Origin of the sequence: Staphylococcus sp. GDY8P119P (assembly GCF_017892075.1) — a bacterium.
In the GTDB taxonomy this organism is placed as follows: Bacteria; Bacillota; Bacilli; order Staphylococcales; family Staphylococcaceae; genus Staphylococcus; species Staphylococcus ureilyticus.
In genome coordinates this window covers 57,672-115,342 of the sequence record NZ_JAESKJ010000001.1, presented here as the reverse complement: position 1 = coordinate 115,342, position 57,671 = coordinate 57,672, and the positions used below count along the sequence as shown (strand labels likewise).

Genomic DNA, 57,671 nt, shown 5'->3' with positions numbered 1-57,671 from the left:
CCACCCCATATCCGTTCTTGAAATACAGGTTTTAAAAATAATGGCATTGCATGATACCTCCATTTAAATATCTTTTAATATATTATAAATCTGCTTACTATTTGTTGCATTTATTAAATTTTGTCTAGTTTCATCATCCATCAATGTTCTTGATAATCTTTGTAATAATTTGAGATGTGTGTCACTGCTATCACTTGGTACAGTAATTAAGAATATCAATTGAGGTAACGTTCCATCTAAACTTTCCCATTTCACGCCGTGCTTATTATTCATGACTGCTACGATAGGTGCTTTAACCGCATCCGATTTTGCATGAGGAATGGCTACGTTCATTCCAATCGCTGTCGTTGATTCCATCTCTCTCTTTAAGACATCGGATTTTAATTGTGATTGATCTGTAATATACCCTTGTTCATTTAAATTTTCTATTAACTGGTCTATTGCTTCATCTCTAGATAAAGTTTGTTTTGAAATATGAATGACTTGTTCACTAAATACACTTTGTTCTTCTAATGCTTGATTATCCATCGTTGAAACACTATTTTTTTCTGTTTCTATCTCATTTTCTGATTGATCCATACCCATTTCAATATTATTCGTATCAACTGCAAGTGATGGCGTTTGTCTTCTTAAAATTAAAACCACACTCATTGTAACGATACTACCAATGATTACTGCAATAAAAAACCACAATATTTGATCAATTCCGCCTAGCACTGCAACTATTGGGCCTCCGTGTGCAACTCTGTCACCTACACCACCAATTGCAGCAATAACGGCAGCTACCATCGCACCAATCATATTAGATGGTATAATTCTAAACGGATCTTGTGCAGCAAATGGTATAGCACCTTCCGTAATACCGAACAATCCCATGGTAAATGATGCTTTGCCCATTTCGATTTCACCTTTATTAAACTTACGTTTATTGATAAATGTAGCCAATCCTAAACCAATAGGAGGTGTACATACTGCAACTGCAACCATTCCCATAACAGCATAGTTACCCTCCGCGATTAATGCTGAACCAAATAAAAATGCTACTTTGTTTACTGGGCCACCCATATCAAAAGCAATCATAGCGCCAACTATTAATGCTAAAATAATAATATTTGTCCCTTGCATACTCTTTAACCAAGTTGTTAAACCTTCAAAAATACTCGCAATTGGTGCGCCAATCAAGAAGATAAAAATTAATCCTACAATCAATGAAGAGATGATTGGAATAATAATGATTGGCATAATAGGTGCCATCGCTTTAGGTACTTTAATATTTTTTATCCATTTTGCAATATAACCTGCGATAAATCCTGCAACAATACCACCTAAAAACCCAGCGCCTGCATCACTACCATAAAAGCTACCGTCAGCTGCGATTGCGCCTCCAATCATACCAGGTACCAAACCAGGTTTATCTGCAATACTCACTGCAATATACCCAGCCAATATTGGAACCATAAAACTAAATGCTAGAGAACCAATATTTTCAATTGATTTCCAAAAAGAATCATCTGGTATAACTAAACCTTTTGATGAAGCCTCACCACCTAAAGTTAGAGCAATAGCCATCAATAATCCACCAACTACAATGAAAGGTACCATAAATGATACACCATTCATTAAATGTTGATAGATCATTTGCATCCCACTTTTTTGCTCTTGATCATCATCTTTTTGATTCGTATCCCCATTACGATCATGATGAATATGTCCGTCTTTATCAATGATACGTTGAATTAATTCTTTTGGTTTATGAATGCCTTCACGAACACTTTCATTTATAATTAATTTCCCATCAAAACGTGACAAATCTACTTGTCTATCGGCTGCAATGATAATGCCATCCGCTTCTTTAATTTCTTTTGATGTTAAAACATTTTCTGCCCCTACACCACCTTGAGTTTCTACTTTTATATTGACGCCCATTTCTTGAGCAGCTTGTTCTAACTTTTCTTGTGCCATATATGTATGCGCTATACCATTTGGGCACGATGTAATCGCTAATATTTTCATCATTTCATCCTCCTCACATTCAATTGTAAACGCTTTCTAATATTGATAAAAAAACATAATTGCCGTTATCAACGGCAATTATGTTTTGATGAGTTTAATCATATACTGTTTTAGATGTTGTGCATCCATAGTCATAAGTTGATCGACATCATACTCGTTTAATCCAGCTATCACATGTATGATTTTCTTCATTGCTGAGGTATCAGAATTTGCGATGGCTAAGAAGAACACTAATTTAACTTTATTTTGTTTCCATATTAAGCCATGAGGGCATTTAAATATAATAACATGTGAACGCAACACTTTCGCAGGATCACCATGTGGCATACTAATACCAGTCCCTATATATGTTGAAGCAAATTTTTCACGTTCCAATGCACTCTTCATATAACTTTCCGTAATAGCATGGTGTTTCATCAGCATTGACTGTGCGTTTTCAAAAACATGGGTTGCAGTTTCCTCATCTGTCATCGTTTGAACATCAAATTGAATTGCAGATATTTCATCCTGTTTCAACACAGGGTTTCTTTTATTATTGATAAATGATTTAATATGATTTATATCATTATCCGAAAGCAAAGGGGATACCTCTATCACGTGTAATGTATCTGGTAAATCAGCAGTGTCAATGGGATGCGTGGTAATCAACATATCAACATTTGAAAAATTGTAATGAGACAGTCTCTCTAATTTTAAAGTATCAACAATATTTATATGACTATCTAGATTCGCAATTTTCACTTCCAACAAACTTGATATTCCTAAACCATAATAACAGGTTACCACAATGTTAACTTCGTCTTTTTTATTACGATCAATAGATGATTGAAAATGTAATGCTAAAAAAGCAATTTCATCTTCTACTAAGCTTAAATTTGAATCTTTAGCCAAGTATTTTACAGTTTCATACAATGCATTAAAAACAAAAGGATAGTATTTTTTGATCTCATCCGTTAATGGATTATTGATATATACATTTTTAGCGATACGCAAATACGCTCTGCTAAAATGTACTTGAATGTTTTCACGTAAAATATTGTCTTGAGTAAAATTGATACCAACTATTTTTTCCATTTGATGAATCATGCGCGCTACATAGCTTTCAACAAAAAAGGTTTCTATACCCAAATCATATTTATTAAAGTAATAACTAATGAAAAATGAAAATAACTTAGCTGTATCTTTCGATAATCCATAAGCTAATTTATGGTTGATATCTTCTATACACTGCATCGCTATTTCTTCAGCCTCTTCATTTATCACCCATGAATCTTCACTTATCTTTTCCCTTTTTATAATAATGACTAAATGAATGAGTAATTGTTGAATACGCATATCAGAAGTAAAAATATAATGTTGTGCTAATCTGTTTTTAATAATATGACATATGGTTTTGATGTGTGCTTGAGGTATTTCATTAAGTATCAAACCCTCTACCGTCTTTTCATTATTAGACAGTTGATTTAAATGTAATATCGCATTCCTTATATTCATTTCATTACCAGTTATGGTAACACCTTTTTTCTTAATGACCTCAACGTTAATATCAAATGATGCACACCAAGCCTTTATTCTATTTATATAATCATTAGCTTCTGCTTTCGTTACCATAAATGCTGATTCTATTTGATCAATGGTAGTGGGTTTCTGATACATTAATAATTCATATCCAATTTTCATTAACTTTTCATTTTCTTTTGTTAAATACGAATGTATCAATGTCTCTAATTCTGTCTCATCATAATGGTCATGATTGAGTTTATATCCTTTCCCTTTAACACTTGTAATCAAGCGATTTATAATTTCACCATTAATGTATTGTATATCATTTCTCACTGTTCTATTGGAAACACTTAAATAATTAGCTATTTCATCTGCGCTTAGGTAATGATTACTGTTGTTCAACAATAACCTAATGAGTTTAGCATGTCTTATCAACATGATTGCACCGCGCTTTCTAATCGTTTAATTTTTTATTAAATTCAATATTAATATTTAAATACATTGTAGCCATACCTTCATATTAAAGCAAGCAGTCACACTATGATACTTCTGACATAATGATGAAACAAAAATATGAGTACAAAATAAAAAAATGGCAATTTCTATATAAAATCTAGAAATCGCCATTTTTTATGCTATGTGATACTTATGTTTCTCACTCTATATTAAATGAACTTATTTTTGTGCTATATGAATTGTTTGTCTGATATATTGATATGCTTCAACGAGCTGCTGTTCTTCTTGTTCATCCAATGTGATAGGATATCTTTGTACAATACCATGCTGATCAATTAATGTCGGCAAACTATACGCCCCGTCATCTAGCCCGTATTCCTGACTGATTGATGTTAGTGGCATAATTGTGCGTTGATTCAAAGCAATCGCTTGTATCAATGTAGTAGTCACCCTGGAAATCGCTGCATTGGTCCACCCTTTTTGATAAAAAACATCCATTGATACTTCATTGATAATTGATGTAATATGTGCTTTATCAATTAGTGGTGATTGACTTAAAGCTTCATACTCTGATAGTTCCATACCATGAATGCGCACTTTGCTCCATACAGGCACTGCATACTGACCATGTTCACCAATAACAAAAGCTTCAACATTTTTAGGATCAATTTGGTAATGCTGAGCGATAATGGTTTTGAACCTTGAGCTTTCCAATGCTGTACCCGTTCCGATGATTTTATGAGTTGGATAATTGACTTGATTAGCAAAATATACCATCGAATCCACTGGGTTAGAAATTAAAATAATAATAGCTTCTTGCGTTACTTCAGCAATTTGTTTCATAACATTTTTTATAATATCATGATTATCTTGTGCCAATAGTGTACGATCACCATCGTTTTTATCCGTTTGTATACTTGCGGCAATTACTATAAAATCTGCATCAGCTAAATCTTGATATGCGCCAGCTTTAATTCGCACATGACTTGTATTAAACAATCCTTGCGAATGATTATGATCAAGCGCCTCACCGCTTGCAATTTCTTCTTTGCTATCAATTAATACAATTTCTGAAAATAAATTCAAATATTGAACGTCTGTCAATACTTGGCTGCCCACTCTACCAAGTCCGACAATTCCTAACTTAGACATGTTTAACCATACCTCCTCTGTTTGTTAAAACCTATATCATAAATTAATGTTTTTATTTTTCATAAGGTATAACATCTTCATTATATTCTTTTTTTATGAACTTTTTCATATCTTCAGATTGTAAAACTTTTAATAGAGTTTGATACTTTTCATCATCTTTATGGCCTTTTTGAACTGCAATAATGTTAGCAAATGGTGATGATTTACCTTCTATTGCAATAGCATCTTTGTGTGGCGTCAAACCATTATCTATCGCATAATTAGAATTCATGATGACAGCTGCGCCTTCTTTACTTTTATATGTTTTAGGTAAAAATTCTGCCCCTTGCTTATTGTTAAATTTGAGATTCTTTTTATTTTCCACGATATCTTCAAATTTGGCATCTTCAATTTTGACACCTTTTTTAATTTTTATTAATCCTTTATCTACGAAAAATGATAAGAAACGCCCTTCTTCAGCTGGATTATTGGAAACGTAGATTGTAGAGCCTTTAGGAATGTCTTTGATGTCTTTATATTTTTTACTGTATACGCCCATTGGTGTCGTAAATACTTTTCCTACTTCCTCAATATTATAATTATGGTCATCTCTTTCAGCCTTTAAATAAGGTACATGTTGAAAGAAGTTTGCATCAACATCACCTTTGTCTAAAAGTTTATTAGGTACTTTGTAGTCATTAACAACTTTGATTTCTAAATCATACCCCTTTTTCTTCATTTCATCTTTCGCATGTTTTAAAACTTCGCCATGAGGTGCTGGTGATGTAGCAATCGTGATTTTTTTATTTTCTTTATCTTTGGACGAACCACAAGCTACGAGTATTGCAGCAAAACATACTAAAATTGTTAAACTAATCAACTTTTTCATAACATCTCTCCTTAACCTTGTCTGAAAATAAAATTCACTCATTATGTAAAAAAATACTTTCTCTTATTGTAATAAAGAGAAAGTATCCACCTTCTCTTATCTTTGAAAGTAATCAAGATTACTTTCTGTGAATTAGCACCATTTCGTTTAACGATGGTTGCCGGGTTTCATCGGGCACATCCCTCCACCTCTCTAAATAAGAGTCAATCCTATGTATTTGAGTTGTATTAATCCTAGCATTCCACTCATGTATAGTCAATGAATTTTAGAAAATTCTAATTAATTATTGATTAATCTAATGTTAATAAAATTGTTCCATGTGAAACGAATATATTTACACTATGAACCGGCAATGCACTCACATCTTAATTATTTAATTTGTAAGTTTACATAATGGTTTTACTTCTATTTTCAAATAAACATAATGCTGTCCGTATATGAATCCACCAATATTGTGTGGGGTTTTCTAAAATATAAAACATTCGTTTATAATCATTGTTGGCATTTGAAAATATAGATTTCTATTACGTTTTGTATAACAGTTAAGTGGAATATTAATACTGTACTATCTATTAGGAGGTAATACAATGACTTTTGAATTTAAACATGATTTAGGAACGACTGATTTACCAGAAGATATTCATTCAGCAGTAGCTTTAGAATTTTCTTTTGTTGATGCATTCGTTGCTTTAAATATAGATGTTAAAGGCATTGCTGATGATAATGATAGCACAAATTTAATATCACCAATTAAAGAAGCAGTTGGTAAATATAGATCTGTTGGCACTCGTATTGATCCAGATTTTGAATCAATTCGTTCTGCCTCTCCGCAACTTATCATTGGAGATGTTGATCGTCATCAAGATATATATAATGAATTAAGTGAGATTGCACCTACTATTTTATTTAGAAGTTTTGATGCTGGCTATCAAGAAACTTTAGAAATATTCCAACGTATTGGTACAGCAGTTAATAAATCTAAAGAGGCTAAAGAGCGCTTAGACAAACACAATGAATTAATCAATGATTTCAACAAGCAAATTGATATAGATAAAAACAAAGAAACATTGGCGGCTGTAGTTTCTGAACAAGGTATAACTGCACATTCTAACAAAACGTATGTAGGTGAACTTCTAAGTAAATTAGGTTTCAATAATGCACTTAGTGAAAACATTGCGGATAAACTACCTGCATACAGAGAATCAAATTATTTAGAAATGTCATATGAACAGCTTGTTGAGGTTAATCCAGAAAGATTAATTATAATGATTGATGAAAATAATGATGAAGATTTAAACAAATTACAAAACAGTAATCAATGGGACCAACTTGATGCTGTAAAAAATAATAATGTTCATTTCGTAAATAGAGATGAATGGTCAAAACTGCGTGGCTTATTTGCCTCTGAAGATATTGCAAAAACTTTAGCTAATCTTAAAGAATAATGTATCTTTACAATTTTATTATCAGTTTACTCGTTTTTTAAAATTAGTTATAAATGATGAAAGGTGCATTTGGTAAGATTGTTATAGATTTTCATAAGTAAGGCCATTGAAACACTAAACCCGAAACTTACTAGAGTAAGCTTCGGGTTCTTTTAGATGTGCTGTGTTGACATTCGTAAATAATGCACAATGTAAAGCTATCCTCAATAACGGCATATTGTCCATCATTGGTAATATAGGCGGTTTCGCTTTATCATTCAGATGTATAAATTGTAAATAACATTATTATTTTGATTTCAAAGACATTTTTATCTCCACTAATATACACCATAATACTATGCTTTATTGAATATTATGTAATTAATTAAAAATCTAAGAAAGCCTTAACGATAATGCTGTTAAGGCTTTTTTACATAAAAAACATACATTAATAATATCTCGCATCAATGTTTATGCCACTTTCTAATAAATTTCTAAATCTAGTTTATTGGATTCATTCCAACTTTCCATGTTTTATAAGTTAATTTACCACCTTGCCTTTTAAACTTTTCATTACTTACACCGCGTTCATAGGGTGCTGCAGCTTTTATATTAATGTGAGGTGTTACATTTAATAAGTTTGCATACCAGTCAGCCCAAACATTGCCTTTTACAGGATCATCATCTGCTACATTATAAATACCCGAATCAAAGTTTAAAGCCTGAATTGCTGTTTCAATTGCATCATCTATATGAATAAATGATTGAACACCATCTGTGATTGAAATTTCATTATTCATAAATTGATTATAAATCATGCCGTCTTTACCATACCAAGTACCTGGACCATATAATAACCCATAACGCAAAATGACATAATTTTTTATTCGAGCTGTTTCTTTTTCTAATCCATCAACGCCATCTACTGTAATTTTACGATCTCCACTAGATTCGTAATCTAAAGGCGTATCCTCAGTTGCCAACCCATTACCGCCTTCATATGCGAAAGCAATGCTTTGTGATTGGATATGTTCCACGCCGTGCTGAATTGCTGCATCAACAAGATTTTTTGTACCTTCAATTCTAACTTTTGTGTTAGCTGACATATCAACCTGCTTTAAATCAGTAATTTCATTCATGATAATGTCTGGTTTGAAATCACCAATACTGCGTTCTATCGTTTCGTATTCTAAAATATTACCGATATATGCTTGAATACCTGCATTAACTAGTTTCTCCTCACCCTTTTTAGATGTTGTTAATCCAGCTACTTCATAGCCTTCTTCAAGTAAACGCTTTGTCAGTTTCGTGCCAATAAGACCTGTAGCACCAGTTACAAATACTTTCGTCATAATCATCCTCCTTCATGATTCACATTTTATAATCATTTTTATTTTTCTTGTCTAAATTTTATACTACTTTCAAAGATGATAATACACGTGACCTTCAAAAGCTTATGTAACATCTTAAAGGTCATGTTCATTATAAATATCAAAATAATGATATGAGCATGGTTCTACATTTCAAATAATTGCTATATAGTAATCACCACTTTCACTCCATGCTTCATTTATTAAATATACCCACTGCGTATTTAACAATAAACAATGAATTACGTTATATATCACTTGCTTTTGCAACTACTCGGCCAATCCATTACATAATCATCAAAAATTTAATGTTTTTATATTTTGGCTTAGATTATTAAGTCTCATTTCTCAAATATGAAGGATGTTCTTTGATATTTAAAATTTATTGTATATTATGCAATGAGCATGCCTTTAAATTTTCTGTTCATTTCCAATGCGTAACTTTGAACTTTTAGTGGTATATATATAACAATATGAATCATTACATAGATTAAGGAGTGTTTAAGATGCGTATTTTAGTCTTAGGAGCAGGTGGAATTGGAGGCTATTTTGGTGGTCGTTTAGTAGAAAATCATAAAAATGTCACTTTTTTAGTAAGACCGAAAAGGAAATCTTATTTGGAAAGGAACGGCTTAGTCATCCATAGTGAGAACGGTGATTATAGTTTTACCCCTCAATTGATTACTAAAGAAGACAAAGCAGAACCATTTGATGTAATTTTACTATCTTCAAAATCCTATCACCTTGAGCAAGCAATCGATGACTTGAAACCATTTGTTGGGGACCACACAGTGATTATCCCACTGTTGAACGGTGTTGCACATATTCCAAAATTACAAGCTGTTTTTGGTGAAAATAAAGTCATGGGTGGATATTGCATCATTGAAACCTCATTGAATGCCACTGGTGAAGTCGTACAAACTAGTGATTTCGATAAACTTTTCTTTGGAGAATTAAATGGTACGAATAGTGATAGAGCTAAATTAATAGAAGATACTTTCGCTAATACAAAATCTGAATTTATATTAACTTCAGATATCATGCGTGGTATGTGGCAAAAATATCTAATGATTACAGTATTATCAAGTGTAACTACGATGATGCATGCACCAATCGGACCAATACGTGATAGTGAAGGTGGCACTGATTTTATCAAATCATTATATGAAGAAGTTTCATCCATTATGAGAAGTCACCAAGTGCCCATTGACGATACAATAGTTGATCAGTATATGAAAGGACTTACTAAGCTCTCATATCATTTCAAAACATCAATGCAACGTGATATGGAAAAAGGCTTAAATATCGAAGCCGATCACTTACAAGGCTATTTACTGAATTTAGCCGAAGAACATCAACTAAACGCACCATTGCTTTATGCTTCATATCAAAATCACAAAGTTTATAAAGAAATGCTTCAATAAAATCTTCTTAAAACTTAGCTAAAAATTATAAGGAGGCATATCAATGAGCTTAAATACGTACGCACACCCTTTTGATATCGCAACAAGCCTAAAACAACAAGAAATTGGCGTTTATCATGGACATACTTCTGACAATTATGCCAATATGGTTGGCCCTTTTGGTGGTGTGATTGCATCAACATTATTACGAGCAATTATAGAACATCCTGACTGTCTTGGTACCCCAGTTTCATTTACTGTTAATTACGCAGCACCTGTCAAAGACGGCTCATTTATTATTAAGGCAAATCCTACAAGAACCAATCGTTCTACACAACATTGGTATGTTGAACTGTGCCAACATCATGAAATAGTTATCACAGCGACTGCAGTTACCGCAAAGAAAAGAGATACATGGTCTTCAACCGAATTAAACAAGCCAGAAGTGCCAGATGCAGAACGTGTAGACAGTTTATCATTAACTGAAGTCCCACCCTGGGTAAATCATTATGATATTAAAATAGTAAAAGGTGCACCTAGAGCTTACACAAAATCAAATTATGCAGATTCAGTTACATTACAATGGATGAAAGACAAGCCAAATAGACCACTAGATTATTTATCACTTGCTTCAATGTGTGACGCCTTTTTCCCAAGAATATATGTCCGTCGTGAAAAAGTTGTTCCAATAGGTACAGTTTCTCTTACTGTTTACTTTCATTCTGACACGGAAACATTAGAAAAACACAATAATCATCATGTATTAGGACATACACGGGCACAAAATTTTAATAACGGTTTTTATGACCAAACCGGCGAAATTTGGAGTGCTGATGGATCGTTATTAGCTACGACAACACAACTTGTTTACTATAAAGAATAAAACAACACAAAATCCTAGGTTTATGATTTTACATAGCCTAGGATTTTTATGATTACTGTTCTTTCATCGCTTTTTGGTTCGAACGTTTTTGTAATAAAATTGACACTACAGCGACAACAACAATTAAGCCAACAATACCAATGATGCCCAAATATTTTGCTACATTACCAAGCACGACACCCACTACTAAGAAATCTGTATCTGAGAACGTAGTAGCAGCACCACCTAAATCCCCTAAAAATGGCAAGAATAATAATGGTAGGAACGTGATTAATAAGCCATTTAAAGCTGAGCCAGCTACCGCACCTCTAATACCTCCGCGTGCATTACCAAAGACACCTGCCGTAGCGCCCAAGAAGAAGTGTGCAACCACACCTGGAAGTATCACGACACCACCGAATAAGAATAAAATGAACATCCCAATCACACCTACAATAAAGCTGACAAAGAAACCGATTAACACTGCATTTTGTGCATAAGGGAAGACTATCGGACAGTCTAACGCAGGTTTCGTATTGGGAACCAATTTTTCAGATATACCTTTAAATGCAGGCACTATTTCTGCAAGAATTAAGCGAACCCCAGTTAAAATAATAAATACACCTGCTGCAAATGTAACGCCCTGAATAAGTGAAAATACAATAAAGTTTTGCCCATCGCTGATTTCTGAATGTACGAAAGTAGGTGTAGCAAACAATGATGCTACAAAATAAAGCAATGTCATTGTTAAAGAAATACTGATCGTACTTTCTCTTAAAAAACTTAACCCTTTAGGAAAATTGATATCTTCAGTCGATTTTGATTTACTTTTAAATAATTTCCCAATTTCTCCAGCAGCCCAATAACTCAATGTACCAAAATGACCCAAAGCAACTTGATCGTTTCCAGTGATCTTTTTCATTGTAGGCTGTGCTAAAGCTGGTAATATTGCCATAATCAAACCTAAAATAATCGCCCCAATAATCACTGTTAACGTACCTGTCACATGACCAACTGACAATAATATCGCTAAAAATGCGGCCATATAAAATGTATGGTGGCCAGTTAAGAAAATATATTTCAAATTAGTTATACGTGCAATAATGATATTCACTAGCATGCCAAACACCATGATTAACGCTGCAGTCGTACCATATTGTTCCAGTGCAATTGATATGATCGCTTCATTATTAGGCACAACCCCCTGCACACCAAATGCATGTTGGAAAATTTTACCAAATGGTTCTAATGATTGCGTTACTACATTAGCACCCGCACTTAAGACTAAAAATCCTAAAATTGTTTTTATCGTACCTGAAGTAATATCAGTTGCTGACTTTTTCTGAACAATTAATCCAATCAATGCGATTAGGGCAACTAGTATCGCAGGTTGACTCAAAATATCGACGATAAAATCAAGAATTGGCTTCATCGTCCCACCTCCTTATTAATGATTAAAGTACGTTTAAATCTTTTAATTTTTCATCTAGTTTTTGCTGTAATTCTTCTTTATCTAATATATTATCTAACACAATGACATCACCTAAATTTTTTGTGTTTTCTTCTAAATCTCTTCCACAAATAAATAAATCTGCCATATCAGGGCTCGCGCTCATAACATCACTATGTTCAACCTTTATGTCTGAAGGTGCATTTAAATTTTTAAGTGCTTCTTGTGCATTCATTTCAACCATAAAACTACTTCCTAATCCGTGACCACATACTACTAAAATTTTCATTGTCCTCATTCTCCTTTAAATATACTTATAATTTCACTTGATGTTTGTGCATTTAATAAATGTTCTACTGTCTGTTGATTGCCTAAAGTTATAGCTAAATTTCTCAATACTTCTAAGTGTCCTTCATTATCTATAGCACTTAATACAAAAACCAATGAAGCATAGTGCCCCTCTTCTGAAAAGTTAATGTGCTGATTTAGTTTTAACAAACTTAGACCTATCTTTTTTACATTATTATTCGGTCGAGCATGTGCAATCGCTATTTCTGGAGCAATAACTATATAAGGGCCTAATTTTTCTACACTATGAATCATGTCATCAATGTAATCTTGCTGAAAATAGCCTTGTTCTTTCAAAGGATTTGCAGCTATACTAATTGCTTCACGCCAACTTTTAACCTGTTCAAGTACTTGCACTTTATCTGATGATAAAATTTCCAAAGTCATTTTCCCCTCCTTAATGTTGACTCACTTCATTTATGCAGTGCATAATTGCTTCAATATTTCCTGAAAGTAATATATTTCTAGTTTTATCATTCATAATCAGTTCACTAAGTTGTCTCAATGCATTTAAATGAATTTGCGGCTGAGCGGTTGCTAACGTCACAATAATATATACAGGATCATATTGTTCATGTCCAAAGCGAACACCTTTTTGATAGTGTGTCAAACTAAAACCTACTGTCCCTTTAACATGTGTTGGCTTAGCATGAATTAAAGCAATGTGCGGACTGATAACCATATATGGTCCAAATGCATTTAATTGTTCAATGATTTCATCGGCATAAATACAATCAACAATTTGAGTATCAATCAAAGTTTCAATACTTTGCCTAATTGCATCATTTCTACAAAGCGAAGGTTGTTGTGTTAAAATTCTATTTTTTGGTAAGACTTCTTTTAGAGTAGGCCCTAGTCCTTTGATATCATACACATATTGCTCTCTTGATTTATTAATGATTGTGTTAATTTGTTGACGGTCATTTTTATCTAAAAATGGAGAAACATTGAGTATAGGTATTGAAGCATGTTCAAACGGTACCGTTGATATGATATAGTCAACGCCTTCATGCTTTAATAACGTCTCATCAATTTCGTAGATTGAATAAGCATCTACAATTTCAAGTTCAGGGTAAATATGTCGAATTCTACTTCTCAATAATTGTGAAGTGCCGATGCCTGAGCCGCACAGTAAAACTACTTTTAGAGCATTTGTAGTAATTGCTGAAATACGTTCAATGGCTGAAGCAAAATGTAACGTAATGTATGCAAGTTCATCTTTGTCAAAGCAAATACGATAATTCTCTTCCACACCCCAAATATGATTGCGTAATCTTCCTACGATGTGATGGTACTGTTGAAATATTTCATCTGTCAGAGGATTATTATGCGTCATATTGAACTTCAACCGGTGAATTGCTGGTCTTAAATGAACAATTAAGCCATTTAATAATTTAGTATCGTTAATTAAATCTATGCCTAAGTCACCACTCATGCGTTCTATCAATTGTTCGGTTAGAATTTCTAAATCATCTATTGTTTCGTTTTTTTGATTCATCTCTGAAGTTTTAGCCCCTAGCAAATGTAATGTAATAAAGCCTGCTTCGCTTTTAGGGAATTGTATATCGAGTTTTTCTTCCAAAGATGCCTTTATAAGTAATGCCACGCGAAATTGGTCTGTTTCCGCTAATTTGTTATATTCCATATCTGGTATTTCAAAAACAAACTTTTCTTTCGTTCGGTGTATTGCAATTAAAATATGATAAATCAGACCATCAATTGCACTTTGGACTAACTGATAATCCGCTTCAAATAATACTGACACTACAGTTAATCGAATCGTTTCCAATGCTTTATTCGAAAATAGCTTATGCCCTATTTGATGTGTATGGTTTTGAAAATATTCATGGACACGTGTCGCATATGCTTTTCGATAATCTGTTTCTTCACCTTGTATGATAAATCCCTTGTTTTTAATATATTTTAAATTCAAATTATAAGAAGATAACCAAGTCTGTACATTTTTCAGATCTTCAACGATCGTTCTACGTGTCACAGAAACCATATCGGCCAACGTGTTAGAAGATGTTGGTGTATTAGATTCAAATAGCTTTAATATGATATATCGAATTCTTTCTTCTTTAGAATAATGTATTGAAGTCGCTATATATTGAGGAACAATATCATCCAAAGGTTTTTTAGATTCAATCTTTATACCTGCATTTTTATTTCTAAAAATCGTTAAATCCAATTGTTTTGCCATACTTTCTATATATTCTAAATCGTACTGTATCGTCCTTTCTGAAACATTGAATTGGTTAGCTAAGTGATGAATAGTTATAAAGGATTCACGTTCAAGTAAGAATGTTAAGATATGATGCTGTCTCTTGCTTAACACATGAGCAACCTCCTTATATTTATATTGTAACCGCTTACTTCCATTTTTAGATGTGTAATCTCTTTCGTCTCATAATCCGAAAAGTTGCACATCTATCATAAACGATCACTTTTTAAAATTATAATTTATTTAATTATAATTTTATATAAATACTTCAATAAAATATTAAAAAGAGAATCCAACATTAATGTGTTGCATCCTCTTCTCCGTACCTATAATTTTTAATGTATTTAATCAAACTAAAATAAGCCAATGAATATTTGTAACCATGGATTTATGCATGGCGTTTTTATTAGCGATTTATGGAACGTGCAATCATCGATATCGTGTGTCTCTCTCCACGCAACGCCTTACTCAATTCAAATATATTTTCCACAGGAGCTAAACCACAATAACTCCCATCACCAATGTGTTGAATATCCACGCCATATATTTTATTTCGAATGGCAAAATCTCTAATAGTGCTCGGATCAGCGCTCTCTTGACTCGTACCAATTGCTGACATGACAAGTCCCCCTTCACGATGTACTTCTTTGACAATGTCTTTAAGTTGCGCTTCATCGAAACCTGGCACTGTACCCACAGCAGGTACTAGTATAATATCAGCACCCGCTTCAATAAATTGCTTTACATATGCCCTGGTAATCACAGGCTCATCTACACCTGAACTATGCATTTTTCCAGCGATAATCAAACCTGAAAAATGATTTCTTGTATTTTGGATTGCTTCAACTATTTTCTTATTAGATACACCAGTTGCAGGATTTCCAGTCATACATATAAAATCCACCCCTAATGCTTCAAGTATTTGAACAGTTTCTGGACTTGCCTGACGTCCTTCTGCAATTTCTAAGTGTTGCTCATACATATTTGTTCCGTCATCAACAGGTTCTAAGTTCACACCAATGGGTCTACCCACGAGTCGTTTTAATGTTTCTATAACCTGTTCGTGTTCATCTATATTTTTCACTTTTGGATGAAACGCATCAAAGCCATTTAATAAAATCAAATCAGCACCAAACGCACGCGCTATTTCAGCATTGGTAATATCAGGCACGACAGGCGTTTCTGTAACTATATTTTCAGATAAAACTACACGCCCAGCACTCGCCTTAATGCTCTGTTTTAATTCTTCACCTGACATTGCTAGTAGTTCTGAAGCATTGTTACTCAGTATTCGCTTAACCATTTGTATTCCACTCCTTAATATATACTTTAGCTGTCATCTATTTATTATAACTACATGATATAGTAATGATGTTCTTTCTTCCGTAACGACGTCACTGAATCCCCCTATATTTCATTATACACAGCCTCTACTTATTATTATTATTTTTTAAATAAAATCTACTACTATATGCATTTACATTTTTTTGAATTTAAATTTAGTTAATTTTCAAAATAGTAGTGTAACACAAATATAAATGTGATAATATTATATTTTAATATACATATTACAAGGGGGAAGCTTTATGCAGTGTCCAAAATGTGGAAATCCTATTGAAGCATCAGATTTATTTTGTGGAGAGTGTGGTACAAAATTATCTCATCAAACAAATACAACAAACGAAACTAAAAACAAACCGAACCATGCATCCGAACATAATTCAACGGAATCTAATGCAACACAAATATCAACACAAGATTCAACAAAGTCTAATCATAAAAATGAGCAGTTTTCAAAGCATACTTCAGATATTTTCAATGAAGCTAAAACGTTCTTTTCAACTGCTTTCAGACATCCTGATAAAGAACTTGTGAGTCCTCACTTTTTTTCTTACAAAACACTTTTCAGTTTAATCGTAGCAGGATTACTTTTATCCATTATATTACTAACGATATTGATACCTGCAGAAGTTGCATATTTCATGACAAGTAAAGCAAGCGTTGTGTTTAACATTTCACTTTTCTTATTAATAGCAATTACAGTACTATTTGGTATCACTTTTGCACTAATAAAAATATTAAATATTAATTCGACGTTACATAAAGTATTTTCAGATTTCGTTTTAGTCAACACCCTTTCTGTTATTACACTTTTGTTTGGTTTATTATTTTTAGCAATTCATGTTCCAAGTTTTGCAGTATTCCTTATCATTATTGCTATATTATTTACACTCATTGCACCAATATATTTAATTACGAAATACAGCCACAATCAACTTATACGTATGCCTGTCATTTATTCTATATTTATCTATATCATCATTTTAGGAATCATTTTACGTATTATAGTGGAAAGTACTGTTTCTAATACATTAAGTGATTTAAGTTCATTTTTTAATACAGGTTATTAAGGAGGATATTTCAAATGAAGTATTGTAGTAATTGTGGTGCTGAAATCAAGCCTGGTCAACGCGTTTGTACTCAATGTGGTACGCCTGTTCAACAACGAACAACGCATCAACCACCTAATCGTAAATCAAAATTACCTATATTTATCATTATTGCAGTGATATTAGTCATTATTATTGCTTTGTTTGTTACTTATAAAATAATTGACGCGCAACTATCACCTACAAAACAGGCAGAAACCATTTCTAAAGATTTAAAAAACAAAGATACAGATCGCCTAGCCAACCATTTAAAAGCAAATGGTGAAGCTATTTCTAAAGATGAAGCTAAAGCTATTTATAAATATATTGACGAAACTGATAGCATAGATCGTGTTGCTGATGAACTTCAAAGTAGTGCAAAAAATATTAAAGAAAATAAATCAAATGAACATGCTGTCACTGTTGGTGACACTGCTTTAATTAATATTACCGAAGATGGAAAAAAATGGGGCATATTCAAAAATTACATTTTTAATGTTAGTAAGGAGCCTGTTTCGATTACCTCAGAAGAAGACACAACGCTATCTTACAAACTTAATGACAAAACAACCCAAGTTAAATTAAAACAAGGTAAGACGAAGACACTCGATGATTTTCCAGTTGGCATATATGATTTAAAAGCAACACAAAAGGTTGATAATAAAAAATTCGACGGCGTTATTCATATCGATATGTCTGAAAGTAACAGTGCAGATTTACAATTCAAACAAAAACGTTTTACAGTTAGTATTGATTCAACTTATGCAGATTCTGATTCTCTGAAACTTTATATTAATGGGGATGAACAATCAGATTTTGACGAATATGAATCTGTCACTTACGGTCCTTATGCACCAGATGAAAAAATCGAAGTCTATGCTACAACTGAAGTTGAAGGCAAACAATTCAAATCAAGTGTAGAAAATGTTTCTAGTCCTAAAGATGATGAAGATGAAATAGACGTATCTTTATCATTTGACGATGATGCAATAAGCGATTATGAAGACAAAATGATCGAAAAAGAAGCAGATTCTGATGACGACGATAGTAGTAACGCCAGTTCTGACGAAAAAGTAACGCGTGATAATGTTATTGATAAAGTCGAATCTTATGAAGGTAGCACTTTGGATACAGATAATTATACTTATAAAGAACCAGAAAAAACTGGAGACGGTTGGGGATTCTCTTTCACAGATAAAGACGGAGACCTAGCAGGTTCTTATAAAATTGATGAGGATGGTTACGTAACTGAATATGACGAAGACGGTGAAGAAGTAGATTCAGGATACTAATAAACTACAAGTAGTAAATACAACATGCTACTTGTAAAAGTCCATACATTGCATTATTACTTAAACACACTATACAAGGGAGTGAGATAGAAATCTGATATTTTAAAAAAGATTTCTGTCCCGCCCCTTTTATTTTTATCTTTGTTAAAGCAAACTAACATTACACCAAATACATTAGCTCAGTCTAAATGATGATGTTTTATTAATGAGAAGTTAGTAATATATACTTAAGATTATTAAAACAAGCAATGTTTATACTACCAGAGTTGGGTAATTTAAAAGTAAGCACTTAATATCTAAATACAATTGAAGGTGAAAAAATGACTAACAACAACTCTTTCAATGATTATCCTAAAATTTTAAAAATTGAAGATGATGGAAAAATTATTGCGCTAGACAAATATGGAAACGTTAATACTGATTTAAATATTCACACTGTGAATGACCAACAACAACAAGATATCTACGGAAAGATCTTATACAATCCTTATCGTCGTACTGTGAAAAACAGTGAATCTTATAATGACCATAAGTACAATGATTACAAGTCGGAAACAAGCTACAATCAGCGAGATCGTGAACGAGAGTTGCAGTTATTAGAAGAAAATAAAAAATCAAAGCGCAAGCAATTTTGGCTTGGTTTAGGTCTGGTGGCTTTATTAGTCATCATTGTCATTTTTGCAGTTAGTACTTTTATGAATAATAACAATGATAATCAACAAACTGATAATGAAACAAGTGAACAATCCACTGCCAATCAAAATCAATCGAATGATACGCAAGGTGATAATGTCAATTTCGAACGTCAGAACAATCAAGTCAAAGATGATATTCAATCGTTAAAGTCAGATATTTCAAATTCTAATGAAGCAACAGATTCTAAATTACAAGCATTACAAGATAAAATTAATAGCCTAAAACAAGAAGCTGATTCTAATAAAACAAATAAGTTAGCTGATAAATACCAAACTACAGTAGATGATTTAAAACAGGCAAAAAACGAAAAAGATAATGGTAATACTGATAAAATGCAAGAAGAATTAGATAAAGTAAATAGCAAACTAGATGATATAAAATCGAAATTTTCTTCGTTGTTTAGTAAAGATGAACAAACAAATAATGAAGATGTTGAAAGTTAACGCAAAAAAATAAATATATGCTTTTAAAAATACGAGATATAGATTGTATTCGCTAAATAATAACTGTCGACTAAGGACGCACCTTGTCGGCAGTTTTTTTATTTAAGCTTACCTACTGTCTGATATATTTATATAAGTGTGTACTCGTTTATTTTCCTAGCTGTTTCGTTGTTACAAAATTATTGGATATATGCCTACTTGAAAAACAACTACACTTCTTTTCTATTTCATTAATATTTTGAATTATATTTTCAAAAATTTAAACATTAACTTATTGAACTTCAAATATTAATTTAAAATTTTTTCATACAAAGCATTTTAATAAATTCCACAAATGATCAAACGCCATAAAACCCTTGATTTTTAGCAACATATAGCATATATAAATTTCTGTTTCGTGAATATATAGATTTTACAATTTTACGAACTATTATATGTAAGCGTATACATTTCAGAATATTCGTGCTATTATCTTATCAACTTAAACAAATGTTTAATTTGTAAACTTAAGTTTAATTTTGCATAAAGGAGGTTGCCATATGAATAAAAATGAACAGGAAGTTTTAAAGCGTATTCAAGAAAATCCATTCATTTCACAACAAGAATTAGCACAGTCTATTGGATTATCTCGGCCAGCAGTTGCAAATATTATATCTGGACTTATCCGCAAAGAATATGTTTTAGGGAAAGCGTATGTTTTAAATGAAGATTATCCAATTGTCTGCATTGGTGCTGCGAACTTAGACAGAAAATTTTATGTTCATAACGATTTACAATTAGAAACGTCTAATCCTGTTACTTCAACGAGATCTATAGGTGGGGTTGCACGCAATATAGCAGAGAATTTAGGGCGTATGGGCGAAACAGTTGCATTTTTATCTGTGAGTGGTAATGACAGCGAATGGGATATGATTTATAAATTATCAACCCCATTCATGAACTTAGACCACGTTCAACAAATAGAAAACGCAAACACTGGTTCCTATACAGCATTAATCAATAACGACGGTAATATGGAATACGGTTTAGCAGATATGGAGGTCTATGATTATATTACTCCAGAATTTTTAATTAAACGTACACATTTATTAATAAAAGCAAAATGTATCATCGCAGACCTCAACATTTCAAAAAGTGCAATGGATTTTTTATGTGCTTATTCAGAAAAGCATAGCATTAAATTAATAGTTATTCCCGTTTCATCTCCAAAAATGAAAAACATGCCTGATTCATTACATGCTATCGATTGGCTTATTATTAATAGAGATGAAACCGAAACTTATTTAAATATGACTATACAAAACACTGATGATTTGCGTATAGCTGCACAAAAATGGAATAAGTTAGGCGTTTCAAATGTTGTGATTACAAATGGTGTAAAAGAACTTATTTTTAGAAATAGTAACGAAGAAGTCATTAAACCTGTGATACCTTCACAACATGTCGTAGACGTAACAGGAGCTGGTGATGCTTTCTCTAGTGCAGTCATTTTTAGTTGGTTAAATGAACTAGACACTGAAAGCATACTGACAACAGGCATGATGAATGCTCGAAAAACAATTGAAACTGAATACACCGTGAGGCAAAACTTAGATAAGAAACAATTATTTAGAGATTTGGAGGACTATAAAAATGAAGCAATATATTGAATTTTCTAAAGAAGTAGCACAAGCTAAAGCAGATAAAAAACCCATCGTAGCACTAGAATCAACAATCATTTCACATGGTATGCCTTACCCACAAAATGTGCAAATGGCTACGGCTGTTGAAAATATCATACGTGATTATGGTGCAATTCCAGCAACCATTGCATTAATTGATGGAAAAATCAAAATTGGACTGGAAAATGATGAACTAGAATTACTCGCTAAAAGTGATAATGTCGCAAAAGTTTCACGTCGTGATTTTGCAGAAGTAATCGCTACTAAACAGATTGGTGCAACTACAGTTGCATCAACAATGATGAGTGCAGAATTAGCAGAAATTCAATTCTTTGTAACTGGTGGTATTGGTGGTGTACATAAAGGTGCCGAAAACACAATGGATATCTCAGCGGACTTAGAAGAGTTAGGTAAAACAAATGTAACAGTAATATGTGCTGGCGCTAAATCTATACTAGACTTACCAAAAACAATGGAATATCTTGAAACAAAAGGCGTACCCGTAATAGGTTACCAAACAGATGAATTACCAGCATTTTTCACACGACAAAGCGGTATTAAACTAAACAGTTTTTCTGAAACTCCAGATGATATCGCACATATTTGTAAAGTTAAAAATGATTTGAATATTGAAGGTGGCGTTGTTATCGCTAACCCAGTTCCTAAAGAACATGAATTACCTAAATCATATATTGACGGTATTATTGAAGAAGCAGTTAAAGAAGCAGAAACGCAAGGTATTAATGGAAAAGATTCTACGCCATTTTTACTTGGTAAAATTGTCGAAAAATCTGAAGGCAAGAGTTTAAATACAAATATCAAACTAGTTGAGAACAATGCGGTACTTGGCGCAAAAATTGCAGTTGCTTTCAATACATTGTAGGTGATACTTATGTCAATCATATTTGCCGTTACTGGTATATTTTTTGCATTATTCATCGCTTTTTTATTTAGCTATAACAGAAAGGCGATTGATTTCAAAAAACCAGTCATTATGTTAATCGTTCAAATCATCATTGTAGTATTCATGATGAATACGACTATTGGTTTAACGATATTAACCACATTAGGTTCATTTTTTGAAGAATTAATCAATATTAGTAAAGCTGGTATCGAGTTTGTTTTTGGTGGTTTACAAAACAAAGGTGCTTCAACGTTTTTTATTACCGTTTTACTACCTTTAGTATTTATCTCTGTATTAATCGGTGTGTTAAACTATTTTAAAATTCTTCCGTTTATCATTAAATATGTTGGTATTATTATCAATAAAATCACACGTATGGGTCGTCTCGAAAGTTACTTTGCTATCTCAACTTCTATGTTAGGACAGCCAGAAGTTTATTTAACTATTAAAGAAATGATTCCTAAATTATCTAAAGAGAAATTATATACGATTACTACTTCTGGTATGAGTGCTGTTAGTATGGCTATGTTAGGTTCTTATATGCAAATGATCGAACCTAAATATGTAGTTACTGCCGTTATGCTCAATATTTTCAGTGCTTTAATTATCGCAAGTGTCATCAATCCATATCAATCAGATGATAGTGACGTGGAAATTTCCAATTCATCCACAGCTAAAAGCAATTCAAATAGTGATGAAACAAAGTCGAAAAATGTTCCATTTTTCCAAATGATTGGCGATAGTGCTACGGACGGCTTTAAAATTGCCGTAAGTGTCGCCATTATGCTCCTTGCATTCATCTCTTTGATGGAAGCAGTCACAGTATTATTTAATTTTGTCGGTTTAGATTTCAAACAATTAATCGGTTTTATTTTTGCACCGATTGCTTTCATCATAGGTGTACCTTGGAACGAAGCAGTTCAAGCTGGATCACTCATGGCAACTAAATTAATCACTAACGAATTTGTTGCTATGTTAGACTATCAAAAATTAGCTGGAGATTTAACACTACGTACACAAGGTATCATTTCTGTATATCTCGTTAGTTTTGCTAATTTTGGTACTGTAGGCATTATCGTTGGTGCTATCAAAGGATTTAGTGATGTACAAGGCAATAAGGTGGCTTCGTTTGCCCTACGCTTGCTACTAGGTTCAACACTTGCTTCAATTATTTCAGCATCAATCGTTGGTTTAGTATTATAGTTTTTTAAAAATGACTACATAAATCCAAATAACTTTAAATGATATTGTAATCTATAGCTAGCATTGAATAATAAAAGGCTGAGACAATTCAATTTGTCTCAGCCTTTTACATTATTTATTAGTTAAAGAAACCTAAGATGAAGTCAGCGCCTTTAGCTAATGCGTCAGCAATGCTAGTTCCCATTGTTACCCAGTCAGCACTTAAACCTGCTTTTACAGCTTCACTGATTGCGTTTACGAAATCAGACATTTAACACACCTCATTTCTCAATATATGATTTGTTAAAGGTTGATTACCTTTAACTAAATTATAATAATAAATATTAATATTGTTGTAAATATTTCCTGATTTGTATGTTTTTGTGCCTAAGTGTTATTACAATACTTAATTTTTACAATTAATGTTTCCTAGTTGTCATTCAGTGATAAAGTTTTATATTATTTTTATAATGACAGAAATAATGCATCTGGGACATAAATCCTAAAAAAATAGCACTCAGATGATTTAATTCAATTCATCTGAGTGCTTCCTTTTTATTCAATACTTCGTATTGTTGGCTCGCTTGTTTAGGATACAACTTCAGCCTGTAATCTTCAGCTTGTCCTGTTACCTCAAGCGTCTCGCCAAAACACAACGTATTCAAATATCTTTATGACAAATGCCTTTCTAATCGCTGAACTTTATCTTGATCTAATGTGTCGAATATTTCATTATCTACAATTACTTCAACATGAGGATGTTGATGTAATATAGATGCAGGTAACGTTTCGGAAATTTCTCCCTCTATTAATTGTGAGACGGCTTCTTTTTTATTTCTACCCATCGCTAACAAAATAATACGTTTCGCACGTATAATAGATGCCAGTCCCATAGAAATTGCTTGCTTAGGAACATCTTCTATTGAATCAAAATAACGACTATTTGCTTTCATCGTTGAAGAAGATAAATCTACAACTCTTGTAATACTTTCAAACGACGAACCAGGCTCATTAAATCCTATATGCCCGTTTTCACCTATACCTAAAATTTGTATATCTGTAGGTCCTTTATCTTTTAAATATTGTTCATACATTAAGCATTCTTGTTCTAAATTATTGGTATCTCCTTGTGGTATAAATATATTTTCTTTATGCCACGTTTGATGATGTTTAAATAACTGTCGATACATATATGCGTGATAACTTTGTTCATTGTCTGCGCTTAAACCCACATATTCATCCAAATTAAATGTCACTATTTGATCTAGTTGCAAATGATTATGATTAATCAATGTTTTTAAATACTTGTAAACATCTGTCATAGTATTTCCTGTAGCAAGACCCAATACTGAATCCGGTTTCATTTTTATTTGCTTTAACAGTTCAGTCGCAACATATTGACTTGCAAGCTGTCTATTCTCTAAATTTAAAATATACATATACTCACCAATCACTTTCTAATTTCTGTATATTACCTTTGTTTAATGATAAATTGAAAATTTTTTTATTACGCTTGTTCACTGTCTAGTAACTCTTCTACTTCATTTTTTATCGTTGTGACATGTGGTCCATAAACAATTTGTACACCATTACCTTTTTGGATGATACCTCTAGCTTCGGTAGAATTCAGCAGTTGCTTATTGATTGGAGTGTCTGACTTTAATGTCACTCTTAGCCTTGTAGCACAACAATCGACAATTTCTATATTTTCTTTGCCACCTAAACCCTCGATAATTGTTTTAGCACGTTCTGTCGTTTCAACAGTTTCTGTAGTTGTTTCCGCTTCTCTACCAGGTGTTTTAAAGTTGAATTTGTTAATTAAAAATCTGAAAATAATATAATATAAAATAAACCAAACGATGCCAATCGGTATTACCCATAAGAAGTTCGTCTTAGCATTACCTTGCAAAACGCCGAATAATAAAAAGTCTATAAAGCCACCACTGAATGTTTGACCTATCGTAATATTAAATACGTCTGCCATCATAAACGCTAAACCATCTAAAAATGCATGTATCACATATAAAATTGGTGCAACAAATAAAAAACTGAACTCTAACGGTTCTGTAATACCTGTTAAAAATGAAGTTAATGCTGCAGATAACATTAGCCCACCCACGACTTTTTTATGTTGCGGTTTCGCAGTATGATAAATTGCTAAAGCTGCACCACATAGTCCAAACATCATTGTAATAAAACGACCTGACATATAACGCGAAACACCTGAATAGTATTTCGTTACGTCTGGATCACCAAGTTGAGCAAAGAAAATATTTTGAGTGCCTTGAACAAGATGACCTTTAACTTCTAACGAGCCACCTAATGCAGTTTGCCAAAACGGTAAATAGAAAATGTGATGTAAACCAAATGGCCCCAATAGCCTTAATATAAATCCAAAGAAAAAAGTACCAATGACACCAGTTTTATCTACGATACCTCCTACACCAAATATCCACCCCTGTACTGTTGGCCAAATAAAGAACATGATAACCCCGAGTATGATTGCAGAGATTGCTGTAATAATTGGAACAAAACGAGATCCTCCAAAAAATCCTAAATATGATGGAAGAGAAATCTTGTGATATTTATTATGTAAAAGCGCCGTCATAACTCCTGTGATAATCCCACCAAACACGCCCGTTTCTACTGTTTGAATTCCTAGAACCATACTTTGTCCTTTTTCTGCTAAATTGCCTTTTGCTAACGTATCTGTAATGATTAGCAATCCATTCATCGAAGCATTCATAATAAGGAATCCTAGCAATGCTGCTAATCCTGCAGTACCTTTATCACTTCTAGCTAATCCAATTGCAACACCTATGGCAAAAATTACTGGTAAATTTTGAAATACAATATTACCAGCTGATGACATAAGAACAAATATATTTTGCAATAAGTTAATATCCAACACAGGATATGCTTTGATTGTATTCGGATTACTTAATGCGCCACCGATTCCCAACAACAATCCAGCTGCCGGTAATATAGCGATAGGTAACATAAATGATTTACCAAATTGTTGTGCCTTTTCAAACAATTTACTCATAGTCATTAACCTCCTAATTATCATAAATATACAATTAAAGAAAATATTAATCAATATAAAATACCATTATGAAAAACTTTTTCATAATGGTGATATATGTCTTCTTTTTTAATGAAAAAAACTCACAAAGCACGTTACTTTGTGAGTCTCTTTATTTATTCAATTAAGATATGTGTTAAAAAATATCCCCTAATGTTCCTGCCATAATTGCTTTAATTGAATGTAATCTATTTTCCGCTTGCTCAAATATAACAGCATGTTCACCTTTAAATACATCATCTGTTATCTCCATTTCAGTTAAACCATGAGTCTTATAGATTTGTTGTCCCACCTTTGTATGCACATCATGGAAGGCGGGCAAACAATGTAATACAATAACATCTGGATTCATTGTATTGACAAGCATAGCTTCATTAATTTGATATGGAAGTAATTTTTCAATACGTTGTGTTTGAACTGATTCATCTTCTCCCATTGAAAACCAGACATCTGTATATATTGCATCTGCTTTATAAACTGCTTGTTGAATATTATCTGTAATTAAAATATTACTGTGCGATTGTGTTGCATAATTTTTAGCAAGTTGCTGAATATCTTGATCAGGCTGTAGCGATTGAGGGGCTGCAATATGAATATTCATACCTAATATTGCGCCGGTAACCAATAAATCATGTGCTACGTTATTTCTTGCATCACCAACATAAGTCAATGTTTTGCCTTGTAATGTGCCTAGGTGTTCTTTTAAAGTATAAAAATCTGCAATCATTTGAGTAGGATGCCATTCGTTTGTTAAACCATTCCATACTGGAACTTCGGCATGTTGCGCTATACTTTCCACATCTTTTTGATAAAAACCTCTAAATTCAATACCATCATACATACTCCCTAATACTTTTGCTGTATCTTCTGTCGATTCTTTGACACCTAGATGAATTTCACCTTGACCAAAATAATCTGGAAAGGCACCTAAATCGTTTGCTGCTACACTGAATGCTGAACGTGTTCTTGTAGATGGTTTTTCAAATAATAAAGCAATATTCTTACCTTTAAGATAAGGGTGAGGAATGCCTCGCTTTTTCTTTTCTTTTAATTCTCCGGTAAAGTCAATCAAAGTGACTAGTTCATCTGCAGTAAAGTCACTCGTTTTCAAAAAGCTCTTACCTTTTAACAATGCTAGTTTTTTTAAATCTGTTGTGTACGCCCCAATTTCATCACTCCAATATATTTATAAGATTTATATACATATTAAACTTAAATAGAGTTATTTTCAAGTATAAATATACTATTTATTGTATATTTTTAAATTGTTTAATTATTTTACTAGTTTTGAAGTATAACCTACGCTAAATGTATATTTCCATACAATCACGATCTTATTTGCAACAGTCAAGCAAGTAAGATGTCTGACAATAAACACCGTGGCAATGATTTAACTAAGTTGTGCTTTCCTACACAATATTTTAATAATATATAGTAAATTGAACATGTAACCACTAGCTCATGGAGGTGAACATACATGTTAGATTTACTATTTGCCACTATTAAGCAAATTGCTGCTCATTTTGTTTCAGGTGGTTTCCAAGAAAAATAATTATATTTATCCCACGTCATCTCAAAATCATTGCATAATCATCCCTTAAAATGAATACAAAAACGGGCAAACAATATCAAAACCCCTCATTTTGAAACTGTTCGCCCGTTTACTATTATTTATTAATCGTTAGCTGAAGCTATTAAAAAATCATCCATTAAGCCATATTCTAACTTTTTTATAGCTACTATAATAGATTATTTACTGTATGATGCAAAATTTTTAGACTTTCTACGTTCCCTTTCCTCAGGTGTCTTTAAGAAACGTGTCATAATTGCACTAGCAACATATAATCCAAATATTAAGTACATCATGCCTTTAACACCAATACTATCATAAAACAATGCCACTAACCCTGGTCCTGCAAATACACAAAGACCAGCGCCTAAATTTAATATTGCCATTGCTGGTCCTTTATCACCATCATGAACTAAAGAAGGGACAAGTGCAGAAATAGGGACAAAGCCTGCTAAACACATCCCCCATAGAAATCCTACCGTACCCACAATAAAAACATTACCTGTAAATAACTCTGGCACAAAATATAGTCCTAACGTAAATATCGCACATCCAACACCACCAATATAAGAAATCGTATTTTTCCAGCCAATTTTATCGCTCAACGCACCAAATATTAGATTGAATATAATATTAGCAATAAAAATTGTTCCCCAAATATTTAACCAAGTTGTAGTAGCAATACCTTTGGAAGCTAAATAAATCGGCAGAAATAATGGAAAAGCATATTGTGCCGCCTGGTTTATGATTCTAACAACACAGGCCACTGCCACACGCGGTTCCCTTTTTAGTATCGTTATACCTGCAAGTACCTCACTAAAGTGTTCTTTAAATCCGTGCCCTTTTTCTTCAATCATAAACTGGTCTCTATTTACAAATACTGCTAAAAATGTTCCTATTAACACCCAAATAATCGCTGTCCACAATGTAAAGAAGTGTCCAAATAGTTGAATCGCAAAAGAAGAATAAAATGATCCTAGGACACTAAGCCCTCCTGTAAACACAAACCAAAACCATCCTACTGCAGCACCTAAACGCTTTTGCGGAGAACGATAAGCAACCCAAACCAAAAAAGAATAAGCAAACAAAGGGTAGCCAAACCCTCTTATTGCATATGACGGAATCATGATATTATAGTTCATCGTTGGGATTGCCAAACCAACAAATATTGCATGACCGATGATATATAACCCTGTTCCTAACAGCATCACTTTTCTTGGACCGATAATTTCTACCAAGACACCTGATAACCAAGAACCAATAGCTATCGTTACACCATAGCAAGTGGTCAAAATCGCAGTTTGTTGCACGGATAGACCATGATCATGTAAATAAGGACTAATCCATGCCAGCTCTAAACCGTCTCCCATCATAAATATTAATACACCAACATATCCCCAAAATAACGTTGGAGGCATTCCCATTTTAGTTAATTTATCACTCATATTACGCACCCCTTATAAATCAATCGTTGATATTAAGATTAATTTAAATATTTTCTTGCAATTTTTGTAATCACTTTTGTAAACGCTTTCAAATATTATCATTATATTATTATATTTTTTCTAATAACGCAAATTTATTTTTATTTATTTTCGTTTTAAGATATAAATAAGTAAAACCGAAAATACAGCTTATTAAAATCAACGAAAAATATTTGTATACGATTTAAATTGTTTATATGAAAAATTCATTTTTTATACATGATTGAAAATTTATTTGTAAACGTTTACAATGAGAGTTATTTAAACATCATATGACTAGATGATTATTAAATTTTTATGAGGGAGTTTTATATAAAATGATGTTATTAGTCGCTTTCAGTGCAGTAATCGTACCTTTTTTATTTCTTGTACTCTTACGTATGTCAGCTTTAAAAGGGATGATTATTAGCGCTATCGTTGTAACAGTTTTAGGGATTTTTGTATGGGGGATGCAAGGTAATGTCGTTATAGCTTCAATACTTCAAGGTACGCACAAAACATTAACGATACTTTATATTTTATTCGGTGCGCTCGTGTTACTTAATACATTACGCCAAACGGGTGCAGTAAACCGTATCAATGCAGGATTTAAGAAAATTTCACCAGATATGCGTGTCCAAGTCATCATTGTCGCTTTCTTATTTGGTTCACTTATTGAAGGCGCTTCAGGATTTGGTACACCAGCAATGGTTACAGCACCTTTACTAGTTGCTTTAGGTTTTAGACCTATGATAGCTGTTGTTACAGCTTTAATTGCCGATAGTATTGCAGTGTCTTTCGGAGCAGTGGGCACGCCAGTTATTGTTGGATTAAGTACTTTAAAAGAAGCAAATCAATCCTTTTTCCATTCGACAGCTGAGCAAATAACTATATTAGATTTATTGAGTGGTATTTTCATACCTATCATCGTTATCTCTACGATGATTATTTTCTTTGGGAAAAATAAAAAGTTAAAATCTATTATTGAAATGCTACCATGGCTAGCATTAATAGGAATTGTATATGCAGTATCTGCCTTTGTATATGCACATGTTTTCGGCGCAGAATTTGTTGCTATATTAGGCTCACTAACTGGTTTAGTAGTTGCCGTCTTAACTGCAAGTAAGGGTTGGTTGTTACCTAAAACAGTGTGGACAGATGGCTTAGATAAAACATACGAAGCAGATAGTACAGAACATTCTATGAGTTTACTAACTGCTTGGGCACCTTATGTAATGGTTGTTATCTTACTTTTATTAACAAGAACGGTTCCAAGTGTTGAATATTTCACCACACATGTTCTTGATTTTTCTTGGAATAATATTTTAAATTTCTCTGAAATATCATCTGAATGGCAATTTCTTTATTCACCTGGGACAATTTTATTATTATCAGCAATTTTCGCCATTATAATTCAAAGAAAATCTATTAAGGATTTAGGTAATGCAAGTATCACATCCTTATCAACAATAAAAATTACTGGTATTACACTAATTGCCACACTCGCAATGGTGCATGTTTTTATCAACTCAGGTATCAATGCGCATGATTTAATAAGTATGCCAGAATATATCGCCAAAAATATGGCTAATACTTTAGGTCCTGTATGGCTATTCGTTGCACCATTCTTAGGTGCTTTAGGTTCGTTTATTACAGGTAGTGCTACTGTATCAACGTTGACTTTCTCACCTATTCAATTAAACATTGCTAACTCTATTGGTGCAGATCCATTTATTGTATTAGCTGCACAAATCATTGGTGCAGCTGCCGGTAACATGATCTGTGTGCATAATGTGGTCGCAGTTTGTGCGGTAGTTAATATGCCTGGTAAAGAAGGTAGTGTCATAAGAAAAACATTAGGCCCTGCACTTCTGTATTGTATTCTAGTTGGGATTAGCGCGTATATTATCTCATTATTTTTCGCTTAGTCTATGCAAGTCTGAGATACAAATATCTTGAACTTAAAAATGAAGTGAGATATTCATATTTAATTGATTTAAAATCACTTCTTCATCGCACGGCGATAAGAAAAAAAGCTGAGACAAATTGAATTGTCTCAGCCTTTTTATGAAGTTTTATAAATCACCAACGCTATATAACTATTTTAAATAGAACATATTGTTACTTAATGCGTATTATTTCATATAAAATTCTTATTATTATCATATTGATTATTATTTTGATAAAGTACAAGTAAATTATTTCTTATATTTATATGATAAACATGAGGATTAGGTGGGGTTTGTTTATGAAAATTGAAAACATTAAATTATTCACTTCAGAATTTGAAAAGACATTCCAATTTTATGAAGAAATTTTAGAATGTCCAGTTTGGATGATTGGCCAAGAGGCTTTTACAGTTAAAATTGGAGAGACGCATCTGTGTTTTCAACAAGCAAACTACGATGTCCAACCATTTTATCACTTTGCGATTGACATTCCTTACAACCATTTCTTCGACATGAAACAACATTATCAAAATATTTTATTTCTATTGATGGAGGATGGTCAGCATACGACGTATTTCGAATCTTTTGTTGCACATTCTTTTTACTTTCAAGATCCTTCAGGGAACGTCGTGGAACTCATTGCACGCATTTCTAATATAACTGATGAACCTGAATTTTCAAGAATTAGTGAAATTGGATTCGTATGTAATGAAACGAAGGCAGTCTTTGAAGCATTGTCGAAATTTCATTTAAATACATATGAAAAGCAACCCTTTGCACCACATGATTTAAACTTTATCGGCGATCATTATGATGACAGTTTTATTTTACTGACACCGGAAGATAATAAATGGCTGTTCTCTGACCAGTTTTCCGAATCTCATCCCATGTGCATTCAAACAAATGAATTTAAGTTAAGCATGGATAACCAATCTCAATGGCACTTAAATAAACTTTAAATCTAAAAATAATGAGCACACAATATCAATTTAGCAAGTTTTGATACTGTGTGCTCATTTTTTATTAACACCGTCTTATAACGTCATATTCTAAGTTTATCGTATATTTTGATTTTAACAGTTTTACAATCAAATTTACTCTTTAACTTGTGACTTGTCACTGACAAATTTCTTTAAAGTTTTATTTAAACCATCTTTCGCTTCTTGGTCATAACCATAACTACCATCTTCATTTTGTGTGATGTGCTTATCTAATATAAATCTGCCTTTATGAATAGTATCTGCACCTAGTTCTTTAATAACTGGATCGAGACTATATTGGATTGCTAGCACATGTGCAAACGTGCCTCCTAAGGCTAATGGTAGTACCGTTTTACCTGTAAATGCCCCTCGTGGTAACAAGTCTAAATACGTTTTCACGATACCTGAGTAGGCAGCTTTAAATACTGGAGATACTATAATAACACCATCCGCATCTTCAATCGTTTTATGCGTAGCATTTATCGATTCATTAGAAAAATCTGCAGTAATTAAAGCCTCAGCATCTAATTGATGTACGTGGATGACATTTGTCTCGATGCCCTCAGCATTCAAATACGATTCCGCGTAATCTATAATACCTGTGAGTCTTGATTTTAGTTTATTGCCTCCAGCAATAATTGCTACTTTTGCCAAAATGATAATCCCCTTTCTATATAAAATTTTTCATATATACCTTCGACATTTACACGCTTATCTATTTATAAATATATGAAAAAATAAAATCCATTGGAAACAAATTCCACTTCTTTAGCGTATCATCAAATATAGGTAAAATCATAGGAAATGATTTGAATTATCGCAATTATTATTGTATCAATAAGTTTATATATTAAATTTATGACATTGATTAGGCATTTCCTTGGAAATAATTATATTGTCATTTAGCACTTTATGTTGATTATTATCTAAATCCATTGATAACTTATCACTTATGTTATTGCTTCAAAAGCTATGACCTTTAATTCACCTGTTGATGCATTTTTTTAATTTCTTAACACATTATTAATTCTAAACATCATACACGGTTGAGTGTAATAGTACAAAATCAGTTTTTTTGTTTCAACTCTAAAAAATTCTACAATATAAATAATTTTATTATATTCTTTTTTTAAAAATCGTTTCACTTTAAAAACCTTTTTTTCTAGATGTATACTTAATTTAGACATACAAAGGAGTGATACACAATGAGTACATTTTCTAATAAAGAAAAAGTACAAATCTTATCAGATATTGTAGCGATTGAAACAGTAAATGATAATGAGCTTGAAGTTTGTAATTATTTACAGAAACTATTTTCTAACTACGGAATTGAATCAAAAATTCAAAAAATTGATGAAAGACGTGCTAACCTCATTGCTGAAATCGGTGAAGGCAAGCCGGTAATCGGTATTTCAGGTCATATGGACGTTGTTTCTGCTGGTAATAAATCTCAATGGACATACGATCCATTTTCGCTTACTGAGGATGATGGATTTTTATATGGTCGTGGCGCAGCAGATATGAAGTCAGGACTTGCTGCGTTAGCAATTGCACTTATTGATATTAAATCTTCTCAAGCACTGCAACATGGTCGTATTAGATTTTTAGCAACTAGTGGTGAGGAAATGGAGCAACTTGGTTCTCAAACTTTGTACGAACAGGGTTATATGGATGACGTTGATGCATTACTTATAGCAGAACCTTGCCAAGATATCATGGTGTATGCACATAAAGGTTCAATGGATTATCGTATTACTTCCTACGGTAAATCAGCACATAGCTCTATGCCAGTAATGGGCACTAATGCCATAAAACCATTAATCTCATTTATACAAGATATTGATGACGCCTATGCTAAAATTTCAAAAGAAGTTCAGGGAAAAGCGCTAGATTTCACAAAATTCATTGAAAGAATTAAGCCATCATTGCCTGCAACAACAGCACTTGAAGACGTAGAATCTGCACTTCAAGGTTTAGTTATTAGCAATACATTAATTAACGGTGGGGTACAGGTGAACTCTGTTCCTGAAGAGGCAGATGCAGATTTTAATATTCGTACAATTCCAGAATATGATAATGAACAAGTAAAAACGTTATTCTCAAACACAATTCAAAACCATAATGATAAAGGTGCAAATTTATCAAGCGACCTATACTTAGACCTAGATCCAGTACTCACTACTGGTGATAACAGCTTAATTAATACTGCTCAGAACATAGCTCAATCTCTATTTGACAAGGACTTTATCGCTTCTCCAATCGGTGGCGTTACTGATGCTTCAAACTTATTAAAAAATAAAGATGAAACTTTCCCATTCTTAGTATTTGGTCCAGGTATTAAACCACATCAAATTGATGAATGTGTAGAAAAAGACATGTATTTAAAATTCATTGATTTTTACAGTGAACTTTTAACAACTTATTCTAAAAAGCTTTAGTTTTAATTAAATTAACTTCAGCCATTTAAAAAAGCTCAGACACACTATGTTCTGAGCTTTTTTTATAACATCGTGATAAGGTAAACGTGTGTACATACTGTTAAAACCTTGTCCTGACAATAGTGGAACAAAACAACACATTTAAAAATTTGTTATTTACGCTTTTGTACATTGTTACTTGCAAATTGTAGTACCTACATTATGGCCATGTTGCAATTTTTGAATAATGTGCGCTTCATTTCCTGCTGCAATAACTACTTTTTGACATCCCTTTTCTATTGCTTTAACAGCATCTTGGACTTTAGGTATCATACCACCATATATTAATTTTTGTTCAATATAGGTGGCTATATTTTTCGCATTTAATGACGGTTGTACTTTTTCATTGATTAAAACACCCGGAATGTCGCTTAATAAATAAATTGGTGCATGTAAAGCTTGCGCAATTTTATACGCTAGCGTATCGGCATTAATATTATATACCTGGTGCGTCATTTGATTTACACCTATAGATGCGATGACTGGTAGAAAAGATTGTGTTAAAGTCGCGATAACGCTTGTATCTATATGAATAGGTTCGCCAACAAAACCATATTTTAAATCTAATGGTTTAATATCAAATAATTGCGCATCTATGCCATTCATGCCAATACTTTGAATACCAAATTGATTGATTTTATTGACTAAACTAGGATTCACTTGTCCAATTAATGTTTGAGTCGTAACAGAAAGTACTTCATGGGTAGTAACTCTCAAACCATCTTTAAATTCTGTTGCTACTTCTTGTAATTCCAAAGATTGATTTATAAAAGGCCCACCTCCGTGGACGATTAATGGTTTATAACCTTGCTTTTTTAATGCAACAATATCTTCAATTATCGAATCATGCATATTCGTCAAAGTGCTCCCGCCTATTTTAATTACAATGTAATCCATATCAAACACCTCTTAAGTTCTATACGACGCATTTATGCGCACGTATTCATATGATAAGTCGCAGCCATAAGCGGTAGCTTCCCCATCTCCATCACCTACAGTAGCTTCTATAATGATATTGTCTGCTTCCAATTGTTTTTTTAAATAAGCTTCATCAAATGCCACTGACATGCCTGCTTTAACCACATCAACTTGGCATAATAATACGTTTGTCGCATGAGGATTTATATGTTTTGATGCGTAACCCATCGCTGTTACAATTCTTCCAAAATTTGCATCTTCACCATGAATTGCTGTTTTAACTAAATTGGATGAAACAATACTTTTCGCCATTTTTCTTGCCTCATGGATATCTGTTGCCCCTTTAACTCTAGCTGTCACCAATTTAGTCGCACCTTCGCCGTCTTTTGCAATCGACTGAGCCAAATAACGTGCAACATAATTGATGGCGTAAACAAATTTTTGCCATTCAGGATGATTTTCATCTAGCCAATGATGATTAACTTGACCATTTGCCATACATAGAACCATGTCATTCGTGCTAGAGTCACCATCTACGGTTATCATATTAAATGAGTGATCTGTAATTTGTTTTAAACATTCATTCAATGGCTCACTACCAACTTTTGCATCTGTCGTTATAAAACCAAGCATGGTTGCCATATTGGGATGTATCATCCCAGAGCCTTTTGCTGTACCACCTATTGTCACTATTTGGTTGTCTATATTTACTTTTACAGACACATGTTTCGTTGTCGTATCTGTCGTTAAAATCGATTGATTAAAATAGTCACTCTGGTTAAACGCATCGTTTAAAACATGATCGACGCCATGTTTCATTTTATCCATAGGCAAAAATGAGCCAATGACACCTGTCGAAGCAATACCAACATGATGTGGTTCTATGTTTAATCGTTCAGCCACCCAACTTTGTGTATCTTTCGCATCTTGTATACCTCTATCTCCAGTACATGAATTCGCATTTGCTGAATTAACTACAATTGCCTGCAATGTTTGATCGATGTTGATACTATCTTCAGTTACTTTAAGTGGTGCTGCTTTAAAACGATTAAGCGTATATACACCTGCTGCAGTCGCTTTTGTCGTAGAGTAAATCCATCCAAAGTCTTTTTTCTTTCTTCTTAGGCCAGCATGAAATCCACCAGCCATATACCCCAATGGCGATCCAACGTCACCATTGATATCTACAGTGATTTGATTGAATGTATCTATCGTTTCAATATCTTTCATCTCATCTCTCCTTTCGCATTTCATTAAGGATAAATTGGTAGCTGATTCAGACCAGTTGTCTCGTCTAAGTCATAAAGTAAATTTAAATTTTGGATTGCTTGACCACTCGCACCTTTAACTAAGTTATCTATAACTGATACGATAATAGCCCTTTGATTTTTTTCATCTACATACAGACCTATATCGCAAAAATTACTACCATACACTTCTTTTGTTTTGGGGTATTCTCCCAAGTCTCTAATTCTTATAAATGGTTTCTGTTCATAATTATTTTTATAAATATCATGTAAATGCTCTGCTGTCATATACTCGTTTAACTTCACATAAATTGTAGATAAAATACCTCTTGTCATCGGTATTAAATGTGGTGTGAACATCACATCGCACTTTGTCCCAGCAATATTAGATACATATTGTTCTATCTCTGGTTTATGTTTATGGTTTCCAATTGCATAGGCACTAAAATTTTCATTCATTTCAGCGTAATGGAGGTGTTGTGCTAATGCACGTCCTGCTCCTGAAACACCTGTTTTTGAATCAATAATAATTGAATGAACATCGATTGCATTTTGAGCAATCAGAGGGTGTAACGCCAATAAAATAGAAGTGGGAAAACAACCAGGATTCGCTATCAACTTTGTGCGTTGTGAATCTATTTCACTCCACTCCGCAATACTATAAAGGGCCGAATCTAAAAAATCTTGTTCTGCTGCTGCTTCACCATAATATGTTTGATATAGGTTTCTATCTGTCAGTCTAAAATCTCCTGATAAATCAATCACTTTAACACCATTATTAATTAAATTTGGCACTAAATGTTTGCTGACATTTGAAGGTGTTGCAAAAAATATAACATCACAAGACGTCGCTTGTTCATTTAATTCAGTATAATTAAGTGCGATATGGTTTAAATGTGGAAATGTTTTACTGATTGGTTCATCAATCTTAGAATGCGAAAATACATATTTAATTATGACGTTAGGATGATGTTGTAATAAACGTATAAGTTCTACAGCACCATAACCACTTCCACCTACTATTCCAACTGTAATCATCTTCCTCATTCCTTTCTGAATATTCGGAATTTTTAATGTGCTTTTTTATTTTTTTCAAGTACTTCTTTAATCACATCAGCAATTTGATTAATCTCATTTTCATTAATAACTAACGGTGGTGCAATTCTAATAACATTGCCCTGTGTTTCCTTACACAACACGCCTTTTTCTATCATTTCTAAACAATATGGCTGTGCTTGTTCTGTTAATTCAATACCAATAAATAACCCTCTCCCTCTGACATCATCAATAATTGGACTATCGATAAGTTGTAATTGATTCAACAGTGTTTGGCCTAACTCAGCTGAATGTTCAATTAAATTTTCATCTAATAAAACATCTATGGCTGCTATCGATACTGCACAAGCAAGTGGATTACCACCAAATGTAGAACCATGCGTGCCTGGTGTTAAAACATTCATGATTGTTTCATTTGCTAAGATAGCTGAAATAGGGTAAAGTCCACCCCCCAATGATTTGCCTAGTAAATAAATATCAGGCTCTATGCCCTCCCATTCCATAGCAAACATCTTGCCTGTCCTACCTAGTCCAACCTGGATTTCATCAGCAATGAATAAAATATTATGTTGATTACATAAATGACGTACTTCTTGAATAAAATAGTCTGGAGGGATATTCACGCCACCTTCACCTTGTATTGGCTCTAAAATGATGGCCGATGTATTGTCATTAATCAACCGTTTTAAATGTTCAATATCTCCAAATTCTATATAATTAATATTTTCTAACAATGGACCAAATCCTTTTTTGTAACTATCTTGTGCAGATAAAGATAAAGACCCTAACGTACGACCGTGAAAGTTACCATTCATAGCAATGATTTCACTTTCATTTTCTTTAATACCTTTGACATCAGCGCCCCATTTACGTGCAACTTTAATTGCTGTTTCCACAGCTTCAGTACCAGTATTCATGGGTAGCACTTTGTCTTTATTTGCTAATTTACAAATTTTTTCTTCCCATTGTCCCAAGTTATCACTATATAAGGCACGCGATACCATAGTTATTTGCTCGCTTTGCGCTTGAAATGCTTCAATAATTTTCGGATGACAATGTCCTTGATTGACCACTGAAAAGCCAGCTATACAATCAATATAACGCTTACCTTCAACATCCCATACATGAGCACCTTTACCTTTTGTTAATGCTAATTTCAAGGGACTGTAATTATTTGAACTATATTGATCTGTTAATTCGAATAACGTATTCATTAAATACACCAACCTTATTATTATTCTATTATTTGTATTAATATTCATGAATATTACACTTTTAAATATAATAAGTCAAAGGTTTATTTAAATATTTTTTTATAAAAATATTTAAAAAGGCTTTAAAATAAGCAAAAAGCATCTATCAAAATTATAAAAATTTCAATAGATGCACATAAATCATTGTATACAATTTGCATATCATCATTTAATATTTAAGATAATATCCGTACCTACCATTCAAATTATACATTCAGTCGTTTTAACAATTGTGGTAAAAGATATATTTAAGTAAAATGCCATATTAAATAACTAAAAAGAGATATAGAGTAGAAAAAAATCACCATTTTTCATTCCGCTCATACTATCGTTACTTTACATAAACAGATCCAAGATTAATACAATAACCAAACCAACAATAGAAGATGTAAATAACAAAAGACCCCAGGTTTTAAATGTATCTTTAATCGTTATATTAAAATATTCTTTAAATAACCAAAATGATGCGTCATTCACATGTGTAATTGTATTACTACCAGCAGCAGTTGCTAGAACCATCAATACTGGATTAACATTAAATGTAGGAATTAAAGGCCCTACAATTCCAGCTGCAGTTATTGCTGACACCACCCCTTGTCCTGTAGCAATACGTATAAGTGCTGTAATTAACCACGCCATGATTAGGGGTGAAATATTTGTATTTTGCATAATTCCCGCAATATAATCGCCTACATTTGCTTTTAAAATAATTTCTTTAAATGCACCACCAGCACCTACGATAAATATAATCGTTGCCACACCTTTCAAGCCACTTTCGAAAGATTTCATCAACTCATCCATCTTTTTACCTTTTCTCAATCCAAAGACAATAATTGAAGTAAGAATTGCGATTATAAGACTAATTTCTGCACTCCCAAAAAATGATACAATTTCATGCCATAAAGTGTCTTTCGTTAGAAACATACTTAATATTGTTGAAAGTGAAATTAAAATCGCAGGAATGAGTGGTATTAATAAACTCATCCCAAAATTAGGCATTTCTCTTTCACTAAACGTTTTATTTTTCTGCAACAACGGTGGCACAGGGTAATTCAAATTTTTCATAACTTTCGGTAAAAGGATACCAGCAATCATTACACCAGGTATAAAGACGATGATTCCCAAGATATATACCATCCCCATATCAGCATGATAGGCGTCTACCAATGCAGTCGGACCTGCCTGAGGTGGAAATAAACTATGAGATAGTGTTGTTGCAGCTACCATAGTAATAGCCAATTTCATAAATGGTGTTTTAGCTTCTATAGCAATACTAATTACTAAAGGAGCTAAAATCATAAAAGCCACTTCGTAAAATACAGAAATACCAAAGACAGCACCAATAATAATCAATGCCCAATGCACATGCTTTGCACCGAATTTATCAATTAGCGTGGTAGCTATTCGTTGAGCTGCTCCAAAATCAACCATTAACTTACCTAAAATTGCACCAAATCCTATAATTAGTGCAAGACTACCTAACGTTGAACCTAATCCATCTTTAATTGTATCTAAGATTACCATTGGCTTCATACCGTTCAGTAAGCCAACAGCAATAGCTGCAAAAATCAAAGAAAAAATACTGTTAATCTTTAATTTAATATTTAAAAATAATAGCAATGCTACGCCAATAATAAGTGATATTATCGGTAAATTTTCACTCACAAATGACAATTTAAGTCCCCCAGTCAAAATCGATTTTATGAAAGCGAATTCACAAACTAACATTATACACCTTTTCGCCTTTAATAACAACGTTGTTATTTTGTGGTTTTAAGATTTCTTAAAAATAAAAAAGCACAGACAAAATAAATGATTGACATTCACTTTGTAAGTACTTTTTTAAATATAAGTAAACAAATGATTTAGAAATTTAAAGTTAATTATGATAACGCTCAAATTGCCATTGTTTGTCTGATAATACTTTTTTATAAAACGGATCGACGCCTATGACTTTAATACAATCAGCCAATGCCTCTACCTCATCTAAATGATGTGTTGTCAATATGATCAAACAATTTCGCTTCATTTGATTGAGTAAGTGATGGATATCAAACCTTGATTTTAAATCTATGCCTACCGTTGGTTCATCTAGTATCAGAACTCGTGGATGATTCAGTAAACCTATTAATACATTCACTTTACGCTTCGTCCCCCCAGATAGACGAGAAACAGTAACATCTAAATCTTTGATGTTTAATTGTTCCATGTATTTTGTAATTAACGCATCAGATATTGGATGTTTACATAATGCTTTAAAACAATTAACGTTTTCAGCAACAGTCATATGCTCAAATAATGCAATATCTTGTGGTACATATCCAATCATTGCTTGTAATTGTTTTTTAGACAATTTTTTTCCAAAGTACGTAATTTCCCCTTGATTAGGTTGTTCTAACCCCGCAAGCATTCTTAATAGTGTCGACTTTCCAGCACCATTTTCACCTAATAGCACAGTTAATTGTTGGTTTTCAAAAGTCATATTCAGAGATTGAAAAATTGTTTTATTATGATATCGTTTCTGCACATGTTTTAAAGTTATCATCCCATCCCTCCTAAATTTGTATAAGGATATAAATCACGCTCATGACAAGCGCATATATAAACGTCATAAATAACCTATGACTAAGTGTATTAATTTTAAATAATAAAAAAGCAACACCGGCTTCAAATAATACAATGATAAACAGTGATTTTAAATAAAATATCCATGTTAATGATTGATGAAACAATAATGCACTTATGATTAATATCATTAACAATAGCATCGTATGTATCAGTATGTAAGTAAGATACAAATTCACCTGACTATATTGAACTAAAAAAATTCTTCTCAAAGGCCCATTCTGTTTTAATCTTTGGTGCAAAATAATTTGCACACTGCTCATACTCAATAATATCGCAAAAACAACACTCAATGAAATAGAAGTATCTGAATGTGACTTTACAAAATAATGTACAATTTGAGATTGAGGTGTCTTATCATTCAATATTTTATTTACTGTGTTCAAAGATGTACGATCACCATTATCATCTAAATGACTTTTAACGATATTAGGTATCTGTTGTTCATATAATGACATGCTTATGATTTCTAAGGTAATATCACCAATAAAATCATCTCTTCCATATAATAAAATTGTTTCTTTTAAACGGTTATCATGCAACTTTTGACTGTAATTTTTAGGTATTTGTAAACTTACTACCGCTTCTTTTCTTTCTATATATTCATCCAAATACGTTTCTTCAGTTGGCACTTTTATTTGAGTAATGAATTCGTTACTTGTGATGTTTTTGATTAAATTTTTAGACGCTGCAGATTGATCTAAATCTTGTATTGCTACAGGAATTTGAAATGATTTATTTAGTGTTTTATATATCCCCCAAATAGCAATTAAAGAGAATAATAAGATACACATAAAGGCTAAATGTTGTTTCCACTGTTTTTTTATAATTATGAAGAAATAGGGTTGAATCATAAGCGATACCTCCCAATCAATATCAAGACTAAGATGAAAATTGATATAAATAAACTGCTATAAAAAGTTATTGGTACATCTAAAATATAATTATTCAATACAATTTCCAGCATTTGATTTGTTACAAAACTAAATGGTAAGTAATCAACCATCCCTAATATAGAATGTTTAAAATAAATGGTTGGTATCGTCATCCCTGACAATAGAACAATCAATATACTCAATATACTTTTCAGTACATAGTTCATCCATTTAAAAGCAATTAAATCAATAATGGTTAACCAAATAATAATCATCAAGACATAATAGCTCAGTTGAATTACAATCGTTAACCAATTATAGCTTTCAAACTGATTTGGCAAGGATTTAATCAACCAAAGCACACCAAAAATCGTCCATAATCCTGTATAAAAAAGTGTAAATAAACTCCTTATCAGTGTTAATTTTTCAAAAGAAAAATGGTGCATGCTTAACCTTGACCACAATGCAGTCGTTTGATTCATTTTCAAAATAGTAAATATTGACAAAGCAAAAATATAAATAGATGTTAAATACGTTGTAATTACATAATAACTTGCACTGTCATATATATGTATAGGTTCATATTCAAATGCGCCAGCACGATTTAGTCCTGTAAACAATAAATCCGTTAGCAGCATTAATGTATGATCTTTATCATTATGTGAGGACAACGTTGTATAGGCTAGACCTCCACCCATCGATAACATAAGCCTTTGATATACTGAGTCTGTTAACTGATTAATGACTAAACTTTTGGTAGACTGTTGATCATATGTATGTACTGAAATAGGCAAACTTCCATTTTTATAAAAATCCTGTGTCATACCTTTTTCAAACACGTAATAACCCTCTAATGCTTTATTCTCTAACTTTTTTTCAGCTACATTTTGGTCATATTTTTTTATGCTAATATCTTTCCCCAAATTCGCACCATCACCTAGTGATTTCAATATGATTTGCGTCTCTGGAGATCGATCTTTATCCACAACACCAATTCTAAATTTCTCATTATCTTGATTTAATTGTTGAATCACTATTAAAGTAGTAAACAACCCTATAACTATAATCAATAAATATAGTAGTAAATACCATTTTTTTAATAAAAAAGAGTGGTAAATGCGAAACAATTGTAATGTTTTCATTTTACCACTCTCCTTTTAGTTATTTTTTAAAATCTTTTGCTAAATCTTTAATGATACCTTCTGTTTTTTTAGAAATTTCCTTTTGTAATTTTTTCAAATCATCATCGGTCAATCCATTTAAATCTTTGGCACCTGATTTTTCGAATTTAATATCTTCTTTAAGTTTTGTTTCACCTTTGATATTAAATGTTACTGGTTGATATCGAATATCTGTAGTCAATTTAAAATCTTGCTTTTGCGTATTATTCTTCACATCGGTTTCTAAATGATTATTATATTCAAATTCAGTTTTGCGATAATTTGCATCAACGCTCACTTTACCTTTGTCTGTACGTTTGTCACCATCTTGAGTCTCATTGTTTGATAACTTAATCGTAGATTTTTTGTAACGCTCATTAGCCCCAATTGTATAATTGTCTTTATACTTATCATCGTCTTTTGTAGATTTACCTTTTAATGATAACTCAGTATCATCTGCAGCAATTTTATAATTCACTGCTAGTTTATCATCATCAATTTGATTCGTTCCTGTTAATTTTACTTCTGAATCATTTTTATCTTTAGCAGTTAATTCACGTTTTAAAATTAAATTATCTTCTTCCCAAATTACAGATTTAATACTTGGAAAATCATTTTTATCTTTATCTTTCACTTCTTGTATCGCTTCATCAATTTTATCTTCATAATCCTCTACTTTGAATTGATCTTCGGCTATTTTTTTAATATCTTTATCCTTCTTAGCTTTTTCCAAAACTGATTTCACAATCGCTTTTGTTTCGCCTTTGCTAAGTTTCAATGTTACTTTCTTAACATCTTGTTCATCGCCATCCACATCAATCGTAGCATTTTCTTTTTCAAAATTATCTTTGTCTAATTTATCAATGATTACATCTGTATATTTACTACTTATTTTTTCTATATCTTTTTGTGAAATTTGTGACCCCGATAATAATGAATTTAAGTTTAATGTATCATTTGTCACTACATTCTCTTTACCTGTAGTACTTGATGTATCTCCAGTTATTTTTTCAAAAGCATCTACAAGTTCATCATTTTTAGCTTTATAAACATCGTTAAATAATGGTGATGCATAATATTGATTGTCTTTGTCTGCAGCCCATTGAAACTTACCGATTTCATTATCTGCTATCGTTGGGTTTAAAGCCAAAATTGATTTTTCTTTTTTAGGATCGTGTCCCACTGTCAATCCCACTTCAGAAGCATCTGCGACAGATTTAGGAACACCTGATGATTCTAATAAATTTTTAGGCACATCGGCGTCTCCTTTTAAATTGATCAGATATGATTCATCTTTCATCTTATCTTGAAATTTAAATTCATTTTCAAATCGATCTTTAGCATATTCTTGAAATTGATTAGCTGTTTCCTTTTCGCTCAATAAATATGTGTTTTTAGGTGTGTTTTTGATAAAAAAGTAATAAGCAGCTCCCCCAATACCGGCAATTAAAAGCACACCAATCACAACTGCGACAATTATTTTTACTGTTTTAGACATACCCCTCAACCTCCCATTAAGTTTGATTGTTTTAATAATACCATAAAAGACTTAATATTAATTTATTTATTTGATTTTTCTTTTATTTTTCACTTGTTATTTAAATTAATTATCAAACATTTTTAATATTTGTAATATATCATTACATCCAATCAATTGTGCACTCAATACATATGTAATCACCTTTATATTTCCTCTTAATTTGTAAAATAATTATTATCAATGAAATTCAATACGAATATAAAATGAGCCCCAAAAGATTACTTTTATTAGCAACCTTTTGAGGCTCAATCTTAAAACCAAAATTCTAAAATATTTTGTTAAAAAACTGTGATTTCAATCATGCTATGTTGTGCTACGTTTTTCGTGTTTAACTTCTTTTTCCCACCACAATGCATCTTTTGGATTTTGAATCACATCTTCGTAATCTTCTTGGGATTCTACATTTGGATATGATCCTCTTAAAGATTTATTAGATGTTGATTTGAACATTGTTACAAAGATTATTAAGCCAACAATATTTATAAACATCAAATAATAGGAAGGTGCAATTTGTTGGCCAGTTGTCTCTACAAGTGTAGAAAGGATAAATGGTGTTAAACCACCAAAAATAGCAGCACCTATATTATATACAAGCGATAGCGTACGCAATCTGACTTTAGTGTGGAACATACTTGGTAACACTGAAGGCATAACACCTTCAAATGTTGACATAAATAATGCAATGATAAATAAACCTAAGATAACTAAAGGCAACATCGGTATGCTCATTAACCAAAATGCTAACACTGAGAATAAGCTGAAACCTGCTAAACCAAATATAATCGTACGTTTATTTCCAATTTTATCACTATACCACCCAAAGAAAAATACAGCTGGAATCATGAGCAACATAGTGATTGTACTTAATATTGAACCCATTGTCCCACCTAAATTAATCGTCGTATTCAAGAACGAAGGCATATATGACAATACCATGTAATTGGCTACATTCAAGAAAGCTACGCCTGTAAAGCAAACTACAACGTCTTTCCAATAATATTTAAAAATATCTAAATATGAATATTCTAATTCTTTTTGTTCTTCTAATGTGGACTCATAAGCTGGACTTTCATCAAGACTCGAACGAAGTATAATACCAACAATACCTAATGGCGCTGCTATAATAAATGGAATTCTCCAACCCCATTCAGCCATTTGCTGGTCATTCAACAAACTATACATTGTACCAGCAAGTATTGCAGCTAATATATTTCCTGCAAGTGTTCCTATTTCTAGTCCACTGCCTAATTTACCTCGTGTTTTATCTGGAGATGTCTCAGCAATATAAGTCATCGCTCCTGCATACTCCCCACCAGTGGAGAATGATTGAATCATTCGAACTACTAATAATAGTATGGGTGCCCAAATACCAATTTGTTCCTGCGTTGGTAACAAACCGAGCATTAATGTAGAGGCAGCCATCAATAAAATGGTAGTAGATAAAACTATTTTTCTACCATATTTATCTCCCAAATGACTGAAAAATATTCCTCCAATTGGTCTTACAATAAATGCAAAAGCAAAAACTGCAAAGGTTGACACAATTTGCATTTCTTGTGGCAAATTACCGAAAAAATTCGCACTAATCACCACTGCTAATTGTGCATACAATCCAAAATCAAACCATTCGATTGCATTACCTATCCCTGTTGCTACTACACCTTTTTTAGCTTGATTTGAATCTACATGATTCACTTTTTCTTTTTTAAACTTCACAAATAAAAACACCCCTTATTTACTTCCATAGATATAACATAACCTTTACGCATATATATAAACACTTACATTTTTTATTTTCAGAATTTTCCCACCCTGTGCCTTTTAATATCATGTGCTAAAGATTTATGAACTTTTGTTTAAATTGCTTATACTAATAACTGAGTTTGGTATAATTATTTAAAATCATTGAATTCGGAGGATTATATTTATGAAAAAAGTTTATTTTAATCATGACGGTGGTGTAGATGATTTAATCTCACTTTTCTTATTACTTCAAATGGAAGAAGTCGATTTGATTGGTGTCAGTGCAATCGGTGCTGACAGTTACATAGAACCAGCTGTGAGTGCATCACAAAAAATAATAAATCGTTTTTCATTAACGCCTGTCCATGTAGCAGCATCAAAAGCACGCGGCAAAAATCCTTTCCCAAAAGATTGGCGTATGCATGCTTTCTTTATGGATGCATTACCTATACTGAATGAGCCTACTTCGCAACATTCTAAAATATTAACACATGAGGCATATGAAGATATTATCGAAAAAGTAAACGCGAGCGATGAAAAAGTTACATTATTATTTACTGGGCCGCTTACGGATCTAGCTAAAGCTATCTCCGTTGAACCAAAACTCGTAAATAATATTGAACGGTTAGTATGGATGGGAGGCACATTTTTAGAAAAAGGGAATGTAGAAGAACCCGAACATGACGGCACAGCTGAATGGAATGCATTTTGGGACCCTGAAGCTGTTAAAACCATTTTTGATACAGAACTAAAGATTGATATGGTCGCTTTAGAAAGTACGAATCAAGTACCTATGACTTGGGACATTAGACAAATGTGGGCCAACGAACGCGCTTATACTGGTGTTGATTTTTTAGGTGTAAGTTATGCTGCTGTGCCACCGCTCACACATTTCCAAACAAATTCTACATATTTCTTATGGGATGTTTTAACAACTGCTTATGTCGGTAAACCAGACTTAGTAAAACAACACGATGTAAAAACTTCTGTTCATGTTAATGGTCCTAGTCAAGGATGTACATATATCGATGAAGCAAATGGCCGGTTAGTTTCTGTGGTACATCATGTTGAACATGATAGCTTTTTTAATTACATTACAAGTTTAGCTAAGCAAGTAAAATAAATACACATAACTCAAAGAAGAAGCACAATCAAAACATGTGAATTGATTACGCTTCTTCTTTTTATGCTATTAAATAAGCATATTCATTTTATAAATAAATAATAATCAGAAACTTTCGTTAGTCACAAATTCAGAATCAATGTTTGCTTTAGTGATTTCCTCTAAACGTTCCACGTTAACATTACCTTGATTTTTTTGATTTAAACCATGCTTACGTGCTAACTCATTATTATATTGATTTAAAGGATACATTTTAAAATTTTGTTCCTTATTGCTATATAAAGTCGGTTCCAGCTCATAATGTGTTACTAGTGATTTCCATCTGACTTGCTTGATTTTAGTTTGCTTCGGTGTTTTTTCAATATCGAACGCTAAATTACCTCCCAGTACATTGTTTTCATCACCTGTTTTTTGACCATTCAAAAAATTTCCCAGGGAATAAGCCACTAATGTTTTATGATTATCTTTACCCTTAATCCACTTCACAGGTTGAATGACATGGGGATGCGTTCCAATCACTACATCTACCCCAGCATCAGCAAACACTTTCGCATATTTCTGTTGTGTTTTATTTGGTTTATGTTTACCTTCATTACCCCAATGTGCTGAAACGATAACAACATCACTTTGTTTTTTTGCCTTAGCCACGTCTCTTTTTATTTGCTTTTCATCAAAGTAATTTATGTAATATGGTTTATCCGATCGAATACCATTCGTGCCATATGTATAACTCAATAAAGCTATATTAATATCGTTTTTATTCATAATTTGAACTGTATCTCTATTGTTTTGTGAATTATATGTTCCAAAATATTCAATATCATCAAATTGCTTCCAAAGTGCAATTTCATTCATAAGTCCACTCGTCCCTTGATCTAATGCATGATTATTAGCACCGTTCACTAAATTGAACCCTGAGTCAGATAAATCTTTTGCTATAGCTTCTGGCGTATTAAAGCGCTTAAACCCAGACAATCCTTTGCTATCTCCACCAATGGGAGATTCTTGATTTATATAAGCTATATCCGAAGCTTCAATATCTTTTTTCAAATGACTATACATTGGTTTAAAATCAAAACTTCCGTTATTCACTGAAGCATCATGATAAACTGCTGGATGAATTAAATTATCCCCCACCGCATAAAATGAAACGTTCTGACTCAAATGCTTAATATTTAATAAGCAACATGCACCAACTATGATAAAACACAAAAACAATAAAGGAAGTAAAATTTTATATTTCAACACACAAACACCTCTACTATACAATATAAATTGTTAGCTTGTTTTTTTAATTACGAATCCTACCGTTTCCTACATTTATAAACTATTTATAACATAATAAAGTTCAAAAAGTTAAGCTTTTATTACACATATTTATAGAAATGTACTTTTTGGTTATGTAATAAATACTATAAAAATAAGCACGCAAACCTTATTTAGATTCACCTGCTTATTTTTGAGTATCAACTTTTTATGTTCAAGCATTTATTGCTTTTTGCTAATTTATCATTTTAGTCATCTTAGAAATAACATTCATAGCTAGCTAACGATAAATTATTAACATTCTTCAGCCATTTAATATTCAAGTCGTTAATACTATTTAACTTAGCTTCCTTAAAATTATAAATTTTAAACATATTTTGTAACAGTCTCCGCTGACAATCTATAAGAGTCATGACCCGGATTTTTAGCTTTTCCTATAGCAACAATCATTACTGGTTCAAAGCGTTCTGGATCTAAATCAAATGCTTCAGCAATTTGATCTTTTTCAAAACCACCAATAGGATTTGTATCATAACCATAAGACCTAGCAACGAGCATAAATTGCATTGCTGCTAAGCTACTATCAATTTTTATAATATCATTCATTTCTGCACGATTTAAACTTTTATATAAAGGCAATATTTTGCCTAACATTTCAACCTTTACTTCTTCAGGCATATAACCATTTAAAACTGCATTATGATAGATGTCTTCTCCATATTCATAATTTTGCATATCGCCAAATATAATAACCATAGCTGCGGATGTATCATTTTGACGGGTATTAAAACGAACAAGTGGCTTCAATTTTTCTTTTCCTGCTTCACTTTCAACCACTAAAAATCTCCACGGTTGCATATTCACAGACGATGGCGCTTTTGTTGCTTTTTGTATCATCTCATCCATTTCAGTTCTAGGAATTTTGACTTGTTCATCAAACACTTTTACAGATTTCCTATTTAACACAACATCTTCAAAATCATTATTCTTCATTCCAAAATTCTCCTTAATCTTTTTTTACAAAATCAAATTATACGCAATTTGTTATATTTTACAAATCATCTGTTTAAATATTTAATGATTTCTAGTTTGGAAATATTTTATTTTGCCTCTAGAATTCCCTATAATGAAGTTATTAATTTATCAAAATAATTAAGATTTAAGTAAAACGTTTATTTCAATAATTTTTATAAAAGTGTAATTGAAAATAAACAATAGTTGATGTTTTGAATATATATTTATATTGTAGTAAAATAAATAAATCCGTTTTAACTCCTAAACGGTGAAGTTATTTTAAAAAAACACCCTATTATTTTGAATATTATCAGCACAAGTATGCTATTCAAATAATAAATAGAGTTAATGGAAAAAGAGGTAAAATAATGAAATCTGTATCAGTAATTGTAACTTATTACAACTCCGAAGATTATATTGAAAATTGCTTAAACAGTTTAAAAAATCAAAGGTTCCAAGATTTTGAATTAATATTAGTGAACGATGGTTCAACTGATAGTTCAAAAGCTATTGCAACTGAAACAATCAAAGATTGGAACATCTCAATTAAAGAAATTGATTTAACTCAAAATTTCGGACATGCTTATGCAAGAAATATTGCGCTAGATTCAGTAACATCACCTTATTTTATATTTATAGATTCTGATGATTATCTTGCGTCTTATGCGTTAGCTTTCTATATGAAACATTTAAATCAATACGATGCTTTAATTGCACCTATTCATTCTTTCACTTTAGATGTGCCACAATACGTCGATCAAAATTTAGTGAAAGTGCAATATTTAAACACTAAAACAAAATCAAATCAATTTCTACGTAAACATTCTGTTTGTAATATCGTTTTTAAAACAGCAATTATGCGTGGACATAATATTAAATTCAATGAAGATTTAGATATCTTTATCGACTGGTCTTTCGTCTTAGAATTCATTAAATATTCAAACGGTTTTGTAAGAATCAGTAGATTCCCTTTCTATATTAAAGGAGAAATTTATGATCCGTTTGAAAAACCGACGTTGTCAACTCAAGATTTCAATATTATTTTTAATGACTACGTTTATAGTTTTTCAGACGCTGTAAAACGTGCGCCTTTAAAAGAAAACAAAAAATTCATTAAAACTAAGATGAAAAATTTATATAGAGATTCGTTTGAGCCATCATTAAGAAAAACACCTGAAAGATATAAATCAAATAGTGAGCTTTTACCAAAAGTCACAAGACAGTTAATGACTACAATATTCAAAAGCGAGAAACCATTATTTATTTTAGAATCATTAATGCTTATGTTTAATAAGAAAAAGCCGGCATTTAAAGTAAATCGATTTAGAAAGCGTGCACGCTTAGCTAAAAATGTTGTTTTACGTCGAAAAAATAAAAACCGTTCATTATATCAACTTACAGATAGCGAAAACAAAGTTAAGCCGAATACAATCGTTTTCGAAGCTTTTGGTGGTAAAAATTATAGTGACAGTCCAAAGTATATCTATGAGTATATGATGAAATACCATCCAAACTATGAATTTATTTGGGTATTCAGAAAACCTGATCAAGTCTATTTACCAGGACCTGCCAAAAAAGTTAAAAAGGGTTCTAACGCATACTATGAAGCTTACGCTAGTGCAAAATACTGGGTAACAAATGCAAGACTCCCATTATACCTAAATAAAAAAGCTAACCAAGTTTATATTCAAACATGGCACGGCACGCCTTTAAAACGCTTAGCAAATGATATGAAAGTCATCCGTATGCCTGGAACAACAACTGATAACTATAAGCGTAATTTCAAAGAAGAAACAAGCAGATGGGATTACCTTGTCTCTCCAAATGCTTATTCATCTAAGATATTTGAAACAGCTTTTTGGATGCCACCAGAGAAAATACTTGAAATTGGTTATCCTAGAAATGATGTCTTAGTTAATCGTGCAAATGATCAAGCTTACATTCAAGAAATTAAAGAAAACTTAAATTTACCTAAAGACAAAAAAGTAATTATGTATGCACCAACTTGGCGTGATGATGAATTTGTCAAAAAAGGAAAATATTTATTCGACTTAAAAATCGATTTAAATAATTTACAGCAAAAAATTGGTGATGACTATGTTATTCTATTAAGAATGCATTATCTTATTGCTAACGCATTAGACTTAAGAGGTTATGAAGATTTTGCAATCGATGTATCAAACTATAGTGACATCTCAGAATTATATCTCATTTCTGATTGCTTAATCACAGATTATTCTTCTGTAATGTTTGACTATGGCGTATTAAAAAGACCTCAAATTTTCTTTGCTTATGATCTAGATAAATATGCTAAAGATTTAAGAGGCTTCTATTTAGACTATCACAAAGATTTACCAGGACCTATTTATCAAGATGCATATCAACTAGCTGAAGATTTACAACATTTAAATCAAATTGAAACTGATTATAAACCTAAAATTGATAAATTTTATAATGATTTTTGCTCAATTGAAAATGGTAATGCTGCTAAAGCAATCGCTGATTTAATTACCAAAAATCAATAAATATTAAAAGATATCATGCGCATAGCTTATATATGGCTATGTACAAACAAGCGCGCTAATCCATGATGGATTAGCGCGCTATTATTTTTAAAATCTTACATCTTTGATCCACTGAAGTACAATATGTGTAAGTAGTTTAAACTAGTAGTCTTGCACGCAGACTATACTTGGAGAAAAATACGTTCTTAAATCACTGTCACTGAAGTACTATAGTTTAAAGAAAACACACCTTCAACTTAGCGTATTCAGCTTCATAAATTAAAGAGGTTGTTATTTCATAACCAATGGTTTCAATCCATTAAAATAAACCTCCCGTTTTCATTTATTACGAATGAAAATAGGAGGTTCTTATATATTAATAGCCTGTACTTTATTTTACTGTACCTGCGTCTTTATCATGTACACCATGACGATAAAAATCAATATATTCAGGTTCTAATGGTTTTTTACCTCTAATTACATCAGCAGCTCTTTCAGCTATCATCAATACTGGAGAATGGATATTACCATTTGTCGTACGTGGCATAACTGAAGCATCTACGACACGTAAATTTTCCATACCATGTACTTTAAATGTCTCAGGATCTACTACTGACATTTCATCAGATTTTGGTCCCATTCTACAACTACAAGATGGATGTAATGCTGTTTCTCCATCACGTTTTACCCATTCGATAATTTCTTCATCTGTTTGAACCTCAGGTCCTGGTGAAATCTCTCCACCATTGAATGGATCTAAAGCTTTTTGAGACAAGATATTTCTAGCTACTTTAATTGCTTCTACCCACTCACGTTTATCTTCTTCAGTAGACAAATAATTGAAGACGAAATCCGGTTTTTCAAATGGATCCTTAGATTTAATCTTCAAGTGGCCACGTGAATTAGAGTACATTGGACCAACGTGAACTTGATAACCATGTGCAGTTGGCGCTTTAGTACCATCGTATCTTACTGCAATCGGTAAGAAGTGGAACATTAGGTTTGGATAATCTACTTCATTGTTAGAACGAACAAAGCCGCCACCTTCAAAATGATTGGATGCTGCAGCACCCTTACGACCTAATATCCATTGCAAACCAATAAATGGCATTTTCAATTTATTCAAACTTGGTTGCATTGATACAGGTTGTTTACATGCATGTTGCACATATACCTCTAAATGGTCTTCAAAGTTTTCGCCTACACCTGGTAAGTGTAAACGTGGCTCGATACCTACAGAACGTAAATGTTCTGAATCACCAATACCAGATAATTGTAATAATTGTGGTGAATTTATCGCACCACCTGATAAAATGACTTCTTTAGCATGAACTGTATGTTCTTTACCATTTTTCTTAAATGTAACACCAGTTACTTTATTTCCTTCGAAATTTAGTTTAGTAACAAAAGCACGTGTTTGTACGTCTAAATTTTTACGTTTCATTGCTGGATGTAAATATGCTCTTGAAGCTGAAACACGACGACCATTATGAACTTGGCTATCAAAAGGACCAAATCCTTCTTGTCGGAAACCATTAACATCTGGTGTCTTGTTATAGCCCGCTTCTACACCTGCATTAAAAAACGCTTGGAATAATGGATTCGATGCAGGGCCTCTTCTTAATTTAATCGGACCATGATGGCCACGGTATGGATCATCTTTACTTGAACCAAATGTTGTTTCTAAACGTTTAAAGTATGGTAAACAATGTGCAAAATCCCAATTATCCATGCCTTCAGGTTTTGCCCATTTTTCATAGTCCATTGGGTTACCTCTTTGATAAATCATGCCGTTAATAGAACTTGAACCACCAAGCACTTTACCACGGGCATGACCTACTTTTCTACCGTCCATATGTGGTTCTTCGTTAGTTTCATAAATCCAATCATACAGTTTATTGCCTGCTGGATACATTAAAGCAGCTGGCATTTGGATTAATAAATCCCAAGGATAGTCACTACGTCCTGCCTCAAGTACAAGTACGTTATTAGATACATCTTCACTAATTCTCGCACCTAATACTGATCCGGCACTACCGCCTCCGATAATAATATAATCATATGCTTCTCTCATTTTTATATAGCCTCCTGATATACATATTTATAAGCTTCATCGTAAATTTTGTGATTAACGTTACGCTTTACCGAACCAATTTACAGGCTCTGGATTTGTGTTACGAAGGATATGTTTCTCAACTTGGTACTCTGCTAGACCTTCTTTTCCAAGTTCTCTACCAATACCTGACTGTTTATATCCGCCCCATGGTGCTTGCGCAAAATATGGATGGAAATCGTTAATCCAAACTGTGCCCATTCTTAATTGATTAACGACACGTTCTGCTTTACCAACATCGTTAGTAAATACACCGCCAGCTAGTCCATAAATAGAATCGTTAGCTAGTGTGATTGCCTGCGCTTCTGTATCAAAACCTTCGATTGTTACTACAGGTCCAAACACTTCTTCTTGAACGATACGCATTGAAGTATCACAATCAGTAATCACTGTTGGTTCAAAGAATAAGCCGTCTTGTAAGTCCTCACGTTCTGGGCGTTTACCGCCGATAGCAATAGTGGCATTTTCTGATTTAGCTATTTCTATATATTTCTCTATTTTTTCTCTATGTTCTGCAGAGATTACTGGACCCATTTCAGTTTCTGGGTTAAAGCCGTCACCCAATTTAATATTTTTAATTCTTTCAATTAACGCTTGTTCAAATTGTTTTTTTATTTTGTTATCTACTATGATTCTTGCACCAGCTGAACATACTTGACCTGCATGGAAAAAGCCACCATTTAGCGCTTGATCAACTGCAAGTTCAAAGTCTGCATCTTCGAATATAATATTAGGGTTTTTACCACCGAGTTCTAAAGCAACATTTGTTACATGATCTGCCGCTTGTTTCATGATATGTTTACCTGTTTGAATGCCGCCTGTAAATGAAACTAAATCGACATCTTTATGTGCTGATAGTGGTTCTCCAACTTCAGAACCTTTACCTAATACTAGGTTAATGACACCTTTAGGGAAGCCAACTTCTTCCATCAATTCAAACACACGGATTGTTGTTAATGGTGTAATTTCACTTGGTTTCATTACTAAAGAACAACCAGTCGCTAATGCTGGCGCAATTTTCCAAGATGCTTGAAGTAAAGGATAATTCCAAGGTGTGATTTGTGTTACTACACCAACTGGTTCTTTAACGACTTTACTTTCTGTATTCGGAATAGGAGAATCAATAATTTCTCCCCCATCTTTATCTGCTAACCCAGCGAAAAAGTTAAATACATTTGCAATATCGTCCATATCAGCATAAGACTCTTCTAATGTCTTACCTGTATCTAACGTTTCAAGTTTCGCTAATTCTTCACGATGTTTTTCGATCATATTAGCTATTGCTCTAACTTTCTTACCTCTATTTTCACTTGTTTCATTAGCCCATGTCCCTGCTTCAAAAGCGCGTCTTGCTGCTAAAATTGCACGTTCACTATCTTCTGCAGTTCCTTCTGCTACTTCAAGAATAACTGCTTGATTATATGGATTAATAATCTCTCTCGTTTGCTTATTTGAGCTTTCCACCCATGCTCCATCTATATATTGAAGACGAGATAAATGATCTACAAGTTCCATTAAAATTACCTCCGTTAAGTTTGTTAAATTTTTATTTAACGAATTTTATGAACTTTATGTTATCATAGTAGTTGAAAAAGTGTCAAATGTGTTTAAATATGATAGGGGTTTATGCATGCATCTTTTTTATATGGAAGGTAAACTATAGAAACTCACTATTTATTTTTCACTTAACTCTATAAGGACTTGAACGGAGGTGGACAATTGGTACATTCAACCAACCCTGATTATCAATTAGAGGAAGCTAAGGATATCGTTATTAATGCTATTGGCGAAACCATGGATTTGTACGGCATCAATAGAAGTGTAGGAAACTTATTTGGAACAATGCTCTTTGAAGACAGTATGACACTTGATGAAATGAGAGAACAATTACAAATGAGCAAACCCAGCATGAGTGCTGGTGTTAAAAGATTGCAAGAATTTGATATTGTTAAGCAACAATTCACAAGGGGAAGTAGAAAACAACATTTTGTCGCTGAAAAAGATTTCTTTAATTTCTTTAGTAATTTCTT

General features: G+C 32.5%; 47 protein-coding genes and 1 riboswitch (2 of these 48 cut by a window edge). Of the genes, 15 read left to right on the top strand and 32 right to left on the bottom strand.

Translation table 11 applies throughout. From position 1 onward, the window contains the following. The 5 genes from manA to KA830_RS00475 form a co-directional block, all read right to left on the bottom strand. On the bottom strand, positions 1-47 hold the 5' portion of the coding sequence (gene manA, locus KA830_RS00495; RefSeq protein ID WP_046206674.1) for a mannose-6-phosphate isomerase, class I. 889 nt of this gene lie to the left of the window's left edge; 47 of the gene's 936 nt are visible here — the first part of the coding sequence; its start codon is at positions 45-47; the stop codon falls past the left edge of the window. A gap of 16 nt (positions 48-63) precedes the next feature. After that, positions 64-2,013, bottom strand: coding sequence for a PTS fructose transporter subunit IIABC (locus tag KA830_RS00490; protein ID WP_204179942.1), 1,950 nt, complete (start codon positions 2,011-2,013; stop codon positions 64-66). Positions 2,014-2,091: 78 nt separating this feature from the next. Beyond that, the gene (locus KA830_RS00485) at positions 2,092-3,954 is read right to left on the bottom strand and encodes a BglG family transcription antiterminator (RefSeq protein WP_204179941.1); all 1,863 of its coding nucleotides are present in this window, start codon (positions 3,952-3,954) and stop codon (positions 2,092-2,094) included. A 237-nt stretch (positions 3,955-4,191) separates the two neighbouring features. Further along, entirely contained in the window at positions 4,192-5,124 is a 933-nt protein-coding gene (locus tag KA830_RS00480) for a lactate/malate family dehydrogenase (protein WP_204179940.1), read from the bottom strand. A 52-nt stretch (positions 5,125-5,176) separates the two neighbouring features. Next, positions 5,177-5,992, bottom strand: a complete 816-nt coding sequence (locus KA830_RS00475) for a MetQ/NlpA family ABC transporter substrate-binding protein (protein ID WP_064209198.1) — start codon at positions 5,990-5,992, stop codon at positions 5,177-5,179. A 93-nt stretch (positions 5,993-6,085) separates the two neighbouring features. Further along, a riboswitch (SAM riboswitch) is annotated at positions 6,086-6,195 on the bottom strand. Between the two features lie 384 nt (positions 6,196-6,579). Here KA830_RS00475 and KA830_RS00470 point away from each other — a divergent pair. Continuing rightward, positions 6,580-7,437, top strand: coding sequence for an ABC transporter substrate-binding protein (locus KA830_RS00470; protein ID WP_046206669.1), 858 nt, complete (start codon positions 6,580-6,582; stop codon positions 7,435-7,437). 479 nt (positions 7,438-7,916) lie between these two features. Here the strand turns inward: KA830_RS00470 and KA830_RS00465 are convergent, their stop codons facing one another. Next, positions 7,917-8,768 (bottom strand): NAD-dependent epimerase/dehydratase family protein, encoded by an 852-nt coding sequence (locus KA830_RS00465; protein ID WP_064209197.1) that lies wholly within the window; start codon positions 8,766-8,768, stop codon positions 7,917-7,919. Positions 8,769-9,292: 524 nt separating this feature from the next. Here KA830_RS00465 and panE point away from each other — a divergent pair. Both panE and KA830_RS00455 read left to right on the top strand, forming a co-directional pair. Then, positions 9,293-10,210, top strand: a complete 918-nt coding sequence (gene panE / locus KA830_RS00460) for a 2-dehydropantoate 2-reductase (RefSeq protein WP_192946013.1) — start codon at positions 9,293-9,295, stop codon at positions 10,208-10,210. Between the two features lie 43 nt (positions 10,211-10,253). Further along, positions 10,254-11,072: an acyl-CoA thioesterase gene (locus KA830_RS00455; protein ID WP_210134048.1), complete on the top strand. Its 819-nt coding sequence runs from the start codon at positions 10,254-10,256 to the stop codon at positions 11,070-11,072. A 52-nt stretch (positions 11,073-11,124) separates the two neighbouring features. Here the strand turns inward: KA830_RS00455 and KA830_RS00450 are convergent, their stop codons facing one another. The 5 genes from KA830_RS00450 to KA830_RS00430 all read right to left on the bottom strand — a co-directional run bounded on the left by KA830_RS00450 (position 11,125) and on the right by KA830_RS00430 (position 16,376). After that, positions 11,125-12,483 carry a PTS ascorbate transporter subunit IIC gene (locus KA830_RS00450; protein ID WP_046206663.1) on the bottom strand — a complete coding sequence of 453 codons (1,359 nt, stop codon included), beginning with the start codon at positions 12,481-12,483 and terminating at the stop codon, positions 11,125-11,127. A gap of 22 nt (positions 12,484-12,505) precedes the next feature. Then, positions 12,506-12,790: a PTS sugar transporter subunit IIB gene (locus KA830_RS00445; protein ID WP_046206662.1), complete on the bottom strand. Its 285-nt coding sequence runs from the start codon at positions 12,788-12,790 to the stop codon at positions 12,506-12,508. A 5-nt stretch (positions 12,791-12,795) separates the two neighbouring features. After that, the gene (locus tag KA830_RS00440; protein ID WP_204179938.1) at positions 12,796-13,236 is read right to left on the bottom strand and encodes a PTS sugar transporter subunit IIA; all 441 of its coding nucleotides are present in this window, start codon (positions 13,234-13,236) and stop codon (positions 12,796-12,798) included. Positions 13,237-13,246: 10 nt separating this feature from the next. Beyond that, the gene (locus KA830_RS00435; protein ID WP_204179937.1) at positions 13,247-15,187 is read right to left on the bottom strand and encodes a PRD domain-containing protein; all 1,941 of its coding nucleotides are present in this window, start codon (positions 15,185-15,187) and stop codon (positions 13,247-13,249) included. A gap of 292 nt (positions 15,188-15,479) precedes the next feature. Next, a complete protein-coding gene (locus KA830_RS00430; RefSeq protein ID WP_204179936.1) occupies positions 15,480-16,376 on the bottom strand; it encodes a DUF7916 family protein in 897 nt (298 codons plus the stop codon). A gap of 283 nt (positions 16,377-16,659) precedes the next feature. Between KA830_RS00430 and KA830_RS00425 the strand changes: the two genes are divergently transcribed. The 6 genes from KA830_RS00425 (at position 16,660) to KA830_RS00400 (ending at position 23,701) form a co-directional block, all read left to right on the top strand. After that, positions 16,660-17,484 (top strand): zinc ribbon domain-containing protein, encoded by an 825-nt coding sequence (locus KA830_RS00425; RefSeq protein ID WP_204179935.1) that lies wholly within the window; start codon positions 16,660-16,662, stop codon positions 17,482-17,484. Between the two features lie 14 nt (positions 17,485-17,498). Beyond that, complete coding sequence (locus KA830_RS00420) at positions 17,499-18,794, top strand: TcaA second domain-containing protein (RefSeq protein WP_204179934.1); 1,296 nt, start codon at positions 17,499-17,501, stop codon at positions 18,792-18,794. Between the two features lie 320 nt (positions 18,795-19,114). After that, on the top strand, positions 19,115-19,933 hold the full coding sequence (locus tag KA830_RS00415; RefSeq protein WP_204179933.1) for a hypothetical protein: 819 nt from the start codon (positions 19,115-19,117) through the stop codon (positions 19,931-19,933). A 539-nt stretch (positions 19,934-20,472) separates the two neighbouring features. Beyond that, complete coding sequence (locus tag KA830_RS00410; protein ID WP_046206655.1) at positions 20,473-21,582, top strand: carbohydrate kinase; 1,110 nt, start codon at positions 20,473-20,475, stop codon at positions 21,580-21,582. Next, the gene (locus KA830_RS00405) at positions 21,566-22,477 is read left to right on the top strand and encodes a pseudouridine-5'-phosphate glycosidase (RefSeq protein WP_046206654.1); all 912 of its coding nucleotides are present in this window, start codon (positions 21,566-21,568) and stop codon (positions 22,475-22,477) included. The genes KA830_RS00410 and KA830_RS00405 overlap by 17 nt, the downstream gene beginning before the upstream one ends. A gap of 9 nt (positions 22,478-22,486) precedes the next feature. Beyond that, positions 22,487-23,701 carry a NupC/NupG family nucleoside CNT transporter gene (locus tag KA830_RS00400; protein WP_046206653.1) on the top strand — a complete coding sequence of 405 codons (1,215 nt, stop codon included), beginning with the start codon at positions 22,487-22,489 and terminating at the stop codon, positions 23,699-23,701. Between the two features lie 118 nt (positions 23,702-23,819). Here the strand turns inward: KA830_RS00400 and KA830_RS00395 are convergent, their stop codons facing one another. From KA830_RS00395 to KA830_RS00375, 6 genes are all read right to left on the bottom strand, one after another. Then, the gene (locus KA830_RS00395) at positions 23,820-23,951 is read right to left on the bottom strand and encodes a beta-class phenol-soluble modulin (protein WP_019469020.1); all 132 of its coding nucleotides are present in this window, start codon (positions 23,949-23,951) and stop codon (positions 23,820-23,822) included. A gap of 265 nt (positions 23,952-24,216) precedes the next feature. Then, positions 24,217-24,345, bottom strand: coding sequence for a hypothetical protein (locus tag KA830_RS13780; RefSeq protein ID WP_275428178.1), 129 nt, complete (start codon positions 24,343-24,345; stop codon positions 24,217-24,219). A 6-nt stretch (positions 24,346-24,351) separates the two neighbouring features. Beyond that, positions 24,352-25,119: a glucosamine-6-phosphate deaminase gene (gene nagB / locus KA830_RS00390; protein WP_064209186.1), complete on the bottom strand. Its 768-nt coding sequence runs from the start codon at positions 25,117-25,119 to the stop codon at positions 24,352-24,354. A 68-nt stretch (positions 25,120-25,187) separates the two neighbouring features. Then, a complete protein-coding gene (locus tag KA830_RS00385; RefSeq protein ID WP_204179932.1) occupies positions 25,188-26,726 on the bottom strand; it encodes a PTS transporter subunit EIIC in 1,539 nt (512 codons plus the stop codon). Positions 26,727-26,901: 175 nt separating this feature from the next. Next, positions 26,902-27,897 (bottom strand): ornithine carbamoyltransferase, encoded by a 996-nt coding sequence (argF, locus tag KA830_RS00380; protein ID WP_226857784.1) that lies wholly within the window; start codon positions 27,895-27,897, stop codon positions 26,902-26,904. Positions 27,898-28,514: 617 nt separating this feature from the next. After that, complete coding sequence (locus KA830_RS00375) at positions 28,515-29,780, bottom strand: MFS transporter (protein ID WP_070658030.1); 1,266 nt, start codon at positions 29,778-29,780, stop codon at positions 28,515-28,517. A gap of 356 nt (positions 29,781-30,136) precedes the next feature. On the opposite strand from KA830_RS00375, the gene KA830_RS00370 reads away from it, so the two are divergent. Beyond that, positions 30,137-31,726: an L-lactate permease gene (locus KA830_RS00370; RefSeq protein ID WP_046206648.1), complete on the top strand. Its 1,590-nt coding sequence runs from the start codon at positions 30,137-30,139 to the stop codon at positions 31,724-31,726. 320 nt (positions 31,727-32,046) lie between these two features. After that, a complete protein-coding gene (locus KA830_RS00365) occupies positions 32,047-32,706 on the top strand; it encodes a hypothetical protein (protein WP_210134047.1) in 660 nt (219 codons plus the stop codon). Between the two features lie 135 nt (positions 32,707-32,841). Here KA830_RS00365 and ssuE read toward each other — a convergent pair whose 3' ends face one another. Next, positions 32,842-33,381 carry an NADPH-dependent FMN reductase gene (gene ssuE / locus KA830_RS00360; RefSeq protein WP_046206646.1) on the bottom strand — a complete coding sequence of 180 codons (540 nt, stop codon included), beginning with the start codon at positions 33,379-33,381 and terminating at the stop codon, positions 32,842-32,844. A gap of 551 nt (positions 33,382-33,932) precedes the next feature. Here ssuE and KA830_RS00355 point away from each other — a divergent pair. Beyond that, complete coding sequence (locus KA830_RS00355) at positions 33,933-35,165, top strand: ArgE/DapE family deacylase (RefSeq protein WP_070037182.1); 1,233 nt, start codon at positions 33,933-33,935, stop codon at positions 35,163-35,165. 174 nt (positions 35,166-35,339) lie between these two features. Here the strand turns inward: KA830_RS00355 and argB are convergent, their stop codons facing one another. The 10 genes from argB to KA830_RS00305 form a co-directional block, all read right to left on the bottom strand. After that, complete coding sequence (argB, locus tag KA830_RS00350) at positions 35,340-36,101, bottom strand: acetylglutamate kinase (RefSeq protein ID WP_064209178.1); 762 nt, start codon at positions 36,099-36,101, stop codon at positions 35,340-35,342. A gap of 12 nt (positions 36,102-36,113) precedes the next feature. Beyond that, complete coding sequence (gene argJ / locus KA830_RS00345) at positions 36,114-37,352, bottom strand: bifunctional glutamate N-acetyltransferase/amino-acid acetyltransferase ArgJ (RefSeq protein WP_204179931.1); 1,239 nt, start codon at positions 37,350-37,352, stop codon at positions 36,114-36,116. 23 nt (positions 37,353-37,375) lie between these two features. Next, positions 37,376-38,407: an N-acetyl-gamma-glutamyl-phosphate reductase gene (gene argC, locus KA830_RS00340; protein ID WP_064209176.1), complete on the bottom strand. Its 1,032-nt coding sequence runs from the start codon at positions 38,405-38,407 to the stop codon at positions 37,376-37,378. A 32-nt stretch (positions 38,408-38,439) separates the two neighbouring features. Further along, complete coding sequence (gene rocD, locus KA830_RS00335) at positions 38,440-39,639, bottom strand: ornithine--oxo-acid transaminase (RefSeq protein ID WP_210134046.1); 1,200 nt, start codon at positions 39,637-39,639, stop codon at positions 38,440-38,442. Positions 39,640-40,014: 375 nt separating this feature from the next. Next, positions 40,015-41,352: a gluconate:H+ symporter gene (locus tag KA830_RS00330; protein WP_204179929.1), complete on the bottom strand. Its 1,338-nt coding sequence runs from the start codon at positions 41,350-41,352 to the stop codon at positions 40,015-40,017. Positions 41,353-41,557: 205 nt separating this feature from the next. Continuing rightward, positions 41,558-42,223 carry an ABC transporter ATP-binding protein gene (locus KA830_RS00325; protein ID WP_046206634.1) on the bottom strand — a complete coding sequence of 222 codons (666 nt, stop codon included), beginning with the start codon at positions 42,221-42,223 and terminating at the stop codon, positions 41,558-41,560. 10 nt (positions 42,224-42,233) lie between these two features. Beyond that, positions 42,234-43,157, bottom strand: coding sequence for an ABC transporter permease (locus KA830_RS00320; RefSeq protein ID WP_210123044.1), 924 nt, complete (start codon positions 43,155-43,157; stop codon positions 42,234-42,236). Further along, positions 43,154-44,320 carry an ABC transporter permease gene (locus KA830_RS00315; protein WP_204179927.1) on the bottom strand — a complete coding sequence of 389 codons (1,167 nt, stop codon included), beginning with the start codon at positions 44,318-44,320 and terminating at the stop codon, positions 43,154-43,156. The genes KA830_RS00320 and KA830_RS00315 overlap by 4 nt, the downstream gene beginning before the upstream one ends. Positions 44,321-44,339: 19 nt before the next feature. After that, positions 44,340-45,836 carry a DUF6583 family protein gene (locus KA830_RS00310; RefSeq protein ID WP_204179926.1) on the bottom strand — a complete coding sequence of 499 codons (1,497 nt, stop codon included), beginning with the start codon at positions 45,834-45,836 and terminating at the stop codon, positions 44,340-44,342. 345 nt (positions 45,837-46,181) lie between these two features. Beyond that, complete coding sequence (locus KA830_RS00305) at positions 46,182-47,594, bottom strand: MFS transporter (protein WP_046206630.1); 1,413 nt, start codon at positions 47,592-47,594, stop codon at positions 46,182-46,184. A gap of 211 nt (positions 47,595-47,805) precedes the next feature. Between KA830_RS00305 and KA830_RS00300 the strand changes: the two genes are divergently transcribed. Further along, positions 47,806-48,744 carry a nucleoside hydrolase gene (locus tag KA830_RS00300; protein ID WP_046206629.1) on the top strand — a complete coding sequence of 313 codons (939 nt, stop codon included), beginning with the start codon at positions 47,806-47,808 and terminating at the stop codon, positions 48,742-48,744. Between the two features lie 105 nt (positions 48,745-48,849). On the opposite strand, the gene KA830_RS00295 is transcribed toward KA830_RS00300, so the two are convergent. Together KA830_RS00295 and KA830_RS00290 are read right to left on the bottom strand one after the other, a co-directional pair. Beyond that, positions 48,850-49,992 (bottom strand): CapA family protein, encoded by a 1,143-nt coding sequence (locus KA830_RS00295; RefSeq protein ID WP_070037153.1) that lies wholly within the window; start codon positions 49,990-49,992, stop codon positions 48,850-48,852. Between the two features lie 384 nt (positions 49,993-50,376). Next, complete coding sequence (locus tag KA830_RS00290; RefSeq protein WP_064209169.1) at positions 50,377-51,003, bottom strand: nitroreductase family protein; 627 nt, start codon at positions 51,001-51,003, stop codon at positions 50,377-50,379. A 389-nt stretch (positions 51,004-51,392) separates the two neighbouring features. Here KA830_RS00290 and KA830_RS00285 point away from each other — a divergent pair, with 389 nt between their 5' ends. Beyond that, complete coding sequence (locus tag KA830_RS00285) at positions 51,393-53,549, top strand: bifunctional glycosyltransferase family 2 protein/CDP-glycerol:glycerophosphate glycerophosphotransferase (protein WP_046206627.1); 2,157 nt, start codon at positions 51,393-51,395, stop codon at positions 53,547-53,549. Positions 53,550-53,919: 370 nt separating this feature from the next. Here the strand turns inward: KA830_RS00285 and betA are convergent, their stop codons facing one another. Together betA and betB are read right to left on the bottom strand one after the other, a co-directional pair. Beyond that, the gene (betA, locus tag KA830_RS00280; RefSeq protein ID WP_046206626.1) at positions 53,920-55,602 is read right to left on the bottom strand and encodes a choline dehydrogenase; all 1,683 of its coding nucleotides are present in this window, start codon (positions 55,600-55,602) and stop codon (positions 53,920-53,922) included. A gap of 60 nt (positions 55,603-55,662) precedes the next feature. Then, positions 55,663-57,156 carry a betaine-aldehyde dehydrogenase gene (gene betB / locus KA830_RS00275; protein ID WP_046206625.1) on the bottom strand — a complete coding sequence of 498 codons (1,494 nt, stop codon included), beginning with the start codon at positions 57,154-57,156 and terminating at the stop codon, positions 55,663-55,665. 204 nt (positions 57,157-57,360) lie between these two features. On the opposite strand from betB, the gene cudC reads away from it, so the two are divergent. Continuing rightward, positions 57,361-57,671, top strand: the 5' portion of a protein-coding gene (gene cudC, locus KA830_RS00270) for a choline uptake/conversion transcriptional regulator CudC (protein WP_192946028.1). Its footprint extends 244 nt past the window's final position; 311 of the gene's 555 nt are visible here — the first part of the coding sequence; its start codon is at positions 57,361-57,363; its stop codon lies beyond the right edge, outside the window.

Bases quoted from the DNA above. Each gene is read 5' to 3' on its own strand.
- KA830_RS00490 (WP_204179942.1), bottom strand. From the start codon at position 2,013: ATGAAAATATTAGCGATTACATCGTGCCCAAATGGTATAGCGCATACA.
- KA830_RS00485 (WP_204179941.1), bottom strand. From the start codon at position 3,954: ATGTTGATAAGACATGCTAAACTCATTAGGTTATTGTTGAACAACAGT.
- KA830_RS00480 (WP_204179940.1), bottom strand. From the start codon at position 5,124: ATGTCTAAGTTAGGAATTGTCGGACTTGGTAGAGTGGGCAGCCAAGTA.
- KA830_RS00475 (WP_064209198.1), bottom strand. From the start codon at position 5,992: ATGAAAAAGTTGATTAGTTTAACAATTTTAGTATGTTTTGCTGCAATA.
- KA830_RS00470 (WP_046206669.1), top strand. From the start codon at position 6,580: ATGACTTTTGAATTTAAACATGATTTAGGAACGACTGATTTACCAGAA.
- KA830_RS00465 (WP_064209197.1), bottom strand. From the start codon at position 8,768: ATGACGAAAGTATTTGTAACTGGTGCTACAGGTCTTATTGGCACGAAA.
- panE (WP_192946013.1), top strand. From the start codon at position 9,293: ATGCGTATTTTAGTCTTAGGAGCAGGTGGAATTGGAGGCTATTTTGGT.
- KA830_RS00455 (WP_210134048.1), top strand. From the start codon at position 10,254: ATGAGCTTAAATACGTACGCACACCCTTTTGATATCGCAACAAGCCTA.
- KA830_RS00450 (WP_046206663.1), bottom strand. From the start codon at position 12,483: ATGAAGCCAATTCTTGATTTTATCGTCGATATTTTGAGTCAACCTGCG.
- KA830_RS00445 (WP_046206662.1), bottom strand. From the start codon at position 12,790: ATGAAAATTTTAGTAGTATGTGGTCACGGATTAGGAAGTAGTTTTATG.
- KA830_RS00440 (WP_204179938.1), bottom strand. From the start codon at position 13,236: ATGACTTTGGAAATTTTATCATCAGATAAAGTGCAAGTACTTGAACAG.
- KA830_RS00430 (WP_204179936.1), bottom strand. From the start codon at position 16,376: ATGGTTAAGCGAATACTGAGTAACAATGCTTCAGAACTACTAGCAATG.
- KA830_RS00425 (WP_204179935.1), top strand. From the start codon at position 16,660: ATGCAGTGTCCAAAATGTGGAAATCCTATTGAAGCATCAGATTTATTT.
- KA830_RS00420 (WP_204179934.1), top strand. From the start codon at position 17,499: ATGAAGTATTGTAGTAATTGTGGTGCTGAAATCAAGCCTGGTCAACGC.
- KA830_RS00415 (WP_204179933.1), top strand. From the start codon at position 19,115: ATGACTAACAACAACTCTTTCAATGATTATCCTAAAATTTTAAAAATT.
- KA830_RS00410 (WP_046206655.1), top strand. From the start codon at position 20,473: ATGAATAAAAATGAACAGGAAGTTTTAAAGCGTATTCAAGAAAATCCA.
- KA830_RS00405 (WP_046206654.1), top strand. From the start codon at position 21,566: ATGAAGCAATATATTGAATTTTCTAAAGAAGTAGCACAAGCTAAAGCA.
- KA830_RS00400 (WP_046206653.1), top strand. From the start codon at position 22,487: ATGTCAATCATATTTGCCGTTACTGGTATATTTTTTGCATTATTCATC.
- KA830_RS00395 (WP_019469020.1), bottom strand. From the start codon at position 23,951: ATGTCTGATTTCGTAAACGCAATCAGTGAAGCTGTAAAAGCAGGTTTA.
- nagB (WP_064209186.1), bottom strand. From the start codon at position 25,119: ATGTATATTTTAAATTTAGAGAATAGACAGCTTGCAAGTCAATATGTT.
- KA830_RS00385 (WP_204179932.1), bottom strand. From the start codon at position 26,726: ATGAGTAAATTGTTTGAAAAGGCACAACAATTTGGTAAATCATTTATG.
- KA830_RS00375 (WP_070658030.1), bottom strand. From the start codon at position 29,780: ATGAGTGATAAATTAACTAAAATGGGAATGCCTCCAACGTTATTTTGG.
- KA830_RS00370 (WP_046206648.1), top strand. From the start codon at position 30,137: ATGATGTTATTAGTCGCTTTCAGTGCAGTAATCGTACCTTTTTTATTT.
- KA830_RS00365 (WP_210134047.1), top strand. From the start codon at position 32,047: ATGAAAATTGAAAACATTAAATTATTCACTTCAGAATTTGAAAAGACA.
- KA830_RS00355 (WP_070037182.1), top strand. From the start codon at position 33,933: ATGAGTACATTTTCTAATAAAGAAAAAGTACAAATCTTATCAGATATT.
- argB (WP_064209178.1), bottom strand. From the start codon at position 36,101: ATGGATTACATTGTAATTAAAATAGGCGGGAGCACTTTGACGAATATG.
- argJ (WP_204179931.1), bottom strand. From the start codon at position 37,352: ATGAAAGATATTGAAACGATAGATACATTCAATCAAATCACTGTAGAT.
- argC (WP_064209176.1), bottom strand. From the start codon at position 38,407: ATGATTACAGTTGGAATAGTAGGTGGAAGTGGTTATGGTGCTGTAGAA.
- rocD (WP_210134046.1), bottom strand. From the start codon at position 39,639: ATGAATACGTTATTCGAATTAACAGATCAATATAGTTCAAATAATTAC.
- KA830_RS00325 (WP_046206634.1), bottom strand. From the start codon at position 42,223: ATGATAACTTTAAAACATGTGCAGAAACGATATCATAATAAAACAATT.
- KA830_RS00320 (WP_210123044.1), bottom strand. From the start codon at position 43,157: ATGATTCAACCCTATTTCTTCATAATTATAAAAAAACAGTGGAAACAA.
- KA830_RS00315 (WP_204179927.1), bottom strand. From the start codon at position 44,320: ATGAAAACATTACAATTGTTTCGCATTTACCACTCTTTTTTATTAAAA.
- KA830_RS00310 (WP_204179926.1), bottom strand. From the start codon at position 45,836: ATGTCTAAAACAGTAAAAATAATTGTCGCAGTTGTGATTGGTGTGCTT.
- KA830_RS00300 (WP_046206629.1), top strand. From the start codon at position 47,806: ATGAAAAAAGTTTATTTTAATCATGACGGTGGTGTAGATGATTTAATC.
- KA830_RS00290 (WP_064209169.1), bottom strand. From the start codon at position 51,003: ATGAAGAATAATGATTTTGAAGATGTTGTGTTAAATAGGAAATCTGTA.
- KA830_RS00285 (WP_046206627.1), top strand. From the start codon at position 51,393: ATGAAATCTGTATCAGTAATTGTAACTTATTACAACTCCGAAGATTAT.
- betA (WP_046206626.1), bottom strand. From the start codon at position 55,602: ATGAGAGAAGCATATGATTATATTATTATCGGAGGCGGTAGTGCCGGA.
- betB (WP_046206625.1), bottom strand. From the start codon at position 57,156: ATGGAACTTGTAGATCATTTATCTCGTCTTCAATATATAGATGGAGCA.